The 54,657-nt window shown below is 67.4% G+C and carries 59 protein-coding genes (1 of these 59 only partly in view); 30 read left to right on the top strand and 29 right to left on the bottom strand.

The window, feature by feature from the left end:
* Nucleotides 1-268, bottom strand: partial view of a hypothetical protein gene (locus NN4_RS20815; protein ID WP_147133866.1) — the 5' portion only. Its footprint begins 23 nt before the window's first position; 268 of the gene's 291 nt are visible here — the first part of the coding sequence; the start codon lies at nt 266-268; its stop codon lies off the left edge, out of view.
* Between the two features lie 407 nt (nt 269-675).
* Between NN4_RS20815 and rnc the strand changes: the two genes are divergently transcribed.
* On the top strand, nt 676-1,410 hold the full coding sequence (rnc, locus tag NN4_RS20810) for a ribonuclease III (protein WP_147133863.1): 735 nt from the start codon (nt 676-678) through the stop codon (nt 1,408-1,410).
* 28 nt (nt 1,411-1,438) lie between these two features.
* Here rnc and NN4_RS20805 read toward each other — a convergent pair whose 3' ends face one another.
* Together NN4_RS20805 and mca are read right to left on the bottom strand one after the other, a co-directional pair.
* Nucleotides 1,439-1,705: a hypothetical protein gene (locus NN4_RS20805; RefSeq protein WP_147133860.1), complete on the bottom strand. Its 267-nt coding sequence runs from the start codon at nt 1,703-1,705 to the stop codon at nt 1,439-1,441.
* Nucleotides 1,705-2,571 carry a mycothiol conjugate amidase Mca gene (mca, locus tag NN4_RS20800; RefSeq protein ID WP_147133856.1) on the bottom strand — a complete coding sequence of 289 codons (867 nt, stop codon included), beginning with the start codon at nt 2,569-2,571 and terminating at the stop codon, nt 1,705-1,707. Before mca ends, NN4_RS20805 begins: the two co-directional genes overlap by 1 nt.
* A gap of 117 nt (nt 2,572-2,688) precedes the next feature.
* Here mca and NN4_RS20795 point away from each other — a divergent pair, with 117 nt between their 5' ends.
* Nucleotides 2,689-3,186, top strand: a complete 498-nt coding sequence (locus NN4_RS20795; protein ID WP_246180983.1) for a DUF4307 domain-containing protein — start codon at nt 2,689-2,691, stop codon at nt 3,184-3,186.
* 299 nt (nt 3,187-3,485) lie between these two features.
* On the top strand, nt 3,486-3,980 hold the full coding sequence (greA, locus tag NN4_RS20790; RefSeq protein ID WP_040738717.1) for a transcription elongation factor GreA: 495 nt from the start codon (nt 3,486-3,488) through the stop codon (nt 3,978-3,980).
* 144 nt (nt 3,981-4,124) lie between these two features.
* Here greA and NN4_RS20785 read toward each other — a convergent pair whose 3' ends face one another.
* Nucleotides 4,125-5,270, bottom strand: a complete 1,146-nt coding sequence (locus NN4_RS20785) for a cystathionine gamma-synthase (protein ID WP_107659212.1) — start codon at nt 5,268-5,270, stop codon at nt 4,125-4,127.
* A 186-nt stretch (nt 5,271-5,456) separates the two neighbouring features.
* Between NN4_RS20785 and NN4_RS20780 the strand changes: the two genes are divergently transcribed.
* Both NN4_RS20780 and NN4_RS20775 read left to right on the top strand, forming a co-directional pair.
* Complete coding sequence (locus tag NN4_RS20780) at nt 5,457-6,632, top strand: acyl-CoA dehydrogenase family protein (protein WP_107659213.1); 1,176 nt, start codon at nt 5,457-5,459, stop codon at nt 6,630-6,632.
* Between the two features lie 212 nt (nt 6,633-6,844).
* Nucleotides 6,845-7,219, top strand: a complete 375-nt coding sequence (locus tag NN4_RS20775) for a DUF6401 family natural product biosynthesis protein (RefSeq protein WP_147133832.1) — start codon at nt 6,845-6,847, stop codon at nt 7,217-7,219.
* Between the two features lie 78 nt (nt 7,220-7,297).
* Here NN4_RS20775 and NN4_RS20770 read toward each other — a convergent pair whose 3' ends face one another.
* Entirely contained in the window at nt 7,298-8,173 is an 876-nt protein-coding gene (locus NN4_RS20770) for a mechanosensitive ion channel family protein (protein WP_135233248.1), read from the bottom strand.
* A 437-nt stretch (nt 8,174-8,610) separates the two neighbouring features.
* On the opposite strand from NN4_RS20770, the gene NN4_RS20765 reads away from it, so the two are divergent.
* Complete coding sequence (locus NN4_RS20765) at nt 8,611-9,066, top strand: DUF4254 domain-containing protein (RefSeq protein WP_147133829.1); 456 nt, start codon at nt 8,611-8,613, stop codon at nt 9,064-9,066.
* A 92-nt stretch (nt 9,067-9,158) separates the two neighbouring features.
* Here the strand turns inward: NN4_RS20765 and NN4_RS20760 are convergent, their stop codons facing one another.
* Entirely contained in the window at nt 9,159-10,292 is a 1,134-nt protein-coding gene (locus NN4_RS20760; protein ID WP_147133826.1) for an AbrB family transcriptional regulator, read from the bottom strand.
* 358 nt (nt 10,293-10,650) lie between these two features.
* Between NN4_RS20760 and NN4_RS20755 the strand changes: the two genes are divergently transcribed.
* Together NN4_RS20755 and NN4_RS20750 are read left to right on the top strand one after the other, a co-directional pair.
* A complete protein-coding gene (locus NN4_RS20755) occupies nt 10,651-12,039 on the top strand; it encodes a purine-cytosine permease family protein (RefSeq protein WP_147133823.1) in 1,389 nt (462 codons plus the stop codon).
* 29 nt (nt 12,040-12,068) lie between these two features.
* Nucleotides 12,069-12,875 carry a DUF72 domain-containing protein gene (locus NN4_RS20750; protein WP_147133819.1) on the top strand — a complete coding sequence of 269 codons (807 nt, stop codon included), beginning with the start codon at nt 12,069-12,071 and terminating at the stop codon, nt 12,873-12,875.
* A 197-nt stretch (nt 12,876-13,072) separates the two neighbouring features.
* Here the strand turns inward: NN4_RS20750 and NN4_RS20745 are convergent, their stop codons facing one another.
* On the bottom strand, nt 13,073-14,464 hold the full coding sequence (locus NN4_RS20745; protein ID WP_135233253.1) for a cystathionine beta-synthase: 1,392 nt from the start codon (nt 14,462-14,464) through the stop codon (nt 13,073-13,075).
* Between the two features lie 109 nt (nt 14,465-14,573).
* On the opposite strand from NN4_RS20745, the gene NN4_RS20740 reads away from it, so the two are divergent.
* Genes NN4_RS20740 through NN4_RS20730 form a run of 3 tightly spaced genes read left to right on the top strand, consistent with a single transcriptional unit; the run spans nt 14,574 to nt 17,341 of the window.
* Nucleotides 14,574-15,035 carry a hypothetical protein gene (locus NN4_RS20740; RefSeq protein ID WP_147133816.1) on the top strand — a complete coding sequence of 154 codons (462 nt, stop codon included), beginning with the start codon at nt 14,574-14,576 and terminating at the stop codon, nt 15,033-15,035.
* A gap of 46 nt (nt 15,036-15,081) precedes the next feature.
* The gene (locus tag NN4_RS20735; protein WP_246180982.1) at nt 15,082-16,080 is read left to right on the top strand and encodes an SGNH/GDSL hydrolase family protein; all 999 of its coding nucleotides are present in this window, start codon (nt 15,082-15,084) and stop codon (nt 16,078-16,080) included.
* Nucleotides 16,081-16,120: 40 nt separating this feature from the next.
* Entirely contained in the window at nt 16,121-17,341 is a 1,221-nt protein-coding gene (locus tag NN4_RS20730; protein ID WP_135233256.1) for an acetyl-CoA C-acetyltransferase, read from the top strand.
* A gap of 131 nt (nt 17,342-17,472) precedes the next feature.
* Here the strand turns inward: NN4_RS20730 and NN4_RS20725 are convergent, their stop codons facing one another.
* From NN4_RS20725 to NN4_RS20715, 3 genes are all read right to left on the bottom strand, one after another.
* Nucleotides 17,473-18,336, bottom strand: a complete 864-nt coding sequence (locus tag NN4_RS20725; protein ID WP_135233257.1) for a Bax inhibitor-1/YccA family protein — start codon at nt 18,334-18,336, stop codon at nt 17,473-17,475.
* Between the two features lie 127 nt (nt 18,337-18,463).
* On the bottom strand, nt 18,464-19,615 hold the full coding sequence (locus tag NN4_RS20720) for a class I SAM-dependent methyltransferase (RefSeq protein WP_147133813.1): 1,152 nt from the start codon (nt 19,613-19,615) through the stop codon (nt 18,464-18,466).
* Between the two features lie 117 nt (nt 19,616-19,732).
* Nucleotides 19,733-20,338 (bottom strand): hypothetical protein, encoded by a 606-nt coding sequence (locus NN4_RS20715; protein ID WP_147133808.1) that lies wholly within the window; start codon nt 20,336-20,338, stop codon nt 19,733-19,735.
* A gap of 164 nt (nt 20,339-20,502) precedes the next feature.
* On the opposite strand from NN4_RS20715, the gene NN4_RS20710 reads away from it, so the two are divergent.
* The 3 genes from NN4_RS20710 (at nt 20,503) to NN4_RS20700 (ending at nt 22,408) form a co-directional block, all read left to right on the top strand.
* On the top strand, nt 20,503-21,081 hold the full coding sequence (locus NN4_RS20710) for an AMIN-like domain-containing (lipo)protein (protein ID WP_147133805.1): 579 nt from the start codon (nt 20,503-20,505) through the stop codon (nt 21,079-21,081).
* A gap of 58 nt (nt 21,082-21,139) precedes the next feature.
* Entirely contained in the window at nt 21,140-21,703 is a 564-nt protein-coding gene (locus NN4_RS20705) for a DUF6153 family protein (RefSeq protein WP_147133801.1), read from the top strand.
* An 84-nt stretch (nt 21,704-21,787) separates the two neighbouring features.
* A complete protein-coding gene (locus tag NN4_RS20700; protein WP_147133798.1) occupies nt 21,788-22,408 on the top strand; it encodes a DUF305 domain-containing protein in 621 nt (206 codons plus the stop codon).
* Nucleotides 22,409-22,655: 247 nt separating this feature from the next.
* Here the strand turns inward: NN4_RS20700 and NN4_RS20690 are convergent, their stop codons facing one another.
* Together NN4_RS20690 and NN4_RS20685 are read right to left on the bottom strand one after the other, a co-directional pair.
* On the bottom strand, nt 22,656-22,991 hold the full coding sequence (locus NN4_RS20690; protein ID WP_147133795.1) for a hypothetical protein: 336 nt from the start codon (nt 22,989-22,991) through the stop codon (nt 22,656-22,658).
* Nucleotides 22,992-23,120: 129 nt separating this feature from the next.
* Nucleotides 23,121-24,536 carry a three-helix bundle dimerization domain-containing protein gene (locus NN4_RS20685; protein WP_246180981.1) on the bottom strand — a complete coding sequence of 472 codons (1,416 nt, stop codon included), beginning with the start codon at nt 24,534-24,536 and terminating at the stop codon, nt 23,121-23,123.
* Between the two features lie 396 nt (nt 24,537-24,932).
* On the opposite strand from NN4_RS20685, the gene NN4_RS20680 reads away from it, so the two are divergent.
* From NN4_RS20680 to NN4_RS20670, 3 genes are all read left to right on the top strand, one after another.
* Nucleotides 24,933-26,357 (top strand): serine hydrolase domain-containing protein, encoded by a 1,425-nt coding sequence (locus tag NN4_RS20680; RefSeq protein ID WP_147133792.1) that lies wholly within the window; start codon nt 24,933-24,935, stop codon nt 26,355-26,357.
* A 32-nt stretch (nt 26,358-26,389) separates the two neighbouring features.
* Nucleotides 26,390-27,109, top strand: coding sequence for a MerR family transcriptional regulator (locus NN4_RS20675; RefSeq protein ID WP_147133790.1), 720 nt, complete (start codon nt 26,390-26,392; stop codon nt 27,107-27,109).
* Between the two features lie 68 nt (nt 27,110-27,177).
* The gene (locus NN4_RS20670) at nt 27,178-27,981 is read left to right on the top strand and encodes an SDR family oxidoreductase (protein ID WP_147133787.1); all 804 of its coding nucleotides are present in this window, start codon (nt 27,178-27,180) and stop codon (nt 27,979-27,981) included.
* Between the two features lies 1 nt (nt 27,982).
* On the opposite strand, the gene NN4_RS20665 is transcribed toward NN4_RS20670, so the two are convergent.
* Together NN4_RS20665 and NN4_RS20660 are read right to left on the bottom strand one after the other, a co-directional pair.
* Nucleotides 27,983-28,462: a Dps family protein gene (locus NN4_RS20665; protein WP_147133784.1), complete on the bottom strand. Its 480-nt coding sequence runs from the start codon at nt 28,460-28,462 to the stop codon at nt 27,983-27,985.
* 65 nt (nt 28,463-28,527) lie between these two features.
* The gene (locus NN4_RS20660) at nt 28,528-29,457 is read right to left on the bottom strand and encodes a LysR family transcriptional regulator (RefSeq protein ID WP_107659232.1); all 930 of its coding nucleotides are present in this window, start codon (nt 29,455-29,457) and stop codon (nt 28,528-28,530) included.
* Between the two features lie 126 nt (nt 29,458-29,583).
* On the opposite strand from NN4_RS20660, the gene NN4_RS20655 reads away from it, so the two are divergent.
* Together NN4_RS20655 and NN4_RS20650 are read left to right on the top strand one after the other, a co-directional pair.
* Nucleotides 29,584-30,090: a DUF4240 domain-containing protein gene (locus NN4_RS20655; RefSeq protein WP_222595118.1), complete on the top strand. Its 507-nt coding sequence runs from the start codon at nt 29,584-29,586 to the stop codon at nt 30,088-30,090.
* An 83-nt stretch (nt 30,091-30,173) separates the two neighbouring features.
* A complete protein-coding gene (locus NN4_RS20650) occupies nt 30,174-31,178 on the top strand; it encodes a YeiH family protein (protein ID WP_147133778.1) in 1,005 nt (334 codons plus the stop codon).
* Nucleotides 31,179-31,190: 12 nt separating this feature from the next.
* On the opposite strand, the gene NN4_RS20645 is transcribed toward NN4_RS20650, so the two are convergent.
* On the bottom strand, nt 31,191-32,813 hold the full coding sequence (locus NN4_RS20645; protein ID WP_147133775.1) for a DUF885 family protein: 1,623 nt from the start codon (nt 32,811-32,813) through the stop codon (nt 31,191-31,193).
* Between the two features lie 63 nt (nt 32,814-32,876).
* The gene (locus NN4_RS20640) at nt 32,877-33,941 is read right to left on the bottom strand and encodes a glycosyltransferase family 4 protein (RefSeq protein WP_147133773.1); all 1,065 of its coding nucleotides are present in this window, start codon (nt 33,939-33,941) and stop codon (nt 32,877-32,879) included.
* A 377-nt stretch (nt 33,942-34,318) separates the two neighbouring features.
* Between NN4_RS20640 and NN4_RS20635 the strand changes: the two genes are divergently transcribed.
* The gene (locus NN4_RS20635; RefSeq protein WP_147133770.1) at nt 34,319-35,329 is read left to right on the top strand and encodes a glycosyltransferase; all 1,011 of its coding nucleotides are present in this window, start codon (nt 34,319-34,321) and stop codon (nt 35,327-35,329) included.
* Between the two features lie 28 nt (nt 35,330-35,357).
* On the opposite strand, the gene NN4_RS20630 is transcribed toward NN4_RS20635, so the two are convergent.
* Nucleotides 35,358-35,927, bottom strand: coding sequence for a TetR/AcrR family transcriptional regulator (locus tag NN4_RS20630; protein ID WP_147133767.1), 570 nt, complete (start codon nt 35,925-35,927; stop codon nt 35,358-35,360).
* A 124-nt stretch (nt 35,928-36,051) separates the two neighbouring features.
* Here NN4_RS20630 and NN4_RS20625 point away from each other — a divergent pair, with 124 nt between their 5' ends.
* The gene (locus NN4_RS20625; protein WP_147133763.1) at nt 36,052-37,374 is read left to right on the top strand and encodes a family 1 glycosylhydrolase; all 1,323 of its coding nucleotides are present in this window, start codon (nt 36,052-36,054) and stop codon (nt 37,372-37,374) included.
* A 45-nt stretch (nt 37,375-37,419) separates the two neighbouring features.
* On the top strand, nt 37,420-38,337 hold the full coding sequence (locus NN4_RS20620; protein ID WP_246180980.1) for an esterase/lipase family protein: 918 nt from the start codon (nt 37,420-37,422) through the stop codon (nt 38,335-38,337).
* Between the two features lie 57 nt (nt 38,338-38,394).
* Here NN4_RS20620 and NN4_RS20615 read toward each other — a convergent pair whose 3' ends face one another.
* The 5 genes from NN4_RS20615 to NN4_RS20595 all read right to left on the bottom strand — a co-directional run bounded on the left by NN4_RS20615 (nt 38,395) and on the right by NN4_RS20595 (nt 46,458).
* The gene (locus NN4_RS20615) at nt 38,395-40,026 is read right to left on the bottom strand and encodes an MDR family MFS transporter (protein ID WP_147133760.1); all 1,632 of its coding nucleotides are present in this window, start codon (nt 40,024-40,026) and stop codon (nt 38,395-38,397) included.
* Between the two features lie 12 nt (nt 40,027-40,038).
* Entirely contained in the window at nt 40,039-40,665 is a 627-nt protein-coding gene (locus NN4_RS20610; protein WP_147133756.1) for a TetR/AcrR family transcriptional regulator, read from the bottom strand.
* A 154-nt stretch (nt 40,666-40,819) separates the two neighbouring features.
* Nucleotides 40,820-43,543 carry a helix-turn-helix transcriptional regulator gene (locus NN4_RS20605; RefSeq protein ID WP_147133753.1) on the bottom strand — a complete coding sequence of 908 codons (2,724 nt, stop codon included), beginning with the start codon at nt 43,541-43,543 and terminating at the stop codon, nt 40,820-40,822.
* Nucleotides 43,544-43,587: 44 nt separating this feature from the next.
* The gene (locus NN4_RS20600) at nt 43,588-44,829 is read right to left on the bottom strand and encodes a serine hydrolase domain-containing protein (protein ID WP_246180979.1); all 1,242 of its coding nucleotides are present in this window, start codon (nt 44,827-44,829) and stop codon (nt 43,588-43,590) included.
* Nucleotides 44,830-45,120: 291 nt separating this feature from the next.
* Complete coding sequence (locus NN4_RS20595; protein WP_147133744.1) at nt 45,121-46,458, bottom strand: aspartate aminotransferase family protein; 1,338 nt, start codon at nt 46,456-46,458, stop codon at nt 45,121-45,123.
* A gap of 86 nt (nt 46,459-46,544) precedes the next feature.
* On the opposite strand from NN4_RS20595, the gene NN4_RS20590 reads away from it, so the two are divergent.
* From NN4_RS20590 to mug, 3 genes are all read left to right on the top strand, one after another.
* The gene (locus NN4_RS20590; protein WP_147133741.1) at nt 46,545-47,456 is read left to right on the top strand and encodes a LysR family transcriptional regulator; all 912 of its coding nucleotides are present in this window, start codon (nt 46,545-46,547) and stop codon (nt 47,454-47,456) included.
* Between the two features lie 360 nt (nt 47,457-47,816).
* The gene (locus NN4_RS20585) at nt 47,817-48,557 is read left to right on the top strand and encodes a C40 family peptidase (protein WP_147133738.1); all 741 of its coding nucleotides are present in this window, start codon (nt 47,817-47,819) and stop codon (nt 48,555-48,557) included.
* A 77-nt stretch (nt 48,558-48,634) separates the two neighbouring features.
* Nucleotides 48,635-49,153 carry a G/U mismatch-specific DNA glycosylase gene (gene mug, locus NN4_RS20580; RefSeq protein ID WP_147133735.1) on the top strand — a complete coding sequence of 173 codons (519 nt, stop codon included), beginning with the start codon at nt 48,635-48,637 and terminating at the stop codon, nt 49,151-49,153.
* A gap of 12 nt (nt 49,154-49,165) precedes the next feature.
* On the opposite strand, the gene NN4_RS45060 is transcribed toward mug, so the two are convergent.
* From NN4_RS45060 to NN4_RS20565, 5 genes are all read right to left on the bottom strand, one after another.
* The gene (locus NN4_RS45060) at nt 49,166-49,333 is read right to left on the bottom strand and encodes a hypothetical protein (protein ID WP_186818535.1); all 168 of its coding nucleotides are present in this window, start codon (nt 49,331-49,333) and stop codon (nt 49,166-49,168) included.
* Between the two features lie 119 nt (nt 49,334-49,452).
* A complete protein-coding gene (locus NN4_RS45055; protein WP_159080708.1) occupies nt 49,453-49,608 on the bottom strand; it encodes a hypothetical protein in 156 nt (51 codons plus the stop codon).
* A gap of 49 nt (nt 49,609-49,657) precedes the next feature.
* Complete coding sequence (locus tag NN4_RS20575) at nt 49,658-49,870, bottom strand: Rv3202a family protein (protein ID WP_147133732.1); 213 nt, start codon at nt 49,868-49,870, stop codon at nt 49,658-49,660.
* A 292-nt stretch (nt 49,871-50,162) separates the two neighbouring features.
* Complete coding sequence (locus NN4_RS20570; RefSeq protein ID WP_147133729.1) at nt 50,163-50,435, bottom strand: hypothetical protein; 273 nt, start codon at nt 50,433-50,435, stop codon at nt 50,163-50,165.
* Nucleotides 50,436-50,473: 38 nt separating this feature from the next.
* Complete coding sequence (locus NN4_RS20565) at nt 50,474-50,893, bottom strand: Hsp20/alpha crystallin family protein (protein ID WP_147133726.1); 420 nt, start codon at nt 50,891-50,893, stop codon at nt 50,474-50,476.
* A 136-nt stretch (nt 50,894-51,029) separates the two neighbouring features.
* On the opposite strand from NN4_RS20565, the gene NN4_RS20560 reads away from it, so the two are divergent.
* Nucleotides 51,030-51,389, top strand: coding sequence for a MerR family transcriptional regulator (locus tag NN4_RS20560; protein ID WP_147133723.1), 360 nt, complete (start codon nt 51,030-51,032; stop codon nt 51,387-51,389).
* Between the two features lie 64 nt (nt 51,390-51,453).
* Complete coding sequence (locus NN4_RS20555) at nt 51,454-51,795, top strand: hypothetical protein (protein WP_147133720.1); 342 nt, start codon at nt 51,454-51,456, stop codon at nt 51,793-51,795.
* A 9-nt stretch (nt 51,796-51,804) separates the two neighbouring features.
* On the opposite strand, the gene NN4_RS20550 is transcribed toward NN4_RS20555, so the two are convergent.
* Complete coding sequence (locus NN4_RS20550; protein ID WP_147133717.1) at nt 51,805-52,545, bottom strand: glutamine amidotransferase; 741 nt, start codon at nt 52,543-52,545, stop codon at nt 51,805-51,807.
* A 526-nt stretch (nt 52,546-53,071) separates the two neighbouring features.
* Between NN4_RS20550 and NN4_RS20545 the strand changes: the two genes are divergently transcribed.
* The 3 genes from NN4_RS20545 (at nt 53,072) to NN4_RS45050 (ending at nt 54,271) form a co-directional block, all read left to right on the top strand.
* Nucleotides 53,072-53,548, top strand: a complete 477-nt coding sequence (locus NN4_RS20545) for a hypothetical protein (RefSeq protein WP_147133714.1) — start codon at nt 53,072-53,074, stop codon at nt 53,546-53,548.
* Between the two features lie 195 nt (nt 53,549-53,743).
* Nucleotides 53,744-54,004, top strand: coding sequence for a hypothetical protein (locus tag NN4_RS20540; RefSeq protein WP_147133711.1), 261 nt, complete (start codon nt 53,744-53,746; stop codon nt 54,002-54,004).
* A 90-nt stretch (nt 54,005-54,094) separates the two neighbouring features.
* Nucleotides 54,095-54,271 (top strand): hypothetical protein, encoded by a 177-nt coding sequence (locus NN4_RS45050; protein ID WP_186818534.1) that lies wholly within the window; start codon nt 54,095-54,097, stop codon nt 54,269-54,271.
* Between the two features lie 95 nt (nt 54,272-54,366).
* On the opposite strand, the gene NN4_RS45045 is transcribed toward NN4_RS45050, so the two are convergent.
* A partial coding sequence (locus NN4_RS45045) for a hypothetical protein (protein ID WP_186818533.1) occupies nt 54,367-54,657 on the bottom strand: 291 nt, incomplete at its 5' end.

The following is a 54,657-nucleotide window of genomic DNA, read 5'->3' as shown; positions in this document are numbered from 1 at the left end:
CGGCGATCTGACGATATCCGCCGCCGTCTTTCTGATACGCGACGACGCACACCCTGCCGCGCCCGATGCCGTTGACGATCCAGCTCGGATCCGCCTCGGTCGGCGACGACGCGAGATCGCGGTCGATGCCCGGCCCCGCGAAGCTGAGAAATCCGACGAACCCCTGCCCGATCGCCGAAACCTGGTAGCCGTCGGCGCCGCCGACTACACACAGCCCAACCGGCGATCCGGCCGGCTGGCCGGCGGCGCACGCCCGCGCCGTGGTCATCGGTGCCATACCCATCGCACCGATCAATGCTTCGACGAGATCGGCGGTCGAGCCGGTGTGGTCGGCATTTATATTCCCCCACTTGATGTTTCGAGCACAGCTCCCGCTGCGCCACGCGACCGGACAGATCGCTCCATCCTACGGTTCCACCACGGCTGTGATTGCGGTCACAGGATCGGCGTTTCGTCCGCAGCATGCTGGGTTCGGACCAGGCATTCGCGCTGCCCGCACGTGGGTAAACTCACGTTCGTGCAGCGCAATGCAGGTGTGCTACCAGGAAGGTCGAGCGTGCGATCGTTGAGGGCCCACCGCGGCGCCGGTGTCGTTGTCTCCCGCAGGTCAGCAGGCGACCCGCGTATCGCCCATGGGCGGCCCCGGATTTCGCGCGGCACCGCGCGGTGCGGCTTATGACCGACGAATCCGGTGCGTACCGCAGCGCGAACTCCGACGACCACACGGATCTGATTGCCGCGCTCGGTGTTCCACTCGACGACGAACTCCTGACATTGGCGTTGACGCACCGTTCGTACGCCTACGAGAACGGCGGCATGCCGACCAACGAACGACTGGAGTTCCTCGGCGATTCGGTCCTGGGGCTCAGCGTCACCGAATACCTCTATCTGCGGCATCCGCAACGCACCGAAGGCGACCTGGCCAAGATCCGGTCCCGGGTGGTCAACATGCACGCGTGTGCCGAGGTCGCCCGCAGCCTCGGCCCCGGCGGCCTCGGCCCGCACCTGCTCCTCGGCCGCGGTGAGGAACTCACCGGCGGTCGCGACAAGACCAGCATCCTGGCCGACGGCATGGAATCGCTGCTCGGCGCGGTGCACCTGCAGCACGGCATCGGCGTCGCGCGCACCGTGGTGCTGCGGCTGTTCGACGATCTGCTCCAGCGCGCCGCCAAGATGGGCGCGGGTCTCGACTGGAAAACCAGCCTGCAGGAACACACCGCCGAGCACAGCCTCGGCGTCCCCAGCTACGAGATCACCTCCACCGGCCCCGACCACGACAAGGAATTCACCGCGACGGCGGTGGTCGGCGGCGTGGCCTACGGCAAAGGGGTGGGGCGCTCGAAGAAGGAAGCGGAGCAGAACGCCGCCGCTGCCGCCTACGCCGCGCTGGCGCCGGACAGCGACGAGTAGTAAGACCCGCGCGTCGCGCTCGCGCGAATCAGGTCTTGTCGGTCCGCCCGTCCGGCTCGGCCTCGTCGGGCCGGGTGGTGATGCCGCGCTCGGTCCCCTCGTCGGCCTCCTGGTCCGGCTCCGGGTGGTCCGGCTCGAAGGTCGCGGGCAGCTTCTTCAGGTGCTTGTTCATCGACCGAACCAGCAGCACCGTGCCCGCGAGCAGGATCAGAATGATGAAGAACCCCAGCGGGGAGGCCTTGCCGAACTCCGGCCCGGTCGGGGTGCCGGGGCTCTGGGCGAGCAGAACCAGCATCACCGCTGCTCGTCTTCGATGCCGGCGAACAGATCGGTCTCCGGCAGCGCCGTCTTGACCCTGGTCTTGGCCAGCTCGAACTCCTCGGTCGGCCAGAGCCGCTGCTGCAGCTCCAGCGGGATGGCGAAGAACGCGCCGTTCGGGTCGATCTGGGTGGCGTGCGCGCGCAGGGCGTCGTCGCGCTGCGGAAAGTACTTGGCGCAGTCGATCTGGGTGGTGACCCTGGAGAACACGTCGCCGCGCTCCGGGACGTACTTGCGCATCCGGTCCAGCCACTCCTGCAGCGGGAACGGCTCACCCATCCGCTCGTACTCCTCGGCGAAGACTTCCATCCGCCGGGCGGTGAACCCGTGGTCGTAGTACAGCTTCAGCGGCGTCCACGGCTCGCCCGCGTCGGGGAACCGCTCCGGGTCGCCCGCCGCGTCGAACGCGGCGACCGACACCTCGTGGCAGCGGATGTGGTCCGGGTGCGGGTAGCCGCCCAGCTCGTCGTAGGTCGTCATCACGTGCGGCTTGAACTCGCGCACCACCCGGACGAGCGCCTCGGTGGACTCCTCCAGCGGCACCGTCGCGAAACTGCCCTCCGGCAGCGGCGGCAGCGGATCACCCTCCGGCAGACCGGAATCGACGAATCCGAGCCAGTGCTGGCGCACGCCGAGCGCGCGCGCCGCGGCGGCCATCTCCTCGCGGCGGATCTCGTCGATCCGGTCGAGAACACCGGGGGTGTCCATCGCGGGGTTCAGGATGCTGCCACGTTCGCCACCGGTCAGCGTCACGATGAGGACGTCGTGTCCTTCGTCGGCATACCGGGCGGTCGTCGCGGCACCCTTACTGGATTCGTCGTCGGGGTGGGCATGCACCGCCATGAGGCGAAGGCCACTCACGTCTCGTTCACCATCGCTCTCGCTCGCGGGTGTCTGGTCTTCGTTCCCTATAGTTCCATTCGACCGACTTTTGTTCCGACGTACCCCCCGGGAGCGACCTTGAGCCAGCGCGATGGAACCTCGCCCGGTGCGGACGCGCCCGATGAATCCGCGACCGCTGCTGACGTCACGGTCCCGGCGACACACAACAGGCCGACCGACCGGTACGGCACCAAACCTCCCGTCGACCGCCGCTGGCTGCCGGTGACGCTCAGCCTCGTCGTGGTGTTGCTCGGCTGCGGCATCGCCTACATCGGCTACCAGAAGTACGGCCCCAAGGACATCGAGTCCGAACAACTGGGCTACGTGGTGGTCGACGACTCGACGATGACGATCCGGATCAAGGTCACCCGCAAAGATCCCGCACAGCCCGTCGTATGCTTCGTTCGGGCCATGGCGCGCGACAGTGTCGAGGTCGGCCGTCGAGAGGTCCTGATCGCCCCGTCTACCAGCGGCACGATCGAGCAGACCACCATGGTCAAGGCGTCCTCACGACCGGCGTCGAGCAGTATCTACGGCTGCAGTGCCGAGGTCCCCAGCTATCTCCGAGCAGGGTGATTTGCCGCTTTTGCCGCAGCGGTTGTCCTCGAAATTAACTCCGACCTGCACGTTTGTGATTCATGCTAAAATGGCCTGATACACGGTTCCGGGGTTCGGAGCCGTGTTTGCTGCATTGGCGGCCAGCGCTATCTGTTCCGGGTTACGAGCTTTGTCCGGAACCGGGTCTGTCGGGGTTCGATGAACTTCCCAGGATCGCTCTAGCCGTCGACTGGTGCGTGCCCGCCCCACGGGTGGGTACTGCGGCAGTTATCAGGGAATCCCGGCCCGCCGGGAACAACTACTAGGGAGTGATCGAGATGACTGAGACGCAAGTGACTTGGCTGACCCCGGAGTCGCACGACAGGCTCAAGGGCGAACTCGATGCGCTCATTGCCAATCGTCCCGTTATCGCTGCCGAGATCAACGAACGCCGTGAAGAGGGCGACCTCAAGGAGAACGGCGGATACCACGCCGCGCGCGAGGAGCAGGGTCAGCAGGAGGCGCGTATTCGCCAGCTGCAGGAGCTGCTGAACAACGCCAAGGTCGGCGTCGCGCCCACCAAGTCCGGCGTCGCACTCCCCGGCTCGGTCGTCAAGGTCTACTACGACGGCGACGAGTCCGACACCGAGACCTTCCTCATCGCCACCCGCGAAGAGGGCCTGAACGACTCCAAGCTGGAGACCTACTCGCCGGCGTCCCCGCTCGGCGGTGCGCTGATCGACGCGAAGGTCGGCGACACGCGCGAGTACACCCTGCCCAACGGCAAGACCATGAAGGTCACCCTGGTCAGCGCGGAGCCGTACCACAGCTGACGCGTTCGGCCGTCGCGCTGCGCCCCTCCCCGGACGCAGCGGCGCGCAGCTCGGCAGCGCGCGCCACGGCCGAGTTCTTCCCCTGAGACACGAACGGCCGCACCCGGATTCCAGGTGCGGCCGTTTCGTCATGTCCGTGGGCTCCTAGCCGCCGAGCGCCTGCTCGATATCGGCCAGCAGGTCGGCGGCGTCCTCGATGCCGACCGACAGCCGCACCAGATCCGCAGGCACCTCCAGCACGGAGCCTTCGGTGGACGCGTGCGTCATCGCGGCCGGGTGCTCGATCAGCGACTCCACCCCGCCGAGCGACTCGGCCAACGTGAATACCTTGGTGCGCGAGCAGAAGTCGCGGGCCGCGTCCGGGCCGCCGTGCAACCGCACCGAGATCATGCCGCCGAACCGGCGCATCTGCTTGGCGGCGACCGCGTGGCCCGGGTGCTCCGGCAGGCCGGGGTAGATCACCTGGGAGATCGCCGGGTGCCGGGACAGGAACTCGGCGAGGGTCTCCGCGTTGTCGCAGTGCCGGTCCATCCGCACGGCCAGGGTCTTGGTGCCGCGCAGGGTGAGGAAGGCATCGAACGGGCCGGGCACCGCGCCCGCGCCGTTCTGCAGGAACGCGAACGCCGCGTCGAGTTCGGGGTCGTTGGTGATCAACGCGCCGCCGACCACATCGGAGTGACCACCGAGGTACTTGGTGGTCGAGTGGGTGACGATGTCGGCGCCGAGCAGCAGCGGCTGCTGCAGGTACGGGGTGGCGAAGGTGTTGTCCACCACCAGCTTCGCGCCCGCGCCGTGCGCGATATCGGCAAGCGCCGGGATGTCACCGATGCTCAGCAGCGGGTTGGTCGGGGTCTCGACCCACACCAGCTTGGTGTTCGGCCGGATCGCCGCGCGCATCTCGTCCACGTCGAAGACGTGCGCGGGCGAGTGCTCAATGCCCCACTGGCTGAACACCTTGTCGATCAGCCGGAAGGTGCCGCCGTAGGCGTCGTCCGGGATGACGATGTGGTCACCGGGGCGCAGCGTGGCGCGGATGGCACAGTCCGTGGCGGCCATGCCAGACGCGAATGCCCTGCCGTAGGTACCGGATTCGAGCGCGGCGAGGTTGGCTTCCAGCGCGGACCTGGTCGGGTTGCCGGTGCGGGCGTACTCGAAACCGCCACGCAGGCCGCCGACGCCGTCCTGGGCGAACGTCGAACTCGCGTAGATGGGCACGTTCACCGCGCCGGTCTGCGGGTCGGGATCGAATCCTGCGTGCACGGCCCGTGTGGAGAACCCCAGCTCACTCATGATGGCCAGCCTAATCAGGGGCGATTTCTGGGCAACCCCCTGGTGCTCCACAGTTGGCGCGTGTCCGGTATTCGTCCGACGATTCCGATCTAGTTCCGCAGCTGAGCCCGTTGCACCGAAAATTTTCCGAGAAGCGCCTGCGGTGACCCTGATCTCACCGGCGCCCTCCCCATTTAGGCTTAGCGCATGGTGACTGTGGAAGAACTGTTCGCGATCGACTCCCTGCTGTCCGACGAGGAGCGCGAGATCCGCGATGCCGTCGCGACCTTCGCGAATCAACGCCTGCGACCGCATATCGCGGATTGGTTCGAGGAAGGCACCTTCCCGGCCCGCGAGATCGCGCCGCAGCTGGGCGAGGTCGGGCTGCTCGGTATGCATTTGGAGGGGTACGGCTGTGCCGGCATGTCGGCCACCATGTACGGGCTGGCCTGCCAGGAGCTGGAGGCGGTCGATTCCGGCGTGCGCAGCATGGTGTCGGTGCAGGGCTCACTGGCGATGACCGCGATCCACAAGTACGGCTCGGAGGAGCAGAAGCAGCAGTGGCTGCCGGAGATGGCGGCGGGCCGTGCGCTCGGCTGCTTCGGGCTCACCGAACCTGATTTCGGGTCCAACCCGGGCGGCATGCGGACCAGGGCCAAGCGCGACGGCACCGACTGGGTGCTCAACGGCTCGAAGATGTGGATCACCAACGGCTCGGTGGCTGACATCGCGGTGGTGTGGGCGCAGACCGAGGACGAGGGCAAGCAGGTGATCCGCGGCTTCCTGGTGCCCGCCGGGACGCCGGGATTCAGTGCGCGCGAGATGCACCGCAAGCTGTCGCTGCGCGCCTCGGTGACCGCCGAACTGGACTTCGACGATGTCCGGTTGCCCGCCGATGCGGTGCTGCCGGAGTCGCGCGGGCTCGCGTCGCCGTTGGCCTGCCTGAGCGAGGCACGGTTCGGAATCATCTTCGGCGCGCTCGGCGCGGCCCGCGACTGTCTGGCCGCGACCATCGATTACGCGCGCACCCGCGAGGTGTTCGACAAGCCGCTGGCCGCGTATCAGCTGACGCAGGCGAAGCTGGCGAACATGGCTCTGGAATTCGGCAAGGGTCAGCTGCTCGCCGTGCACCTCGGCCGGTTGAAGGATCGCGGCGTGGTGACACCCGAGCAAGTCAGCGCCGGGAAACTGAACAGCACCAGGGAGGCCATCGCGATCGCCCGCGAATGTCGCACCATTCTCGGCGCGAACGGCATCACGCTGGACTATCCGGTGCTGCGCCACGCGAACAACCTGGAGTCGGTGCTCACCTACGAGGGCACGGCGGAGGTGCATCAGCTGGTGCTCGGGCGCGCGCTCACCGACGCCAACGCCTTCCGGTGACGGCGTCCGTGGACTGAACTCGACGCCCGGCCACCGTACGTTCGGCCGCACCGAATTCGTACCGGTCAGTCGCCTTTATGAGTGGCTTCGCGAACCGGTTCTGCCCCAATGATTTTCGTGCGGACAATTTGCTGGAGCGCACTTTTCCAGCAAAAGCGACTGGGTGAAGCGTCACAGTTCTATAAAGACTCGCCGGTTGCTAGCATAGGAACATGTTTCTGCTGGGCCCCGCGTTGCTCGAAGTGTCGGCGCGCAAGATTTTGAACCGCCTGCACAAGACGCACGGGGTACCGGCGCTTGCCGCGGCCGCGGAGCTGCCCGCGCTGTCGGCGGCGCTGGATCAGCACGCCGCCGCGGTGCGCGACATCCTCACCCTCGGCGTCGAGGAATCCGCGCGCGTTCCGGTGAGCGTGCTGCTCGCCGGCTACGCACGCGGACTGCTCGATCACGTGCGCGAGGCCGCGGCCGATCGCGGTGCGTCGATGACCAGCACGGCACCGGGCGACCTCGGCAGCTGGGCGAACGCTGACTGGGTGCAGTTGCGCCTGGCGAGCGTTTGCCTGCACCCGTCCCTGCAGCCCGTCTGACGGCCATAGAACAAACGCGTCCGCCGTAGGCCGAGAGCCCACGGCGGACGCGTTCGTCATTCGAACCGAGCAGGGTGCCTAGCGCCGGTCGCCCGGATCGCGGTACCCCATGTACTCACCGGACTGCTCGTACGAGCCGCCACCACCCTGCATCGCACCCTGGTCCCACTGCTGTTGCTGCGCGTGCTGACCACGGGCCGCCTGCTGATCCATCCAGAGCTGCTCCCGCGAGGCATCCTCGCGACCGCGCGAGTAGGCCTCGGCGTGCCCCTTGACCGCGGGCATCTCCTCTTCCAGCCCGCTCAGCCAGTTCTCCCAGCGCTGCTGCATCGGGCGAACCATGCCGCCGCCGACGCCGACCACCAGGATGCCGCCGATGGTGGCCAGCACGGTGATCAGGATCGGCATGGTGACCGACATGGCCACCCCGATCTGGTTCAGCGCGGCGACGATGCCGACACCCCAGATGAACACCGCGGCGATCCGGCCGATCATCGCGCCGTAGGACAACCCGCCGAGCATGTTGCCGACCAGGTCACGCACCGCGGAGGCGATGGCACCCGCGATAACCACGATGATGATCGCGACCGCAGCCTTCGGCAGCCAGGAGACGATGCCGTCGAGCAGATCGCTCACCGGATTCGGACCGAAGACGCCGAAGCCGAGCTGCAGCGCGATCAGCAGGATCGCGTAGTAGGCCAGCTTCGCCAGCAGATCGGAGGCGTCGTAGCGGCTGCGCGACATCATCTGCTTGAGCCCGCCACGCTCGACCAGGCGATCGAAGCCGAGCCGGTCGAGCACCTTGTCCACGATCGTCGACACGACCTTCGCGACGATCCAGCCGATGAGCAAGATGACGATGAATCCGGCCAGCTTGGGGACGAACGTGGCCACCGAACTCCACGCGTCCGAGAACCCCTTCTGGAAATCGATAGCCAAACTGGAGGTGTACATGCCCATCCCTTCGCTATCCGATTACGCCATGGCGTTTGCCGAGGCTGCTTCAATGCCGGTTATACCCCTGCCACATAACTCGAACCATTCGTTTGCAGATAATTTGCCACATTGAGTCATTCGGCGCGACTACTCGTCGCTGCGGCACGCGGATCCGTACGGTCCATAGTCGACCGCCGCGAACCGGTCGGTCTTCCTCACAATGCGGCCCGACGCGATGCGGAGAAGATTGTTACGACCTGTCATCGCTGTGCCATCTCGATGTCACCGACACGCCGAGGTGGGTGGCGCACGCTTATCCCCGGATCCGGCATCAGGGCAATGCCTCCCGCCTGACGTCACCCGGAGGAGCACGATGAACACACAGACCGCCGACCCCATCGGCCGATGGCCGGTCGATCGCGCCGCGACGCGCCACCGCCCGCTGGGAGCCCGCGATGTTCGTGCGTGATCACGCCCTCCCCGGCCGCGGCACCGCTCGATCCCTGCCGGATCAGCGCGAGCTGGTCGCCGCCTTCGCCAGTAGCCAGGGCGATCCGAACACCGACCACCCCTTGATCGACTGGGCCCGCAAGTTGGCCACCCTGCACCGGCAGCGCCACGGCAATCCGCTCGCGGCCGCGGGAATCGACTGCCGTCGAGCCGAATTGGTCGCCGCCATCGACAAGTGGGTAGCCACGCAGGTGCCCCGCCGCGGGTGCACCGAGCACCTGCGCACCGGATCCCTCGGTGCCACCGTCGATCGCATGGCCGCGGCACACGCGCACGCCAGCCATCTGCTGCACACCGCCGAGAAGGTGTCCGACGATCGAGTCCACGCGGCGTGGTATCGCCTCGCCTCGTTGGCCGATGAATGGACCGATCTCATCGTCGGCGCGGTACGGAAGGCGTAGTGGCGCACGGGAACCCGGCCTGAATGGACAGTTATCGCCGCACCGCGCCGAAAACCGCGATACGGCGCGTGAAAGTGTCCGCGCAGGCCGGGTCAGACCGCTAACTCGGGTTCCGGCATCTCTAACTGCCGCGCCGAAAACCACCGCATCGCCTTCGCCAGCAGCGGCAGCATCAACACCATGAGCAGCAATCGCATGCTCTGCACACAGGTGATCAACGGCAGGTTGGCATCCATCGACTCGGCGGTGGCCAGCACGGCGTTGATGCCGCCCGGTGTGGTGGCCAGGTAGATGTCGGACAGCTGGAGGTCGACGAAGGTGGCGACGGTGAAGGCGAGGCCGGCGACGATGGCGGACAGCGCGACAATGGTGACCGTCATGCCGGGGATCATCCGGGCCATCTCGCGCACGACCGGCTTGGTGAAGCGGGTGCCCACTTCGAAACCGATGAGCACGAACAGCAGATCCTTGAACAGATTCGTCGGCGCGTACCCGTGGCTGACGCCCAGCGCCGTGAGCACCGCGGTCATCAGCATCGGCCCGATCAGCGCGGGGCTCGGCAGGTTGAGCCGCTTGCCCACTCTGGTGCCGAGCACGCACAGCATCACCGCGATGGACAACCCGGCGACCTGATCGCCGCGCCCGACGATCATCCAGTACGGCAGATCAGGATTGGTGACCGCGGCGCCGAGCGTCGCATGCTCGGTGACCAGGCCCTCGCCACTGTTGTTCAGCAATGCGCCGAGGGCGGGCGCGCTCACCGCGACCAGCGCGACCCGCAGGTACTGCATGAACGCCACCTGCCGCGGATCGGCGTCCATATCGTCGGCCACCGCGACCACGGCCGCGGAACCACCGGCCAGCAGTCCGAGCGTCGCGGTCGGCAACTCGACGTGGGCGAAACGGGCGAACACCACCGCGACCAGCAGACTGATCAGCAGCGTCGCCACCGTGACGGCCAGCACGGGCACCAGCGCCATCCCGATACTCGACAGCAGCGAGATCTCCAGGTAGCTGCCCATCAACACCCCGAGCATGGACTGCACACCGCACGAGAGCTGCCGAGGCATCGGGGCCGGCAACTTCCCGGCCAACGCCAGCGCCCCACCGACGACGATCGCTAGAATCATTTGCGGCGCCGGAAAATGCACGCGATCGAGTAACGTCGCCCCGGCAAGCACCGAGGCCAGCAGAGCTACCCATCCGATCACTTGCCTGCGCGTCATACCTAGTAATCCTCGCGGTGCCTAGTGAACAGACCGTTACATCTCCGTTATCAGGGTTAACAGCTGGTGTGATCCTGAACGCACAATGCCAATTCCCTGTTCAGAGCGGACATTCGCGCGTCCGCATTCCTTATTCGTACTACCCACGAGATTACGGATAAACACTCGAGCGAACTCGAAGCTCACCGCCGTCCGAGCGCGCGGCCCCGTGGCCGCCGAGCTGCCGCGTGTACTATTCGCCCGAACCACCCCCACCGCGGGAGCTCGGGCACGGCCGGGCTGAGAGGGCGGACCCCAGCGCTTCGCCGACCGCATGAACCTGTCCGGGTAATGCCGGCGTAGGAAGAGCGTTTCGGGCATGTCTGCATCGACCCTGCACAACTCCGAACGGCACGAGGCCCCCTTCACCCTCGATGAGCCCGCCCCGAAGGTGCTGTCCTTCTGGGACCAGAGCGCATTCTGGGCAAATCTGGGTGTCAGCCTCATCGCCTTCTCCGGCGCGTACACCGTGCTGGCACCGAATTCCGATGGCGTACCGCAGATCTCCATCTCCGCGGGCATCCTCGCGATGATCGTCGGCACCGTTGTCGGCGGGCTGATGCTCGGCCTGGCCGCCGTGCCGGGCGCCAAGACCGGCAAGCCCGCGATGGTGCTGCTGCGCGGCCTGTTCGGCGCGAAACTCAGTTATCTGCCCACCGTGTTGAACATCGCCCAGCTGATCGGCTGGGGCACCTTCGAATTGATCGTCATCGGCGACGCGGCCGACGAGCTGTTCGGCGGTGGCCCGCACTGGCTCTATGTCGTGGCCGCGGGCGTGCTGACCACGGCGCTGACCATCTGGCCGCTCGGCTCGGTGCGGCTGCTGCGCCGGTTCGTCACGATCGGCGTAGTGATCGCGCTGGTCTGGTTTTATATCCAGTTCTTCCGCACCGGATTGCCTGACCTGTCGGCCAATCCGGGCCCGCACGGCAGCGGCCCGTTCGGCGCCGACTGGAACCTCTTCTGGATCGCCACCGACGCCGCGCTCGCGGTGTCCATCTCCTGGATGCCGGTCGCGGCCGACTACACCCGGCACTCGCGCAGCACCGGCACGGCGTTCGGCGCGGCCAGCGGGGCCTATGCGATCACCCAGATCGTCGCTTACACCCTCGGGTTGTTCGCGCTGGCCCGGGCGACCGGCGACGGCCAGTACTCGCCGTTCCTCCAGGTGAGTCTCGGCGGGCTGTTCTTCTTCGTGTTCGTCTTGCGCGAGGCCGATCAGTCCTTCGCCAACGTGTACTCCACGGCGCTCTCGATCCAGAATCTCGCGCCGCGCATCGACCGGCGGATCCTGTCGATCGGTCTGGGCGCCTTGATCACGCTGCTCGCGCTGCAGCTGAACATGGCGAACTACTTCGCCTTCCTCGGCCTGATCGGTTCGGTGTTCGTGCCGCTGCTCGGGGTACTGGTCGCCGACTTCTTCCTGCGCGCGAAGGGCGAGTGGAACACCGCCACCGATGCCCCGCCGCGCTGGGGAATGATCACCGCCTGGCTGGCCGGGCTCTCGGTCTATCAGCTCATCAACCCGGGCGATGCCGGGGTGTGGACCGAGTTCTGGGTGGATGTGCAGGAGAAGCTGCACTTCACCAAGCAGGCGTGGATGAGTGCGTCGCTGCTGTCGTTCCTGGCCGCGATGCTGGTCGCGTGGGTTGTCGGCCGGGTCGCGACGCTGCGGAAAGAGCGGGCCGCGGTCGGCAAATCCGGCTAGCCGGTGGCCGCGGCTGCCACGATGGAGTCATGGGTGAGATCCGGATCGGCACTTCGGGCTGGGTGTATCCGCCGTGGCGTGGCGTCTTCTATCCGAAGGGCGTCACGCAGAAGCGCGAGCTCGCCTACCTGTCCGAGCAGCTGAACAGCGTTGAGATCAACGGCTCCTTCTACGCGCTGCAGCGTCCGTCGAGTTATCAGAACTGGTCGAGTCAGACGCCGGACGACTTCGTGTTCGCGGTGAAGGGCAGCAGATTCATCACGCACATGAAGCGCCTGCGCGACGGTGACGAACTGCTGGCGAATTTCCTCGCCTCCGGGCTGCTGGCCCTCGGCCCGAAACTCGGCCCCATCCTCTGGCAGCTGCCGCCGAACTTCCAGTTCGATCCGGAGCTGCTCGGCACCTTCTTCAACCACCTCCCGCGCAGCACCACGCACGCCGTCGAGATCGCGAAACGGCACGACCGTCGGGTGGATCCGGCGTTCACAACCACCGACGCCGACCGGCCGCTGCGGCACGCGCTGGAGATCCGGCACCCCAGCTTCGTCACCCCGGAGTTCACCGAGCTGCTGACCAAGCACCAGATCGCACTCGTAATCGCCGATGCCGCAGGCAAGTACCCGCTGATGGAGGAGGTCACCGCCGACTTCGTCTACATCCGGCTACACGGTCACGACGAGCTCTACGTCAGCGGATACACCGATGAAGGCCTGGACATGTGGGCCGCCAAGATCCGCACCTGGTCCGCCGACCACGACGTCTACTGCTACTTCGACAACGACGCCAAAGTCATGGCTCCCCGCGACGCCCTAGCCCTGCGCGCCCGCCTCGAATAGCCGGGGCCTGCAACAGGCCCCGGCTTTCCACGACAGCAGATTTCGCGAGCACATGGGTAACTCACCGGGTACGGGCTGACTGACAAACCGCACCACCGCCGGGCGCGGCGACGTCACGGCTCCGGCGCCTAGATCTGGCCTGAATACGCGGAGAGGCGGATCAGCGGAGAGGCGGATCAGCGGATCAGCGGATCAGCTCAGTGGCCGAGGGTGCCGATGCTCAGGAAGCCCAACAGGTCGTGCCGGGTGATGACACCGACGGGCTTGCCCTCTTCGACGACCATCAGCGCGTCGGTATCCGACAACGCCTTGGTCGCCGCCGAGATCGGCTCGCCCGCACCGATCAGCGGGAACGACGGGCTCATGTGCTTGCCGACCGAATCCGTCAGGTGCGCACGGCCTTCGAACACCGCGGAGAGCAGGTCGCGCTCGGACACGCTGCCCGCGACCTCGCCCGCCATCACCGGCGGCTCGGCACCGACCACGGGCATCTGCGACACCCCGTACTCGCGCAGGATCTCGATGGCGTCGCGCAGGGTCTCCGACGGGTGGGTGTGCACCAGGTCGGGCAGTTCGCCGGACTTGCCGCGCAGCACGTCGCCGACCAGCGGTTCGACCGTGCTGCCGTCGAGGCGCTCGCGCAGGAAGCCGTAGGAGCTCATCCACTGGTCGTTGAAGATCTTCGACAGGTAGCCGCGGCCGCCGTCGGGCAGCAGCACCACCACGACCGCGTCCGGGTCGCGCTTGGCGACCTCGATGGCCGCGACCACGGCCATGCCGCACGAGCCGCCGACCAGCAGGCCTTCCTCGCGGGCGAGGCGGCGGGTCATGTCGAAGGAGTCCGCGTCCGAGACCGCGATGATCTCGTCCGGGATCGCCGGGTCGTAGGCGGAGGGCCAGAAGTCTTCACCGACGCCTTCGACCAGGTACGGCCGTCCGGTGCCGCCGGAGTACACCGAGCCCTCCGGGTCGGCGCCGATGATCTTGACCTGGCCGCCGGACACCTCCTTGAGGTAGCGGCCGACGCCGGTGATGGTGCCGCCGGTGCCGACGCCCGCGACGAAATGGGTGACTTTGCCTTCGGTGTCGCGCCAGATCTCCGGGCCGGTGGTCTCGTAGTGGCTGTCCGGGCCGCCCGGGTTGGAGTACTGGTCCGGCTTCCACGCTCCGTCGATCTCGCCGACCAGGCGGTTGGAGACGCTGTAGTAGCTGGCCGGATCCTCCGGCGCGACGGCGGTCGGGCACACCACGACGTCGGCGCCGTAGGCGCGCAGCACGTTGCGCTTGTCCTCGCTCACCTTGTCCGGGCAGACGAAGACACAGTGGTAGCCGCGCTGCTGGGCGACCAGCGCCAGGCCGACACCGGTGTTGCCGGAGGTGGGTTCGACGATGGTGCCACCGGGCTTCAGCGCCCCGGACTGCTCGGCCGCGTCGATCATCTTGACCGCGATCCGATCTTTGGAGCTACCACCCGGATTCAGGTATTCGATCTTGGCCGCCACCAGTCCGGCGTTCGGGCCTACAACAGAGTTCAACCGGACCAGCGGCGTATTGCCGATGAGGTCCACTACATGGTCGGCGATGCGCATGCGACCCATAGTTCCAGATGGTCCCGGTGTGAGTTCGCGCACGCCACGCGCAACCCCCTCCGCCGCGACAAACCGGGATTCCAGCAAACGCCCATTTAGGATCCGAACCATGAAGCAGCCGAACATCGCCAAGGCCGGCGTTGTGCTGGCCGGAGCGGCACTGGCCGCGCTGGCCGGACCGGGCGCGCAGGCGAACGCAGTGACCATCGAATTCCCGCAGGTGCCCACGCTCGCCTACGGCGGCTGGTGCGGCACCACCATCCGGACCTGGGCCGATGTCGGCCCGGCGTGGCCGGGCCGGGCAATCCTCAATATGCGCGCGCTGCCCGTCGCGGGCATCGGGCCGGGCGACTATCCGCTGGCCCCGCTGTGCGAGGTCCGCACCACCGTGGCCTGGCGCAACACCAACACCGGCGCAGTGGGCAGCTACGAAGAAACGATCGTGTCCGGCCTCTACGGCAGCATGCAGTATTCACTGCTCCAGGACACCGGCCCAGGTTTGGTCGAGGTCACCGTCACCACCGATCACGCGAACATTCCCGCCCGCGGTGCCTTCGCCGTGCCCGCTTGACTCCGTTCCGGTTGCCCTCAACCGCTACAACTGATTTCGTAAGTACATGGGTAACTCACCGGGTACGCCCAAAATCGGCCACGTACTCGACCGGCGGCCCGCGATCCAACTCACCCGGCTCTTACTCGTCGGCAAAAGGCGCGGAGAGGCGGGGGAGCGTGCACCACGCATCGGCTGGCGGACGGCCGCGGTGACCGGTGCCGCAACAGTCTTGGCCGGTTCCAGCGCGGGCACCGCATGGTGGGCGGCCTCTCGACTATTGATGGCGCAGGCAGGCGCGGCGCGTGGCGTGATCGGCCGCGACACCTCGAAACCGCCGGAAGCCGACGGGATCTACACGGCGGGCTGCCTGACGCCGGAACGCTGGCGCACCGGCAAGCACGCGGACCTGCACCTGATGATCTTCGGTGACTCCACCGCGGCCGGCGTCGGCTGCGTGGTCGCCGACGAGGTGCCCGGCGTCCGCCTGGCCCGTGGCCTGGCCATGGCTACCGGGCAGCGAATTCGATTGAGCACCAAGGCGATCTCCGGCGCCACCTCCAAGGGTCTGTCCGGTCAGGTGGACGCCATGTTCGTGGCCGGCCCGCCGCCGGACGCCGCGGTGATCCTCATCGGCGCCAACGACATCACCAAGAAGCACTCGGTGCGCGCCTCCGCGCGCAGGCTGGCCGCCGCGGTCGCGCGACTGCGCCGGGCCGACAGCGTGGTGGTGGTCGGCACCTGCCCGAATCTCGGCACGGTCACCGCGATTCCGCAGCCGCTGCGCACGGTGGTGCACAACTGGAGCGTTCGGCTGGCCAAGGCGCAGACGGTGGCCACCGCCGTCGCGGGCGGCCGTCCGGTGCCGATGGGTTATCTGCTCGCTCCGGAATTCCGCGCCCAGCCCGAACTCCTTTTCGCCGCCGACGGATTCCACCCCTCGGCCGCCGGTTACGAGCTGGCCGCGGCCCAGCTACTTCCGGTGCTGCTCGAGGCGTTGGGCGAGGCGACCCCGGCTGCCAGTCCCCTGGGGCGCGACGTAGATTCGATAGGAACCCGCGAGTAACAACCGCGGTTCGCACGTTCCTTCAGACAAAGGAGTCCTCATGCCTGAGGCTGTCATCGTCTCGACCGCCCGCTCCCCCATCGGCCGGGCGGCCAAGGGATCGCTGGTCGACATGCGGCCCGACGATTTGACCACCCAGATCGTCCGCGCGGCGCTCGACAAGGTACCCGCCCTGGACCCCAACCAGATCGATGACCTGATCCTCGGCTGCGGTTCCCCCGGTGGCGAGTCCGGCTTCAACATGGCCCGGATCGTCGCGGTCCAGCTCGGCTACGACCTGGTGCCCGGCACCACCGTGCACCGCTACTGCGCGTCGTCGCTGCAGTCCACCCGGATGGCCTTCCACGCGATCAAGGCGGGCGAGGGCGACGTCTTCATCTCCGCGGGCGTCGAGACGGTGTCCCGGTACAAGAACGGCTCCGCCGACAGCTGGCCGAACACCCAGAACCCGCTCTTCGCCGACGCGCAGGCGCGCACCGCGAAGACCGCCGAGGGCGGCGCGGGCGTCTGGCACGACCCGCGCGAAGACGGCCTCATCCCCGATGCCTACATCGCGATGGGCCAGACCGCGGAGAACGTCGCGGGCTTCACCGGGATCACCCGCGAGGAGCAGGACCACTGGGGCGTCCGGTCGCAGAACCGGGCCGAGGAAGCCATCAAGAACGGCTTCTTCGAGCGCGAGATCACCCCGGTCACGCTGCCCGACGGCTCCGTCGTGTCCAAGGACGACGGCCCGCGCGCCGGCGTCACCTACGAGGCGGTCAGCAAGCTGAAGCCGGTCTTCCGCCCCGACGGCACGATCACCGCCGGCAACTGCTGTCCGCTCAACGACGGCGCCGCCGCGCTGGTCATCATGAGCGACACCAAGGCCAAGGAACTCGGCCTGACCCCGCTGGCCCGCATCGTATCCACCGGCGTCTCGGGTCTGTCCCCCGAGATCATGGGCCTCGGCCCGATCGAGGCGTGCAAGCGCGCACTCGCCTTGGCCGGCAAGTCGATCGACGATATCGACCTGGTCGAGATCAACGAGGCGTTCGCGGTGCAGGTGCTCGGCTCGGCCCGCGAGCTGAAGATCGATGAGGACAAGCTGAACGTCTCCGGTGGCGCCATCGCGCTGGGCCACCCGTTCGGCATGACCGGTGCCCGCATCACCACCACGCTGATCAACAACCTGCAGACCCACGACAAGCAGTTCGGTCTGGAGACCATGTGCGTCGGCGGCGGCCAGGGTATGGCGATGGTCATCGAGCGCCTGAGCTGAGATAGCTAGCACGCAGATGAGGGCGGTCATGCAAGCGGATGACCGCCCTCATCTGTCTCAGGACGCAAACGGGTGGTTGCCGTTTCCGGCAACCACCCGTTGTCAGCTCAGGCGGTCGAAACCGCTTGGTACTAGTCGTTGTTGAAGTAGCTCAGCAGGCGCAGGATCTCGACGTACAGCCAGACCAGGGTGACGGTCAGGCCGAGGGCGACGCCCCAGGCCGCCTTCTCCGGCGCCTGAGCGCGGATCAGCTGATCGGCGGCGTCGAAGTCGAGCAGGAAGCTGAACGCGGCGATCGCGATGACCACCAGGCTGAAGATGATGGCGATCGGGCCACCGTCGCGCAGGCCGAGGCCGCCGGAGATGAAGAAGCCGGCCACCAGGTTGCCGATCACCAGGACCAGCACGCCGATCATGGCGCCGACGATCATCCGGGTGAAGCGCGGCGTGACGCGGATGGCACCGGTCTTGTAGACGACGAGCATGCCCGCGAAGACGCCGAAGGTGCCCAGCACCGCCTGCGCGATCATCCCGCTGCCGCCGGCCCCGCCGAAGCTGATGTCGGTGAACATGAACGACAGCGCGCCGACGAACAAGCCCTCGAACACCGCGTAGGAGAGCACCAGAGCCGGGTTGTCCATCTTGTTCGCGAAGGTCGCGACGAGGACGAGCACCAGGCCGATCAGGCCACCGCCGATGACGAACCACTTCGCCAGCGAGGGGTCCGCGTTGCTGAAGCCGTAGGAGACGATGGCCGACAGTGCGAGCACACCCAGCGTGATGGCGGTCTTGGTCACCACGTCGTCGATGGTCATCGCCCGGGTGGTGCCCGGCGCCTGCTGGTACGGCTGCGGCTGCTGGTACTGCTGTCCGTACTGATTACCGAACTGCTGACCCAACTGGCCCGCCCCGGCCACGCCTGAGCCGAAGTTGGCGTAGCCATTGCCCTCTTGCTTGGGCAAGTTTCGGAAAACCGGATTGCTTGTGCTACGCACCTGCGTCCCTTTCTGGTCGTTGCCGCTGTTCGTCGAGCTCGCGCTCGATATCCAACTGCTGGGTACAACGTTTACTGCCCGGCGCTAGTTCCCGATAAGGACAGCGCGCAGGCGGACAAAACGGACTCTACCGCTGCTGCGCGTCGTGTAGGCCACGCACGGATCGAGTGACCGTGAATTTGCGGTTGCGACCGACTACCTCGGTGCGCCCGACCATGCGCTCGATCACGCCACGGTAATTCAGATGCGAATTGAACACCGTCCACAGCTCGCCACCGGGCCGCAGCACGCGGCCGGTCTCGGCGAACATCTTGATCGCCGACCCGGTGTGCACGGCGGCGCCGACGTGGAAGGGCGGATTGCACAGCACCAGGTCGGCGCTGTTGTCGGCGGCCGAGGACATCGCGTCGTCACGCACCACCGTCACGCGGTCCGCTACCCCGTTGACCGCCACCGTCGCCCTGGCCGAGGCCACCGCGGCCGCCGACTGATCGGTGCCGAGCACCTTGAGGGCGGGCCGGGCCTTGGCCAGCTTTACGGCCAGTATCCCGGTGCCGCACCCGAGGTCGATCGCTTCGCGCGCATCGGGTTTCATCCACTTGAGGTGCTCCAGCAGGAACCGGGTGCCGATGTCGAGCCGGGCGCCGGAGAAGGCGGCACCGTGCGCGACCACGTCGAGATCGAGGTCATCGAGCCGGTCGCGCACCGGGAACGGCGGGTCACCGACCGGCTTCGGCCCACTGACCAGCAGGGTGCGCGATTTCTGCCGGCCACGGCTGGCCCGGACCTCGGAAAACGACTGCGCCAGCACGTCGTTCATCGACTTCGTCAGATACTTGTCCCGGCCGCCCGCGACCACTACCACCTCGGGATCGGCGTAGCGCGCGATGGCGTCGGCGACCTCGGTCAGCCCGGCCAGCGCCCGCGGCAGCCGCAGCAGCACCACCCGGACATCGGCGAGCAGCTCGCGGCCGAGCGGATACGCGGTGTAGCGGTCGCTGAGGCCGAGCGCGCGGGCATTGTTGGCCAGGGCGAGTTCGCCGGTGAGCAGATCCTGGTGCACGCGGACCCCGCGCAGGTCGTGAGCAGTCACCGCGCCGATGGTCAGCGCGCCGTATGCGTCGCCGACTATGGCTATCTTTCCGCTATCAGTGCTGGCGAGCGCCTCGTCGGCGACATCCAGGATCAGCCGATCGGCGGCATCTACAGCGTAGAGGTTTAACGCCTCCACATCTGGATACCGCCGCAGTCGGCTCAGAACGTCCTCGATGGCTGCCACGCCTCAAGTGTGCTAGATCGTTGCCCCAACGTCACATCGGCCCCGGCAAACCGGTTCCGGCGTGCCCCGCAGGCTCCGGCCGATCGACTGGAAAGCCCAGCGGCACACCGGGTCCGGTCAGTTGACACCCGCCTTGCCACCCATCGCGGTCACCGCGTGCCAGACCCCACCGACGCCTTGCCCGAGCAACTCGCCCGGCTTCGTGTCCTTGGCGAAGAAGTAGACCGGCCACCCCGCGATGGTGATTTGGCATGCGCCATCAGCACGTTCGATGAATCCGACGAGCTGCGGATCGACGCCCGCCGCGTACACGGCCTGCCCGCGCTGCGCGATCAGCGGCGGCCATTTCGCGGCACAATCACCCGCGCACGTCGAGGTGGGTGGCTTCGCGGTGTCCTTGTCGAACCGGTACAGCGCGCGGTCGGCGGCCGTAACGTACTGTCCGACAGCGCTATTGTCAGCGAGGCGCAGTTGCACGGCATTCGTGCCGGTCGGCGCCGTTCCGCTGTAGATCTTCAGCCAGTCCTGCGTCTTGGCCGGCACCTGGTTCTGCGGCGCACCGGCCGCAGCCGTGGCCGAGGCCGACACCGCCGGGGTCGGCGCCGCCGACGCCTCGGGCTTCGCCGGGTCGGCGGTTCCGCACCCAGTGAGCAAACCGGCGAGAATCACCGAGGCAGCGGCGAATGGCCACGCGGCTCGCTGGAAGTGCTTGGTCGACAGCATTTTTCAGATCCTCCGGATCGATCGATGACGCGCGATTCGCGTCCGGTCACCCACAACTACGAGGCAGGCCCGCGACCGGTTCACCCGGGGGACGATCCGACGGCAAACATCGAGAAACCCGCAAATCCCACGCGACGCCCCGCCCGCCGTTTACCATCAGCCCCATGCGTAACAGGATGGTGTTGACCATCGTCGCGGTGACGGCATTGCTCGCGGGCTGCGGCGACGACGCCGGAACCACCGCGAACACGACTACGCCGAGCACCTCCACCACGGGCACCCTGGCCGAAGCGCCGACCGCCCCGCGCGACACCACACCCAAACGGGGCACGGCGTCCGGCGACGCGGGCCTGACCGTCACCGGCATTCGGATCGGCCACCAGCCCGGCTTCGATCGCGTGGTCTACGACCTCGGCGGCAACGGCACCCCCGGCTGGATCGTGCAGTACACCGACCGCGCCGTGCAGGACGGCAGCGGCAAGCCGATCGAGGTGGCAGGCAAGTCGATCCTCGAGGTGCAGATCCTCGGCTCGGCGTACCCGTTCGACAGCGCCGAGACGCCGTACGCAGGACCCGATCCCGCGACCGAACCGAGCGCGCCCGGCATCGCGGGGGTCTATCGGACCACCGTGTTCGAGGGCACCACGCAGTCGTTCATCGGCATCAACGGCGACCGGCCCGGGTTCGCGGTCACCACGCTGACCAACCCGACCCGGCTGGTCATCGACGTCGCCAGCCAGTAGTACCCGTACCGCCAGGGGGTATTGCCATCCACCGGGCCGCCGTCATTACACTGGCCGCGTGGTCGAACGGCACTCCGCACTCCGCGTCACCGGGCTCGCCCGGGCGCTCGGTGTGCTGGTGCTGCTCGCCGGGATCGTCATCATGCATGCGGTGGTGTTCGCGATGCCGAGTCACGCCGGTGCGGCCGGCTTCGACCATGACTCGAGGGCGAGTGAGAGCCGTACCGGTCAACTGCCTGCGGTGGCGATGCCCGCCGAACCGATGGCGACCGTGGTGTTCGCCGACCGGCACGACGCGGTCGACCACGGTCACGACCAAGCCACCGACCTCACCGCGATGCCGGCCGTCGCCCAGCCGGTGGGCGCATCCCGCACCGAACACACTGCGCCGGATATGGATTGCGCGGATGACGGATGCGGCGGCACCCACGGCGGGATGCACGGTTGTGTGTTCATCCTCGCCGCTGCGGCACTGCTGTTCGCACTGGTGCTGCTGTACCGGATGGCTCTCGAGCGGCCGGGCAACGACGTTGCGCGGCTGCGTCATCGGCGACCACGGCGGGAGCGGTCACCGCCGTGGACCGTGCTCACCCTGGCCGAATTGTCGATTCTGCGGATCTGACAGCTCTGCGGCGACCGTTTTCGACGGTCGTCGGCGTTGCCCTGCCCGAAACCCAGTCACGCGCAATTCCCAAGGAGCACAACCATGGTCATCAGCCGTACCCGAATCAGCACCGTCCTCGCCGCGAGCACCGCTGCCGCCGCCCTCGTCCTCGCTGGTTGTAGCGACAACGACGACATGTCCGGCATGCAGCACAGCACGTCGAGCGCGCCCGCCGCGTCGAGCGCACCGGCGGCCCGCACCGACTTCAACGACGCCGACGTCACCTTCTTGCAGATGATGTACCCGCATCACGCGCAGGCGGTCGACATGGCGAAGTTGGTGCCGAGCCACAGCCAGAACCAGCAGTTGCTGGCGCTGGCCGCCAAGGTGGAGCAGGCCCAGGCGCCGGAGATGCAGCAGATCACCACGCTGCTGCAAAGCTTCGGCAAGCCCGCCCCGACCACGGGTGGCGGCCACGGCGGCCACACCATGCCGGGCATGATGAACCCCGATCAGATGCACGCCCTGCAGGCCGCGTCCGGCCCGGACTTCGACCGCCAGTGGCTCACCATGATGATCGAGCACCACACCGGCGCGGTCACCATGGCCGAGACCGAGCTCGCCCAGGGCACGAACGATGAGTCGAAGGCCTTGGCCCGCAGCATCATCGATAGCCAGCGTGCCGAAATCGACACGATGCGGGGCATGCTCGGCCAGTCCTGATCGGATCGGCCTATCGCACCGGGCTTTTCATCGGGCTCGGTGCGATAGGCCGTAGGCATCTCGGGCGCGACCGCCCCCTGCGCCCGGCTGAGCCCGATCGAAGAACTTCTCCAGCAGGGCGTTGAACGGCTCGCCGGTGTCGGGCACGAGGTGACCCATACCGGGGCACACCGCGCGTTCGGCACCAGCCTGTTCGGCGATGGCGTCGCAGATCGCCGCGCCTGTAATGGGAATGGAGTGACCAGGCTCAGGAACCCGGCGGGGCGACTGCCTGCCAGGCGGGCGCCTCCTCCGGCGCCGCGGTGTTGCGGGCGCGCCGACGTACCTGCTCGACGGCCACCAGTGCCACGCCCGCGAGCACCGTCACCACGGCGAAGATCGTGACGACCAGGGCCGCCGCGCCGAAACCCCACAGCGCCACCACAGCTGCGGCGACGGCGAGCAGCACGCCGATGAACAACAAGCCGAAGCCGGCCCAGTTCCTGGTATCGGCCAATGTCTCGCCCGGCTGCGGCGCCGTCGTCCGGGAGATGTCCGCCGCGTCGTCGAGCGGGGGAATCTCGTACGGGCCATCCACTGTCATGCTGCTACCTCACGCCGCGATACCGGCTGGTCGGCCGGTATCTGATGCGACAGGGATGCCCTGATCTTCTCCTCCGAAACGGGACGCTTGGTACTGGTTGTCCGGCATGGGGTTTCGGGGCAGGTCAGATCAGTTGTAGGACTTGGTGACTCCGTCGAGCAGCCGTTCCAGGGTGTCGTAGGTGGGGGTGGTGATCACATCGAGCACGTCCTTGGCGACCGGGATGTTGTGCGCGGCCGTCACTTCGGCGAACTGGTCGGCCGCGCCGGTGCGGAAGCCGTGCTCGGCGGCGAGGCGTTGCAGGTCCGGGTCGGTGGACAGCAGGCGGCCGAGCCGGTCGCCCGAGTCGCCGAACGGCACCAGGGTGTGCCGGGACAGAATGGTCGGCGACGGGTACAACATCGTCATGTCCGGCTTGATCTGGCCGCGCACACTCGCGTCCACGTACTGCGACTCGTAGATCCACACCATCGGAGTCGGTCCGATTCCGGTCGCGAGATAGGCGTCGAACGGGCCTTCGCTGCTGCTCTGGGTGTAGCCCTGGCCGACGAAAAGCCTTGCCACCGTGGGCAGAATGTTCTGCTCGGCGTCCGACCCCTGCACGATGGTGTTGCTGTTCGCCACGTAGCCGGCGATCGCCAGGTACATGGCGGCGGAGTTGGAGCTGCGCGGGTCGGTCGTGGAGATCAGCACGTTCTTGCGCACCGGATACGTGGTGTTGTCGTCGAGTTGGTCCCACCGCGTGTTGTTGCCGACCATGCGCAGGTAAGGACCCATGTCGAAGGTCGACACCGCACCCTGGTGCACCACGCCCGCCTTCGCGAGCAGGTCGGCGATCGGGGTGAACGTGGCGATCACCATCGGTGACGAGAACGGGATGTACTTCGCAGTCACGTTGCGCTGCCGCTGGATTCGCTCTGCGGCCTGCTCGCTCGACGGAAACGCGAAGTCGTACTTTGCGAGATCGATCGACGTCGCGATCTGCCGCGACCCCGCCGGTTCGGCCTCCACCTTCACCCCGTGGCGCGCCAGCGCGTCGACCACCTTCGGGTCCTGGAAGAACGCCATCTTCTCCGACCCGACCACGCCACGCACCACCGTGATCGGCGCCACCGGCGTCGCCGTATTCGGTGCGCCGCCGGGCTGACGCACCGCCAGCGCCAGCGCGACCACGGTCACCACCACCAGCGCCGCGATCACGGCCGCGACCGCTGCCGGAGCGAAACGCTTACTCGCGGACCATGTTTCCTGAATCGTCTCCGGCAGCCCACCGTCCCCCGCCTGGTGCTTAGGCTTGCGCGTCCGCCCCGTCTCGGGCCCGACGACAGCCTCCGCCACCTCCCCTGTGGCCGCCAATTGCCGGCGAACATACCGCTCCACCAGGATCGGAATGAACGTCCGCACCGGATGCCCCGCGAACCGCCGCCGCGCCGCGGCCACCGCCGCCTCGATGTGCTCCGCAGAGTAAGTGCCGCCGAAGTTTTCGACCAAACGCTCCGTCACCTGACGCAGCGCCTGTTCCTCCCGAACAGTGTCGACAACCACAAAATCTCCTAGGCATCCGGCGACCGACATATCCCCGCGACAGCACCGAAGCCCCACCGCGCCGGCCAACCCTAGCCCCAACCCATCCACCCCGAAACCCACCCGAAACCACCTCTGACCACCCCTCTTCCCACCCCCCGCCACCACCTAACCCACCGTCCCCCCAGATCAGCGCCCTGGACATCCGCCCACCACCAAACCCACCACCACCCCAAGCCCCCACTCACCCCACCCACAGAATTCAAGACACCATCGCCAACCAGCCACCCCCCGTTGCTCCCCCGTTTCCCCCGAAGAACGGACCGGCCAGTCGAGCTAGTAACTGGCGCACGCGCGGGGGGTGATTCACGGGTGGGCTTGACCTTGCCCCTGGGGGAAGGTTCGACGATTGCTTTCATGAACAACAACGCACTCCAGATCGTCGAAGCTCAGGTCCGCGAACAGGTTGCCGCTTACTGCGAGGCCAATCATGTGCCCGGGTTCGTTGCCGGTGTTTATCAGGCGGGTGAGCAGGTTGTGGTCGCGCATGGCGCGGCGAATGTTGCTACGGGGGCGCCGATGTCGGCGGACACCGGGTTTCTTTTCGGTTCGGTCACCAAGGTGCTGACGACCACGCTCGTCCTTCAGCAGGTGGAGCTCGGGAAGCTTGATCTAGACGCACCCGTGGTGCGGTACCTTCCCGAATTCGCGCTGTCTGCGCCGGGTGCGGCGGACAAGATTCTGGTTCGGCATCTGCTTTCGCACACCAACGGCATCGATGCGGACCTGTACTTTCCGGATGCCGAAGGCCGTGACGCGCTGCGGAGTTATGTTGCGGGCCTTGCGGACCACGGGGTTTTGTTCGAAGCCGGTGCGCAGCTCAGCTATTCCAATGGCGGCATGATCGTCGCGGGCCGGCTGCTGGAAGTGGTGACGGGGTTGTCGTATCACGCACTGCTGGAGTGCGATATCTATGGGCCTGTGGGCATGCAAAATTCGAGTACCTCGGCTGAGCAGGCCATTCTGCGCAGCACCGCGGTGGGGCATTTCCTGAATCCCGAGACGATGACGGCCGAGCCCACGCGAATGTTCACACTGCCCGACACCTGGGGGCCGGCGGGCGGCACGCCGATCGGCACTGTTGGCGATCTGCTCTGCTTCGGGCGAACCCACCTCGCGGGCGGTGTGTCCCCTGTGACGGGTTCCCGTGTTCTCACAACGGATTCGACCGCACTGATGCAGCAGGTTTCGCACGATATGGCGTCCCCGAACGTTCCGCCGATGGGTATGGGCTGGGTACGGTACCCGTTCGGCGACACCACGGTTCTCGCCATGTCGGGTGCCTCGCCGGGCGGGGTGTCCCTGCTGTGTGTGCTGCCCGAACACGACCTGGTCTTCACCGCGTTCGGCAACAGCTCGGATGCGCTCATGCTGCAAGATCAGCTGCTGCAGTGGCTACTGCGCGAGCACCTCGGCGTCGAGATCCCCCCGCTGGTAACCGAATTCGAGCAGGACATCGATCTCACCCCGTATGTCGGCACCTACCGCTCCAACCAGCTCCGCATCGACGTCAGCATCGTGGACGGGCAACTCGAGGAACGGATGACCTACGAGCCTGCGGACGAGTCACAGGAACGGATTTTCACCGAGTTCTGCGGTGGCACGACCGCCGCCCCGCCGCAGCGGTACGTGCCGATCCGGCCCGGCCTGTTCGCTCCGGACGGCTACCCGATGGAGACCTTCGACGGCTACCTCCGCCTGCTACTCGTCTCCTACCACGACATCCGCGACGGTAAGGCGCAGTTCCACAACGCAGGCGGCCGGCTGACCCGTCGCGCCTGACGGGTTCGACGACGACTGGAAGGATGACCGCCATGATCACGATCGGCAGGCTCGCGGATTTCGCCGGAGTGACCACCAAGGCCATCCGCCACTATCACGAGCGCGGTCTGCTGCCCGAACCCGAGCGCGACTCGTCCGGCTACCGGCGCTACACCGCCCAGGACGCCATCGATCTCGTCAAGATCAGAACCTTGGCGGAGGCGGGCGTGCCGCTGGCCCGGGTCAAAGACCTGCTGGAAGCCGACCCGGACGCGCTTGCAGCGGCCATCGCCGAGATCGACCGCGACGTCCGGCACCGGATCACGCAGCTGCGGCGAACCCGCGACCAGCTCGCCCAGTTGCGCGGCGGCGACCGGCTTTTCGTCGCACCGGCGGTCGCCGACCTCCTCGACGAACTGCGCGAGATCGGCGCCAGCGAACGCCAGATCCAGCTGGAGCGCGACGGCTGGATCCTCTTGCAGACCGCCTCCCCCGAGGATGCCGCCTGCTGGCTCGACGAAAAGCACGAACTCCTCACCGTTCCCGAGTTCCGCGCCCTCTACCTCGAACACGACGAGGCCTTCCACTGGTCCCCGGACGACGCCCGCCTGCCCGCCCTGGCCGAACGCACTCGTACCTGGTTCGCCAACTACCACAGTCGATCCGAGACTCGCCCTGTACACAATCCCGCGGCCGCCCGCCTGGTCGCCCAGTCCCAGCCCGGGGCGTCGTCCCCCGCCTGGGATCGACTCGTCGAACTGATGCAGGGCTAGCGCCTCCGCACGGTCGCGGACCAGGGAAGCGCTATGGTCGGCTGGAGCCGCTGCCTAAGGAGATGGTTATGCCTCGTACTGCTGTTGTGACCGGTGCATCGTCGGGGATCGGGAAGGCGACGGCCGCGGCGTTGGTGGCGCGCGGGTATCAGGTGATCGGGACCAGCCGGAAGCCGGAGGGTATCGGGGCCGAGGCTCGCGTGGCGGGCGTGGAGTATCGGGCGCTCGACTTGACCGACGCCGGGTCGATCGACGCCTTCGTTGCCGGGCTCGGGGAGATCGACGTGCTGGTCAACAATGCCGGGGAGAGTCAGGCGGGCCCGCTGGCGGAGCTGCCGACGGATGCGGTGGAACGGCTGTTCCGGCTGAACGTGCTGGGGCCGGTCGCGCTGACGCAGGCGGTGTTGCCGGGCATGCGGGAGCGCGGCTTCGGCCGGGTCATCATGGTGGGGTCGATGATCGCCAGCTTTCCGATGCCGTACCGCTCGTCCTACGGCGCGACCAAGGCGGCGCTGAAAGGCTTCGCCGTGGCCGCGCGGTTCGAAGAGTCACCATTCGGGGTGTGGATCAGCACCGTCGAGCCGGGACAGATCAATACGGGCCTGCGGGAACGTCGGACGAAGTACCTGAACGAGGGCTCGCCGCACACCGCCGACTTCACCGCCTTCATCGCGAAATTGGATGAGGCGCAAGGGAAAGGCATCACCGCCGAACGGGTAGCCGACACGATCGTGCAGGCCGTCGAGGCCAAGCGACCGCGTCCGCTCTACGCCGTCGGCAGCAATGCCCCCGTGATGTTCGCGGTGCGCAGGCTACTGCCGCGCACGGTCATGGAGCGCCTCATCGCGCGCGCCCACGGACTGTCGAGGTAGCTCAGGAGGTCGCGACCTGCGCCTGCCACATCCAGTGCAGCTGCTCGAGCCGCGCCGCGAAGCCGATGAACAGGTCCTGCGTGACCGGATCGGCCTTCTCGGTGGCTTCGATCCGCTCACGCAGTCGCTGAATCACGGCCGTGAGGTTGCGGACGACGCCGTCGATGACGTCGGTGTCCTGCTGCCAGCCGTCGGGGAAGCCGACCGCACCGCTCTCTTTGGCGACCGTCTCGGCCCGCCCGTCCGGGCTGACGCCGACGGCGGTGGCGCGCTCGGCCGCGGCATCGGTGAAGTCCCTGGCCGCCGTGACCAGCTCGTCCAGCGCCAGATGCACCGACCGGAAGTTCCGGCCGATCACGTTCCAGTGGGCCTGCTTGGCGATCAGCGACAGGTCGATCAGATCGATCACGGTAGCGCGCAGAGCCTCGCCCGCGACCTTCTGCTGCTCCGTATCGAGGGTGCTGGTGATGGGTTGACTCATCGTTCACGCCTTTCTTGTCGGATCCGTGTCACCGACTGGCCTACCCGCACGCCGCGTCCTAAACGTCACCAGTGACGAGCGCCATCCGATTCCAGGCGCGCGGCATGCTCGGCCAGCATTCCCGCAGGTCCCGACGGTGGCGATTGGCGCCGCCAGATCGCCCGGAACTTCCTGCTCAACGCCACCGGCCCGGCCAGCCGCACCTCGACGAGCGCCCCACTGGTCAGATCGGGACCCGCGATCAGCCTGCTCAGCACCGCGGGCGCCACGGCGGCCCGGGCGGCCGCCGAGATCGCGACCGCGGACCCCAGCTCGGCCGCGGGCTGCGCCGGTTGGCACTCGGCCCCGAGAATCTCCCAGACCGTGTCCCGCGTCCCCGACCCCGGCTCGCGCCACAGCAACGGCGTGGTCGCCAGCTCCCGCAAGGTCACCGGCTTCTTGCGGTGTGCCCATGGATGCGCGGCCCCGACCACGACGACCAACTCGTCCGCCCCGAGTACCCGGCTACCGAGGCCGGGCGGCGGATGCGGGCCCTCCACGAAACCGATGTCGGCCGCCCCGTCCCGGATCAGCTCCTCGACGTGCCGCGTGTTATCCACTTCCAAGGAGACCGCCACCTGCGGACAACTGGCCCGTAACGCGTTGAGCCACAGCGGGATCCGATGATCGGCAATCGTCTTCGACGCGGCCACCCGCAGGCGCGGCACGTCGGCGGCGTGCAGTGCGGCCACACCGGCACTGAACGACCGCGCCGCCTCCAGCACCAGCCGCGCGTGCGCGACCACCGACCGCCCCGAATCCGTCAAGGCCGACCCGGTCGGACTGCGATCGAGCAACCGCAGCCGCAACCGCCGCTCCAGCGCACTGATTCGCATGCTCGCCGCGGGCTGGCTGATACTGTGCCGCCGGGCCGCCGCACCGAGGCTGCCCAGCTCCGCAACGGAGACGAGCAGATCGAGTACGTCCAGATCGGGCGTCCCCGGCGGTAGCGTCATAACCATTGATTATGTGCCTGCCCGACGCCGGCGGCACCCCCCGTCGTAGCAATTACCCCATCATCCGACCTTATGAGCGGGTTGCCCGGCGCCGCAACGGAAGTCGCCCCTGGTAGCGTCCGGCAGGTGAGCAAGATCCCCGCCGCGGCCGACGAAGCCCGCTTCTGGACCCTGATCGAATCGGCGTGGGAGTTGGTCGGCGACGAACCGGCCGCACTGCGAAAAGCGTTGATCCACCGGGAAAACGACGAGGTTGTGCCCGCCGTCGAGGCGCAGGTGCCGCACTTCCTCGGGCATCTGCGCACGTTGAGCGAGAGCCTGTCGAGCGACGAGCTGACCGTGCTCGACCGGGTGCTGGAGCGAAAGTTGTACGACCTCGACCGCGCCGATATCCACGGGGTCACCGGCGGCTCGGACGACGGTTTCCTCTACTGCCGGGGCTTCATCGTCGCGATGGGTCGCGAGTTCTACGACGCCGCGCTCGCCGCCCCCGCGGTCGCCGTGCGGGACACCGACGGCGGGAAAATGTGTTACTTCTTCGCGCACCTGCACAGTGACCGCTTCGGTGCTTTCCCGAAAACCGAATCCGGTATTTCTCGGGAGTCCTTTTCGAATCCTGCCGGTTGGAACTGACACAGGACCCATTCGGCCGGCTTATGGGGTCCTCCCCGTTCGACCGCTACCCCTTACGGTCGCGGAGCGCCATCGTCTGAGGAATGACGCACGTTCGTCGCCGCTGGCCCGGCCTGCTCCTCGCTGCTGTACTGGCAACCGCGGCAACCTTTCTCGGTAAAGCACTGCCGGTCGCCGGCGCGCCGGTGATCGCTTTGGCCTGCGGTGCTGCGGTAGGCGTTTTCCTGCGCCGATCCGACGCTGACGCAGGGACTTTCGATCCCGGCTTAGCTGTGACGCGGAAACGCCTATTGGGTGCCGCCATTGTGCTGCTGGGTCTCGGCCTGCCGGTCGGATCGGTCCTCAGTGTCGGCAGGCAGACGGCCGTGGTGTTGATCGGGACATTGATCCTGGGTGCCGCCGCCGCGGTGGTCGTCGGGAGAATGCTTGCCCTGGACCGGGAATCGGCCACCCTGGTGGCGGTCGGCACCACCATCTGTGGCGCCTCGGCGATCGCCGCCGCCACCGCGGTGATCAAGCCCGACCGGGATCGTGTCGCCTACGCCCTCGGAACCATCTTCGTCTTCAATGTCGTTGCGGTGCTGGCATATCCGCCCTTGGGGCGCCTGCTCGGACTGTCCCAGGAGGCGTTCGGCCTGTGGGCGGGTACCGCGATCAACGACACCTCGTCGGTGCTGGCGGCCGGCGTGATCTACGGCCCCGCCGCCGCTCATTTCGCGGTGATCGTCAAACTCGTGCGCAGCCTGATGATTGTCCCGATGTGCGTCGGACTGCATCTCGCGAGGGACCGCAGCGAGCCCGCATCGTCCACGAAAGCCACCCTCCTACAGTCGTTCCCGCTCTTCGTCATCCTGTTCCTCGTCGCATCGGTGATCGCCGGACTCGGCGTGGTGCCGGACTCCCTGGGCCCGCCACTCGCCTACTTCAGCGCATGGCTGATCGCCGCGGTCCTCGCCGCGATCGGCACCTCACTGAGCTGGCAACAACTCCGCAGCGCCGGATCGCGCCCCCTCCTGTTCGGCGGCATCCTCGCCGTGCTCCTCGGGGCGTCCAGCCTCGCCCTGCAGTTCGCCACCGGCTGGTGGTGACGAACGCCTGAGCTACCCGGCCAGCCGGTCGGCCTCGTCGAGATGGTCGCGCAGGCCCAGGAGTTCCCACCGTTGCAAAGCCAGTGGCACGTTTCCTTCGCGCCAGAGCCGGTCGTGGAACGCCTGGAGATCGAATTCGTCGCCTAGTTCACGCACCGCCGTGCTGAGCAGGTCCTGGATCTGTAGTTTGCCGATCTGGTAGCTCAGCGCCTGGCCGGGGTTGCTCGCGAAGAACACGGCTTCGTCCCAGGCGGTTTCGCGGTCCATCGGCACGGCGACGGCCAGCCGGTCGGTCGCCTCGTCGATGGAGAGGTGGCCGAGGGCGAGCTCGATGTCGACCTCGACGCGTAAAGCGCGCAGCCGCATGGCATTCGCCACGAAGATGGCGCTGGCCGGCGCGTCGTCGAAGAGGCCTGCGTGCAGCATCAGCTCCTCGTAGTTGAACGCGATGCCCTCGTTGGGCGCCGAGTCGTAGAAGTATCGCCGAGCGGGATTGTCGTGGTGCCAGCCGATCGCGACCTGCTGGGCGTGCACGCCCTCGTGCACGATCGCGGTGCGCGCGTCGAACGCGGCGGCTCGATCGAAGTACGGCAGGTCCGGGCGCGGTGCCGGGATGTATCGGACGGCATCCTCGTCCATCCGCGACGGGCCGGTCAGGTCGTCGGACACACCGAGCCAGGTCAGCGGCGCGAGGTACGGCGGCAGCGGCGCGAACCGGTAGCGCCGCAACCACTCCGGCTGGCCGAGCAGACCACGGGTGGCAGCGAACTCCCGCACGGCGCGCTCGTCGGCGGCCTGACGCTCGACGCACTCGTCTGCGTCGGCGGGCAGCGACGGCGCGGGCGCGTCCCGATGCCGGGTACGCAGGAGCGTTTCGAGAGCGACCGCCCGATGCCATTCTTGGCTGCCCATCTCGCGCAACCGCTGCGCCGAATAAGGCAGCAGCGCAACGCGATGTAGGAAGTAAGCCAGCCCCTCCGGTCCGACAGGTGCCACTTCACCTAGGGTAGGTAACAGTTCGGTGAGCCAATCCCGATACGCCGCAACGGCATCCGCCGCAACGCGCGTCGCGGCGGGCAACTCGGCCGAGTACTCGTCGGGCAGGAACGGTACGAGCGCCGTCATCGCGGCCTCGAGCGAACCCGCCGATTCGTCCAGCAGGCGCAGCGTGCTGCGTGTGAACGACGCGCCCGCATGGCCCGCGAGATTCTCCCTGGCCTGCTCGAGCACCAGCGGAACGTGGCGCAGCAGCGCGCTGATCTTCGCCGCCCGCGCATTGTCGAACGGCGACGATTTGAGCAGCTCCACATAGATCGCGCCGAGGCTCTGCTGCACATAGAAGCCGGGATTGCGCTCCCAGGCGCGGATCAGCTCGAGTTCCCAGTGCACCCTGGCCAGCGCCGAGCCGAGCAGCCTGCCGTCGACCTGCACCGGTACCGGCTCGTCGGACAGGTCGAGCTCGCGGTGCCTGCGGGTCAGCTCGGCGAGGACCGCCCTGAGCTCTGCGATGGCCGCAGGCGACCAGTCGGGCAGCCAGCCCGCCGGCCGTTCCACCCGAGGCAAGTCGTCGCTGGAGTCGGGCAGTGTCGCCAACCGCCAGTTCCAGAACTCTTCGGCAAGCTTCGCTAGACCCATGTCCGCACAATACAATTCGGGACAGCAACCGGCTAGCCGCCGAATTCACCGCCGAAGGACTATCTACAGCCCGGCGTGCGAGAACAGGCCGGGCGAACCGATGCCCTGCTGCTGCGGAGTCGCGGGCACGATGCGTTCGAACAGCGCCAGATAATCATCGATCATCCGGTCCGCGCTGAAGCGTTCCTGCACGTCGTCGCGGGCGGCGCGGCGATCGAGTTTCTCGATCTCGGCTACCGCGGCCGCTGCCCCCTTGACGTCGGTCACCAGGTATCCGGTGACGCCGTCCCGGATGAGCTCCGGCATCGAGCCCAACGGCGTTGCGATGACCGGTGTTCCGGTGGCGAGCGCTTCGACGACCGCGAGGCCGAACGGTTCGGCGAAGCCGATCAGGTGCAGCAGCGCGCGGGCACCGCCGAGCAGTTCGTCCCGGCGTTGCGGGCCCACCGGACCGACGTAGGTCACCGCGGCGTCGTCGAGGTGCGGTTCGACCGCGGTGCGGAAGTACTCCTCGTCCTGCACCACGCCCGCGATGATCAGGGGCAGCCCGGTGAGCCGCGCCACCTCGATCGCCAGGTGCGTCCCCTTGTCGGGGTGAATTCGTCCGAGAAAGAGCAGATATTCGCCGTGTTCCGGCCGAAAGGTGAACTGGACGAGATCTATACCGTGATGAATTGTCGCCGCATAGTTCAGCGTGGGGTGCCGGTCCGCATCGCTGATCGCCACATAGTGCGCGATATCGTCGAATGCTTGATACACCGGCATGATATTCGGCGAGGAAAAGCCGTGAATGGTGGTGACCACCGGGGTCGACACCAGGCGGCTGTAGGTCAGCGGCATGAAATCGAAGTGGTTGGCGAGCACATCGAACTCGCCGGCATGCCCGAACGCCGTCGAATTGTGCAGCGCCTCAGCCACTTTCGCGTCCATGCCAGCGGTTTCCGCGTACCCCGACGGCACCGGCGAAACCAGCCGAGCCGAGGTCTCGGAGTCGGCCGTGGCGAACAGGGTGACGTCGTGCCCGCGCGCGACGAAACCCTCGGCCAGCGTGGCGGCGATGTGCTCCCACGGGCCATAGTTTTTCGGTGGCGTACGATGAGCGACCGACGCGATTACGCCGATTTTCATATAATCCTCGATTACTGGCGAATTCACCGCCGAGAGCCGTCCCGGAACGGGCGGACTGATGCCACTACTCTATCACGGCGGTTATGCGCCACCCGAGTGTTACCATCGAGGCCTAGTGGTCGATCCGCCCGTGTCGTGTTCCGGACCGGATTCTCGAGCGCCTCCGCGCAACACGATCAGCCAATCGAGTGGCTGGGCAGACAGCGGCACCGGCGGCGCTGACTCGAATCAGGAAGGCTGACATTGGGTCAGACATCCGGAGTTCTGATAGATGCCGTCACAGCGGGTAAACCGGTGGTATCGACGGATTTTCCGCACGGGACATACCATGCGCTTGCCGCAGAGACGCGACAAGCCGATGCGAAGTTGGCTACAGCATGAGCGAAACCATCACCATCTCCTACGCCCACCTGGCACGACTCAGCGACGACGTCGGCATCTTCGAACACGCCAGGCTCACCACGCCGCGGCACGAGAACGGTTACTGCGTAGACGATGTCGCGCGGGCCCTCGTCGTGGCGGCCCGCGAACCCGAGCCGACCGACGAGCTGAACGCGCTCGCCCAGGTGTACACGCGCTTCGTCATCGCGGCGCTCACCGAGGACGGCCGCTGCCACAATCGCCGCGGTAAGGATCTGAACTGGCAGGACGAACCGACCGTCGAGGATCATTGGGGCCGTGCCCTCTGGGCGCTGGGCACCGCCGCCGCCCGCAGACCCGACCTGGCCGAAAAGGCCTTGGCACACTTCACTATCGGCGCCAAGCAGCGTTCCCAGTTCCCGCGGGCGATGGCCTTCGCCGCACTCGGTGCCGCCGAGGTGCTGCACGCGAACCCCGGAAACCACGCGGCCCAAGCAATATTGGTCGATACCGCGGCCCTGATCGGACCGCCGACCCGCCGTCTCGACTGGCGGTGGCCCGAGCCCCGGTTGCACTACGCCAACGCCGTGCTGGCCGAAGCGCTGCTGGTGGCCGGTGCCGCGCCGGGTCAGAACCGCACGCACGCCGATGGATTGGCGATGCTGCGCTGGCTGCTGGAGACCGAGACGGCAGGCGACCACCTGTCGGTCACCCCGATCGACGGCTGGGCGACGGGCGAGAAGCGTCCCGGTTTCGACCAGCAGCCGATCGAGGTCGCCAGCCTGGCCGATGCCTGCGCCCGTGCCTACGACGACACCCACGACCATCATTGGCGGGACGCGGTCATGTTGTGCGAGGCCTGGTTCCGTGGCGAGAACGATGTCTCGACGCCGCTCATGGACCCGAACAGCGGCGGTTGCTGCGACGGGCTGGAACCCACCGGACGCAACGAGAACCAAGGCGCCGAAGCGACTCTCGCCATGCTGTCCACCATGCAGCAGGCCCGTCGCCTGCAATCGGCCGAGTGAGGGATACTTCGGCGCTGCCGGACAGGCCCTAGTTGTCCCCCGCGTATCGCCGCCAAGCGTCCTCGAGCTGAGCCGCCATGTCGATCGCCGGGTCGATCAACCAGCGCGCCTGTAAACCGTCGGCCAGCGCGAAGAACATGGTGGCTGCGGCGTCGGGGTCGACTTTCCTGCTCAGCGTGCCATCCTGCTGCATCTCGCGCAGGGCCTGTGCGAACGCCGCGGTGCCGACCCGATAGCGCTCCAGCATGTAGTCGTGCGCCGGATGGCGTGGATCGGCCGCAGCCGCCTGCATGTGGGTGAAGAGCTCGATCAGTCCGGGAACCTTCGTGTTGCGCCGGACCAGCGCCACGAACGCGGCCGGCGCGGGGCCGTGCAGGCCCGCGACGTCGATCTCGTCGCGTTTGCGCAGCACCGCGACGAACAGCTCCTCTTTCGACCCGAAGTAGTGCAGCAGCCCGCCCTGGCTCAGGCCGACCGCTTCGGCCAGCTCGGCGACCGAGGTGGCCAGATAGCCGCGCTCGGCGATGGTGCGCAGCGCGGCATCGAGGATTTGCTCCCGTCGTTCGATGCCTTTGCCGTAGGGGCCCCGTTTCGCCACCGAGCCAGTGTAGGCATGGGATGTATCGGACCTTGCCACCGAAAACCGAGCGCTGTACGGTTTTCAAATCGGACCCGCGCCCGAGGTCCTGGCTTGCCACCACAACGAACGGGAGCACTCCCCGATGCGATTCCGTCTTCGCGGCCTCGGCGTCGCCGCCCTGGCCGCCGCCACCGTGCTGACCGGCCTGCCCGCCTCGGCCGCCGCGCGACCCGAACCGCCCGCGCAGGTCGCGCCGTTGGGCCCGGACTTCCTGTTCGGCGTGGCCGCCTCCGGGTATCAGTCCGAAGGCCATGCGCCGGACAGCAATTGGAGCCGCTACGTCGCCGCGGGCAAAACCGAGGACCCCTACGGGAATTCGGTCGACTTCTACAATCGCTACGCCGCCGACATCGACCTGGCCGCCGGGCTCGGCGTGCGCGTGTTCCGAATCAGCGTGGAATGGGCCCGGGTGCAGCCGCAACCCGGCGTGTGGTCCGACGAGGGATTCCGCTTCTACGACAAGGTGATCGCGAAGATCACCGCTGCGGGCATGCGTCCGATGATCACGCTGGACCACTGGGTGTTCCCCGGTTGGGCGGTGGACCGAGACGGCTGGCGCAACCCGGGCATGGTCGAGGATTGGCTCGCCAACGCGCGCACGGTGGTCGACCGCTACGCCGCGGGCAACCCGCTCTGGGTGACCTTCAACGAGCCGACCTTCTACGGCCTCAACGAGCTGCGCCACGGCGGACTCGCGGCCACCGATATCCCCGCCATGCAGGACCGGCTCGCCCAGGCGCACAACGCCGTCTACGACCACATCCACCAGGTCCAGCCCGGTGCGCTGGTCACGAGCAACGTCGCCTACATCCCCGGCGGTGAGGCGGCGATCAACAAGCCGTTCGTGGACAAGATCGCCGCGCGACTCGACTACATCGGCATCGACTACTACTACGGCAGCTCCCCCGACACCGTGACGGCCATGGCGCAGAACCTGACCCGGCTCTGGCAGAACCCCTTGCAGCCCGAGGGCATCTACTATGCGCTGCAACACTATTCGCGCGAGTTTCCGGGCAAGCCGCTGTACATTGTGGAGAACGGCATGCCCACCGAGAACGGGCTGCCGCGCCCCGACGGCTACGCCAGGGGCGACGATCTGCGCGACACCCTCTACTGGATCCAGCGCGCCGCGGCCGACGGCATGAACATCATGGGCTACAACTACTGGAGCCTCACCGACAATTACGAATGGGGCAGCTACACCCCGCGCTTCGGTCTCTACACCGTAGACGTGCTGACCGATCCGAGCCTCACCCGCAAGCCCACCGACGCCGTTGCCGCGTATACCGCCATCACCCGGGACGGCGGTGTCCCTGCCGACTACCGGCCGACCCGGGCACCGCAGACCTGCTCGCTGGTCGACGCACCGGGCAGCTGCACCGACCCGGTCACCGTGCCGCGCTGAGCGGTCGCACACTCGGCAAGAACAGCCGGCACAGAGGAGATTTCGATGACGATGACGTGGCGGCGCAGGCTGACAGCGGCGACCGCGGTGGCAGGCATTGTCTGCGCACTGGGTGTCTCGGGTGCGCAGGCCGCCCCCGACCCGGGCGGCACGGGGAGTGCTGTCGGTAAGGACCCGGACGGCAGCACGCCACCCGCAGGTTCCAATGACTGGGCGTGCCGTCCTACCTCGGCTCATCCGCGGCCCGTGGTGTTGGTGCACGGCACCTGGGGGAACCAGAACGACTGGGACGTCCTGGCCCCGCAGCTGAAAGCCGAAGGCTACTGCGTCTTCTCGCTGAATTACGGCCGCGACACGTCGAGCGCGCTCGGCACGCTGCGGGGGATGTACGGCACCGGCGACATCGGTTCCTCGGCTGGCGAACTCGCGGCGTTCGTAGCCCGGATCCGCGCGGCCACGGGCGCGGCGAAGGTCGACCTGGTCGGCCATTCGCAGGGTGCGGTGATGTCGCGCCAGTACCTGCGGGTCGGCGGGGGCGCGGAGACGGTCGGCCGCCTGATCTCGCTTGCGGGCACCAACCACGGCTCGACCATGCGCGGCGTCGCGACGCGGCTGCCGCCCGGCGGCACCGCAGGCTTCTCCGTCGCCCTGACACCGATCGCCGGAATCGCTGCCGCACAACAGCTCGTGGGCAGCGACTTCATCCGCGAACTCAACGCCGAGGGCGACACCGTGCCTGGCATCGACTACACGGTGATCGCCAGCACGCACGACGACGCCTCCACCCCACCGGAAGCCACTTTTCTCCAGGCAGGCCCCGGTGCGACGGTTGACAACGTCTGGGTCCAAGACCTCTGCGCCACCGACACTTTCGACCACGGCACTCTGCCCCAATCCCCCACCGTCGCCTACATCATCAAGAAGGCTCTCGATCCGAGCTACGTCGGCACCGCGTGCGGCTGAGCCGAAACAGCACCGGGCGGTAAGGCTTTCGCCCTACCGCCCGGTGTTCTGTTGCGGTCAGCGCCGATCCGAGACCAGCCGTGGATCCGGATCCTCGTCCTGCGCCGAGACCGTCCGGTCCGACTCCTCCTCCATCACCGCTTCGCCGCGAGCGACCATGCCCGCCTCATCGGAGAGCTTCAGCTGCGGAATGAACAGCGCGAGCAAGAAGATGATGACGCCACCGGGAATCAGGTACCAGAAGCCGGGGACCAGCGCGTCCACGTAAGCACCGACGATCGCGTCGTGCAGCCCATCGGGCAGGTTCTTCACCACCGAGGGCACCAGCGCCCCCGGATCGAGCTTCGCCGCCATGACCTCCGGACCGTGCGATGTGAACGCGTCGGTGAGGCCCTCGGTCAGCCGGCTGGTGAAGATGGAGCCGAAGATCGCGACACCGATCGCGCCACCCATCTCGCGGAAGTAGTTGTTGGCACTGGTCGCGGTGCCGATCTGGTTGGGCGTCACGGCATTCTGCACGACCAGCACGATGATCTGCATGATCAGGCCGAGGCCCGCGCCGATCACGAACAGCATCGCCGACACCACCCACATCGCGGTGTGCGCGTCGAGCCGGGTCAGCCACAGCAGGCCCGCCAGCATGAACAGCGCGCCGAGCGGCGGGTAGACCCGGTAGCGGCCGGTCTTGGTGATCGCCGCCATCGAACTGATCAGCGTGAGCATCATGCCGAGCATCATCGGGATCAGCAGCAGACCCGACACCGAGGCGGACAGGCCGGTGGCCATCTGCAGATAGGTCGGGATGAAGCCGATCGCGGCGAACATGACCAGGCCGACCAGCAGGCCGATCACCGAGGTCAGCACGAAGGTGCGGTTACGGAACAACCACAGCGGCAGCATCGGCTCCTCGGCCCGCGCTTCCACCATGACGAAGGCGGCGACCACGACCACCAGCGCGGCGATCATCGTCACGATCGTGGTCGAACCCCACGCGTACTGCTTGCCGCCCCAGTCGGTGATCAGGATCAACAAGGTTGTCGCCGAAGACATCAGCACCACGCCGAGGTAGTCCGGCTTGGTCTTGGGCCGATGGCTGGGGACGCTCAGGTAGCGGAAGGCGATGAACAGCGCCGCGAGGCCGATCGGCACATTGATCCAGAAGCACCAGCGCCAGCCGAGCGTGTCGGCGAAGAAGCCACCGAGCAGCGGCCCGGCGACCGAGGTGACACCGAAGACAGCACCCATCGGCGCCATGTACTTGCCGCGGTCCTTGGCGGGCACCACGTCGGCGATGATGGCCTGCGCCAGAATCATCAGACCGCCACCGCCGACGCCCTGCAGGCCGCGGAAGACGATGAACTCCCAGAAGCTGGTCGAGGCGGCGGCGCCGACGGACGCCGCGGTGAACGCGGTCACCGCGAACAGGAAAAGCCAACGCCTGCCGAACATGTCGCCGAATTTGCCGTAGATCGGCATCACGATGGTGGTGGCCAGCAGGTACGACGTCGCGGTCCAGGCCATGTGCGAGACGCCGCCGAGCTCGCCGACGATGGTCGGCATCGCGGTGCCGACGATCATCTGATCCAGGCTGGCCAGGAACATGCCCGCGATGAGCGCGGAGAAGATGAGCCAGATTCGCTTCTGGGTCAAGACAATGGGGGTAGGCGGCGAGTCAGCCGTGGTGGTCATGTGGCACGTCTCCTAATTTCCGTCGTCGGGCTTGTCGAACAGCCGGGCGGCCATCGCGCAGTGCTCGTGTATCGCCGCGGTCATCGATCTGGTCGTGTCCTCGGCCGAAGACATCACCGCCCGGGTGGTGATCGCCGTCATGACTCCCGTTGCGAGCGAGGCGAATTCGGCCGAGACCGGTTCGCCCGCACGCGCGGTGAGCAGTTCGCCCACCAGGGCCTCCTGCCGCACACCGGCCGCCATGAAGCCCGCCAGCACCCGCGGCTCGGCTTTGATGAGCTCGACTACCAGTGAAATCGCTTCGCGCACTTCCTCTTCCAGCTCGAAGGAGGCGGCGAAGAGCCAGGTCAGGTCTTGCATCAGCATGCCGCTCGGCCCACCTGCGATGAACGTTTCCCGGGCTTCCGGGGTACCGATCTCCTCGATCGGGCCGACCAATGCGTCGAGCTTGGTGTCGTAGTAGTTGAAGAACGTGCGCGGCGAGACCCCGACGACCTTGGCGACGTCTTCGACGGTCGTCGCGTCGAACCCACGCTCGACGGCCAACCGCCGGGCGGCCATACACAGGTCGAGCAGGGTTTGACGTTTCTTCTGGGCGCGGAGCCCGACCGGGGACTCCGCGCGGGTGGACGGTGGCATGGCCAAAATTTAACACAAACTGCAAAATTTCAGACAGTGCAATATTCTGTGATGATGCTCACCCCGCGCGGCTCGCCCAGCGCCGAAGGGCGGTCTGCCCGGCCTCAGTCTGAAGACTGAATAACGAAGTGACAGTGCGTATTCAACGCGAAAGTCAGTCGCTGAGCGGCAGCGCGGACAACTCGGTGCGCGAGGCGACACCGAGCTTGGGGTAGGCCTTGTAGAGATGGTGGCCGATGGTGCGCGGGCTGAGAAACAGCTGCGCGGCGATGTCGCGATTGGACATGCCCCGGCCGGCCAACCGCACGATCTGCAACTCCTGCGGGGTGAGCGCGGCGAGGACGCCGGGCGGGCGACTGGTCGGCACGGCCGCACCACTGGCGTCGAGTTCGCTGCGGGCACGGTCGGCCCACGGTGTCGCACCGAGCCGATCGAAGGTCTGCACCGCGACCCGTAGGTGAGTGCGCGCCTCGATGGTGCGGCGCCCGCGGCGCAGCCATTCGCCGTACAGCAGTTGGGTACGCGCATGCTCCAACGGGCGGGTCCGATCGTGCAGTTCGAGGGCGGCGAGGTAGTGCCCGTCGGCCGCGTCGTCGGTAGCGAGCAACGCCAGGCAGCGCTGCACGAGCGCGTCGATCCACGGTTGTCCGGCATGCGCCGCCCAGCCGGTGAATCTGGCGAAAGCCGCTGCGGCGCGGTCGGGTTCGCCGATCCGTACCGCGGCCTCGACCAGATCGGGGGTGCAGCGGATGACCGGCAGCCGATACGGCATCGCGTTGCGCACCACCTCTTCCAGACGGCACAGTGCCGCCTCCGCGCGGCCGTAGCCGAGATCGAGCAGGCTCAGTCCCCACTGCACCCCCGGAGACCCCAGGGCACTCCCGTCGGCCGTGCCGAAACCCGCCTCGGCGACCGACCGGCAGGCTTGCTCATCACCTTGTAGCGCAGCGCGATTCACCAGGATGGAGTTGGCCTGGGCGTGCCAACCGGGCTGCCCGGTATCGAGCGCGATCTGCGCCGCCTCGGTCGCGTTCGCCTGTGCGTCGGCGTATCTGCCGAAGAAGAGCTGGGTGGTCGCCAGGTAGGTCAGCGCGGCTGGCAGCAGGCCGATCCGGCCCTGGTTGCGCAGCAGCGCGGCCACCGAGGCCGCCAGCTCGTTGCTCTCGGCGTCCGCACCGGCGGCCAGGCTCGCACTGCCGGTCAGAATGATGCCGCGCAGGTCGTCGGCCCTGATCCGGCGCGCGGCGGCGGCCACCTCGGGCAGCGGGGGCAGATCGGTGACCGGGCGGCCCAGCGGTAGTCGGGTGAGCCAGATCAGCAACTGGCACACGGGGGCGAGCGGATCGGCGGTAGGCAGGCTCAGCGCCTCCAGCCGCTCGGCGGTCCGGTCGAGCAACACCGAATCGCCTGACTGCCAACTGATGTGCCAGGCGAGGAAGATCATCTCGGTCAGCCGCGCGTGCGCGTGCGGGTCATCCTCGGCCGCGATGAGATCGATGCCCGCGCACAACAGGGCGTGCGCGCTGCGTAACGCTCCCGTGCCGAAGTCCGCAGCCGCGCGCAGCGCCAGCAGCCGGGCCCGCAGCACCATGCCCGCACCGTCCTGGGGCACCGACTCGGCCAACGCACGGGCCCGGTCGAAATCGCCCATCTCGTTGGCGGCCTCGGCGGCCAGGGTCACCCGCCGTGACCTGGCCGCCGGGTCCGCGGTCAGCTGGCTCGCCCGTTCGTATGCCGCCGCGGCCGCCGCGTGGCCATTGCGTCGACCGGCGCGCGCCGCGGTGTTCTCCAGCGCCGCCGCCACCCCTTCGCTGGGGCCGGTGGCCGCCGCGGCCAAATGCCAAGCGCGGCGGTCGATATCGTTCGAGCCGTCCAGCGCCGCGGCCAGCGTGCGATGCACCGCGAGGCGGCCGCTCACCGGTGCACCCTGGGACACCGCCGCGCGCACCAGCGGATGCCGGAACGTCACCACATGATCGGCGATCCGAATCAGGCCGGCCTGCTCGGCGGGCACCAGATCCGCGAGACCGAACCCGAGCAGCGCCGCGCTGCGCAACACCAGATCGAGGTCGCCGGTGTCCTCGGCCGCGACGAGCAGCAGCGTCCGGGTCGCCTCGGGCAGCTTGCTCACCTGGCCGTAGAAGGCGGCCTGCAAGCGGGTGGTCAGCGGGAGCGCGAGCGGCCGCCCGGGCCCCGACAGCTCGATCGCGAAAGCGGACGGAAGCTCCAGCAGCGCAAGGGGATTGCCGCACGCCTCGGTCAGCACGCGGAACCGGACGGTAGGCGTCAGATCGTTGCCATGCCGGTCCAGCATCTCGACGGCGTCGGTCTGCGCCAGCCCGGTCACCGTCAACTCGGGCAGGCCGGGCGCCGAGAACGGGGTCTCGCCGTCCCGCGCGGCGAAAAGGACCGCGACACCCTCGGCATGCAGTCGTCGCGCGGCGAACACCAGCGCCTCCGCCGACGCGCGGTCCAGCCAGTGGGCGTCATCGATGACGCAGAGCACCGGCGTCTCCTCGGCCAGCTCGGCCAGCAGCGAGAGCACCGCGAGACCGACGAGCAGCCGCTCGGTCGGCGGCACCGACACCAGTCCGAACGCGCCTTCCAGCGCCTGCCGCTGCGGTTCCGGCAGCGCCTCGATCCGGTCCAGACACCGTCCGAGCAGCATGTGCAGGCCGGCGAACGGCAGTTCCGCCTCGGACTCGACACCGGTGCCGCGCAACACCCGCATGCCGTCGGTGGCCGCCGCGTACTCGAGCAATGCCGTCTTGCCGATGCCCGGTTGTCCGCGCAGCAGCAGCGCGCCGCTGGACCCGGCCTTGGCCTGACTCAACAAACGATCGATGACCGCCAGTTCCTCGATACGTCCGTAGAGCATTGCTGGACGCTACCTATCCAAAAGTGCAGCACACGCAGGCGGTGCTATCGAATGCCCGGTGTTGCCGGGTCCGAACCGAGGCAGCCGAGGATGAAACAGCCGGGCGGCCAATCATCGAAGGGTGGCGCGAGCGACTTACCGAGGCACTCGAGCGGGCCGCAGCCGGGGTAGGCGAACGGGCCGAGGCCCAAAGCGCCGAAGGTGGCGTCCGGATTCGAGATCATCGGGTCGGCGAGGCTGATGTCCGGTTGCTGCACATAGGGTCCCGGGTCCGGCAGGCGCGGTTCCCGGAACGCCGCGACGATGCCGCGCAGTACGTCGTGCGGAAAGCTCACCGCGCCACCGGGAACGGTCACGCCGGTCCAGCTGACCAGCAGGCCGAGGCTGGGCACGATGAAGTTGTCCTGGCGCATCATGCCGCCCATCTTCACCGCGTCCGGCGGTAGTCCGGGCAGCTCGACGGTGCAGCGCGGCCCGTTCACCACGAGGAGGAATCCGTAGCACTCGTTGGTCGGCGTCCACTTGCTGGCCTGGGCCAGATATTCGGCGGAGATGACCTGATTGCCGTGCCAGTTCCCCTGATTGACGAGCAGCAGGCCGAGCTTGGCGAAATCGTCGGGCGGCAGGACCAGATGCGCGTAGCCATAGGTGTTGCCGCTGCGGTCGCGAGCCCAGTGGTAGTCGGTGCGTTGAATACCCAACGGGTCGAACAGTTTTCGTTGAGCATAGGCCTGGAAGTCGGTGCCTACCGCCTGCTGCACCACATAGACGAGCAGGTCGACGGCGCGCTGGCTGTACTTCCACACCTCGCCCTGCGGCCGCTCGATCGGCATGGCCAGCGCCTGCGCCACCACGTTCGGGTCGATCTGCGCCAGCCCGGTGATGCCCTCCGAGGCCACCGCCACCTGCATACCGGAGGTCTCGGTGAGCAGGCTGCGGACGGTGATCGCGCGGTGTGCCGCGTCGCCGAGCCCGGCCGGGAGGTAGGTGTCGATCGGGGCATCGAGCCGCAGCCTGCCCTCGTCGACGGCGATGCCCGCGACCATGGAGACCACACTCTTCGTGCTGCTCCACAGGTTCCACGGGATCCCGCCGGTCTGGTCGTTCCTCGGTCCGGTCGCGATCAAGCAGTTGTGGCGGTAGACCTGCACATTGAGCCGCGACGGGTCCGCCGCGAAGGTCACCGCGGCGCGCAGTGCCGCCGCGTCGAGCCCCACCTCCTCGGGTGTCGCGGTCTGCGGTTTCCGTCCGTCTACGACGGCGCACTGCCGTTGTTCGGACGGCACGGCACCGGCTGTGCCACAAACGATTCCGATACCGAGGAACATCGTGGCAGCCGTCGTCGTCGACACCACAAGGCTTTTCAGCGAACGACGCACTCCGCGCCCCCATTTCTCGACGGGTTCTGCTCGGCACATCGAGGAAGACAGCGTTCCGGTTACCGTCCGGAGTGCCCATAGTTGTCGTGGCCAGCGCGCTGGGGGCAGGCAACGAGGCCATGGCGCGACGTGTTTCCCCGCCTGTGTTCAGACGGCAACCTGACCTGATTTGCATTTGCCCTCGTGGGTGGGCCTCCCTCAAGGCAACCGCGCGGCCGCGTCGCCGATCGCCTCGTCGAGGATGGCCAGGCCGAGCGACAGTTCGTGCTCGGTGGCGGTCAGTGGCGGGGCGATGCGGAAGACGCCGCCCATGCCGGGCAACTGCACGATGTTCATGTGCAGGCCCAGTTCGAGGCAGCGGCGGGTCACCTCAGCACCGAGTTCGTCCGAGCCCTCCTTGGTCGCGCGGTCGACGACCAGTTCCAGCCCCGCGAGCAGACCACGGCCGCGAATATCCCCGACGACGTTGTGCCGCTCGGCAATTCGCTCCAGCCCGCGGCGCAGGAAGGCGCCGAGCTCGGCGGCCCGCACGTCGAGGCGGTCGCGAATGAGCACGTCGAGCACGGTGTTGCCGACCGCGGCCACCAAGGGATCCGCGACATGCGTGGTGAAGAACAGGAAACCGCGATCGTGCGCTTCCTGCTCGATCTCGGCGCTGGTGAGCACGGCGGCGAGCGGCAGCCCGGCGCCGAGCGTCTTGGACAACGTGAGGATGTCGGGCACGATGCCGTCGCGCTCGAACGCGTACCAGGATCCGGTGCGGCACAGTCCGGTCTGCGCTTCGTCGAGGATCAGCAGCATGCCGCGCTCGCGGCACCGCTCGTGCAACGCGGCGAAGTAGCCGGGCGGCGGTTCGACCACCCCGCCCGAGCTCAGGATCGGCTCGACGATGCAGGCGGCCAGGCTGCCGACCGATTGGGCGTCGATCAGGTCGAAGGCGAAGTCGAGCTGTCGCTGCCAGTCGAGTTCGCCTGTGGCCGTGGTGAAGTCGGGCCGGTAGGTGTGCGGAACCGGGATGGCGAAGTTGCCGGGGGCGGCCGGACCGTAACCCTTGCGGCCCGCGCTGTAGGTGGCGCCGGCCGCGGCCTGGGTCATTCCGTGCCACGAGCGGGCGAACGAGACGATCTCGTGTTTTCCGGTGACCAGCTTGGCCATTCGGATCGCCGCCTCGTTGGCCTCGGCGCCGGTGGTGAGCAACAGCGCCTTTTCCAGCGGGTCGGGCAGCGTGCCCGCCAGCCTGCGGGCGAGGTCGACGACCGGGCGGCTGAGCATGCCACTGAACAGGTGGTCGAGCTCGCCGATCTGGTGGCGGACCGTCGCGACGATGTCCGGATGCGAGTGCCCGAGAATCGCACTCATCTGGCCAGATGTGAAATCTAGTATCTCCCTGCCACTTTCGGTGTACAGGAAGCTCCCGGCGGCGCGGGTGATGATCTCGGGAGTGAAGGTGCCCGCGCCCGCGTAGCGCACGAGGTGACGGTCGGTGTCGGCCCAGAAGTCCTCGGTGGACTGCGGCGCGAAAGTGGGGGAAGCCATGTTTCGACGGTAAGGACGAAGCGAGCGCCACGTCCATCTCACAATTCCGGCTGTGCTGTTCGGAATAGCCGTACAACAATCGAGCCATGTTGAACCCTTGGCGGCTGCGTTTGCTCAGCCAACTCGACTCCCTCGGCACCGTCCGCGCGGTCGCACAGGCGGCCAACCTGAGCGCGTCCAGCGTGTCCCAGCAGCTCGCGGTGCTGGAGGCCGAAACCCACACGCAGCTGCTGGAACGCACCGGCCGCCGGGTCCGGCTGACACCGGCCGGGTTGATCCTGGCCCGCCGCGCCAGGGCGATCCTCGACCACATGGGCGCGGTCGAGGCAGAGTTGCGCGGCCTCGGTGCGGAGGCAGTCGGGCTGGTCCGGCTCGGCGCTTTTCAAAGTGCCATTCATTCGCTGTGCGTGCCCGCGGTGACCCGGCTCGCGCACACCCACCCGTACCTCGAGGTCGAGTTACACGAGTTGGAACCGCACGAGAGCATGCGGGCGCTGCGGGTCGGCGACGCCGACATCATCATCACCACAACGGATTTCGTGGAGCAGCCGCTCGGCCCGGATATCGACATCGTGCCGCTGGCCACCGATCCGATCGTGCTGATACTGCCGCCCGATCGCGCTGCCCGCGGACCGGCCGATCTCGCCGCGTACGCCGACGAGCCGTGGGCCTTCGATATGCCCAAGTCCTACATGGCGAATCTGGCGACCCGGCTCTGCCGGGAATCGGGGTTCGAGCCGCGGATAGTCTGCCGCTTCAGCAATTACATGATGACGCTGCAGCATGTCGAGGCGGGGCTGTCGATCGCACTGCTGCCCGGACTCGCCGTCGATCCGCGCTATCGCATTGCGACAAGGGAACTCGCGAGCCCGGTCACCCGATCGATCACCGCGGTCATCCGGCGCGGCGCACCGCCGCGGGCCGCGGTGACCGTGGTGCTCGATGCCTTGCGCAGGCACGGCGATCTACCCGGTGCGACCGGCCCTATCGAGGGCTGAGAACGGCCGATCGAAAGCGGATCACCCGGCGAAATCGGCCGGAAACTGATAATTGCCCTGTCGCCACGACCCGCCGCGCCGGTAATTGCCGTGTGTCGATAACTTGGATACACCCTGGTCAGAGCAGATTTCCTATAACGATTGGATATATAGTTACCGTTTCGTTATCGGCTTTGCGTGTGTCGGAATTTTGTTAGAACCAGTTTGTGTCGAAGGATGGAAATCGGATCCGCTTGGACTGACAGATCACCGTGATGTTCTCGAATCTATTCGAAGACTTGGTGAAGTCCGGAGCGCCATCACGTGCGGCGTTGCACGACCCAGCCAAGGCCTTCGACATGACCATCGGAGGACCTGATCATGGCATCGGAAACCGACGACGTCCGATATACCCACTCGCTGCGGCGGGTGTTCTGGTGGACACTTGCCGCGGGAGCAGCAGTCTCCGGCGCGCTCCTGTTCTCCGCCGCAGAGGCCTCGGCCCAGCCAGTTACCGTCCCCGGCCTCGGTACTTTCGAGTTGCCGAACGAAATTCCGCTTCCCCCTGGCCTTCCCGGCGTTCAGGTCGCGAATCCACCGCAGGAGAGCGCGCCATCCGCTGCTCCCTCCGCCGCGCCGTCCCGGGCCGAATTCTCCGCTCCTGGAATCGCGTTCGCGCTACCTGACATTCCAGGCCTCGAATACTCCAGCCTGGCAGGCATTCCCGGCATCAAGGTGCCGACGCCGGCGTACCCGCGCGTCGCACCGATGAAAACCACCGGCGAGGTCGCCGTCGACGCCGCCCGCGCCAAGCTCGGCTCCAGCTACAGCGCCAACTCCGCGGGCCCGGACTCCTTCGACTGCTCGGGCCTGGTCCAGTGGTCCTATGGGCAGGCCGGAGTTTCGGTGCCGCGCACCAGCTATGACCAGCTCGCCGCCGGAACCCCGGTGCCACGCGAGGATTTGCGCCCCGGTGACCTGGTGTCGTTCTACGGCGGCGGCCACTCCGCGCTGTACGCGGGCGACGGCAACGTCATCCACGCCAGCACCTATGGCACCGGCGTCACCATGTCCCCCTTGGCGTCGATGCCGTACGCGGGTGCCGCCCGATTCCGCAACTAGCACCCCGCAGAGCGGGCAGCTGAACCGACTCTCGCTCTAGGGTCGAGGGCAGGTACGGGGCAGCGAGGAGAGCGCGGATGAAGGACATTCTGGCTCCTGAGCTGGACGTGCTCTTCTGCGGTATCAACCCCGGGCTCACCTCGGCTGCCGTCGGCCTGCCCTTCGCGACCCGCGGCAGCCGGTGGTGGCCCGCGCTGCATCGGTCGGGCTTCACACCGCGGGTGCTCACGCCCGCCGAAGCCGACCAGCTGCCGACCTGGGGGTTGGGTTTGACGACCATGGTTCGTCGCCCCACCGCCAGGGCAGCCGAGCTGACCCGGGCGGAACTACTCGCCGGGGCCGCCGAACTGACTGAACGCGTGCGCATTTGGCGGCCGCGGTGGCTGGCCATCCTCGGCGTCACCGCGTTCCGCGCAGGCTACGAGCGACCGGACGCCACCGTCGGGTTGCAGGATCTCCGCATCGGAGAGACGCGACTATGGGTGCTGCCGAACCCCAGCGGTCTCAACGCGCACTATCCACCACAGCGGCTCGCGGAAGAATTCGTGCGATTGCGCCACGCCGCAGACCTACCTGATCGAAGTCGAACTACCTGACGGAGGCGCGGATCAGTCGTCTGCCACCGGCTCGTCCGAGGGAGTAGACGGGGCGGAAATCCGGATCACACCGGCATCGAGATCGAGGGCGAGCCGGGGAGTATGCGACTGGCCGTCGCTGTCCCCGCTGCCCTCGTCGGTCAGCTTCTTACCCGGAAACAGTTCGCCCATGACGCCCATGCACCCCACCATAGTCCCGGCTGCGGTGTGGCACCTATGGCACTGGACCTCGTCGGCGCCAGGGCTGTCGAGAAGTCCGGCCGGATGCATCCGGGCTGGATGGAGCTTTGCGACAGACCCTAGGTGACGGGATCGCGCAGGATCGTGGCCAGCATCGCACCGGCTCCCACGGTCGGGAGCATGAGCAGGATGATCGGCGGGGCGCCGAGCGCGGCCAGCGCGGCGACGCCGGTGAACAGGGTCAGGGCGAATCCGGGGGCATGCTGAATTACCATCTAGCGCTTTCCTTCCGGGAACGCCGGGACCACTGACGGGGCCCGGGGCTCAGTAGGCGAAGGGATAGTCGTCATCGGGGAGCGGGGTGATCAAGGACTGCTCGATGCGGTCGGTGATGTCCGCGGCCTCGAAGGCGTCCCGAATGCGCTCGGCCAGCGGGGGGATCGCCGTCTCGTCGAGTCCGGTGGGCACGTCGAAGTCGGATACCGCTGCCTGCTGCTCGGCCAAGTCGGCGGCGCTGCCTGCGGGAATCGTGGTCATGGCGAACCTCCTCACGCTGGTGATCTGGGCCTGGTCGTCGGATAGGTCGAACAGGCCCGGTTACCGGCCGGGCCTGCCCTAGGAAGAGGAACGTGACTTTTCAAACGGTCCGCGGCGGCGATGCCGTGCCACCCGGGATGCCACAAAGGTGGCGGTGCGCGGATGACTGATCGCACTGTGTTCTCGACGCGCCTGGTACTCGGTAGCTACGGCAGCACCACCGACGGACTTGCTCAGAGTCGTGATCCGGGCCTCACCTCGCTTCCTCTCTCGCGCTTGACCATTGGGCTGTTCAGCGCGGCGGAGGCGGACCGCGCTGAGTGGCCCGCCCGGTCCCGGGCGGACGACCGCGCAACCGAGCCGGGTGACCGAAGCACGGCCGGCTCGCGCGCGGCCACGGGCCCGGGACCGGAACCGGCACTCGCGGCGGGGCCGCCATTCGCGCGCGGGCTTCGCACAGAATCGTGTCCACCTCGGCGAACAACCGCTCGACCTCGGGATCGAGCAGCAGCAATTCGCCGTCGAGGGTGTCGAACGATACTGGGCGAGTATCGATTCCGGTCATGACCCTGCCTCCTCCACGAAGCGTCGGGCCGGGACCGGTCAGGCGTTGATCGCCTGCCGCCGGTCGCTGTGCTCGATCTCGATCTTGCGTGGCTTGGCCTTCTCCGCGACGGGGATGCTCAAGCGCAGCACGCCATCGGTGTAGTCGGCCCGGATGTGGTCGGTGTCGAGGCCCTCACCGAGGAACAACTGGCGGCTGAAGACGCCGCGGGAGCGTTCCGCGGCGATCATCGACCGCGCCGAATCCAGCTCGGGGCGGGTCGCCCGAACGGTCAACACGTTGCGCTCGATATCCAGATCCAGTGACTTCGGGTCGATGCCTGGCAGGTCGAGCTCCACCAGGAACTCGTCGCCCTCGCGCCAAGCGTCCATCGGCATCACCGCGGGACGGGCCGCTGTGCCGAACACCTGCTGCGTGAGACGGTCCAGATCGCGGAACGGATCGGTACGCATCAGCATGGTCGCCACCTCCAACTCACTCCATTCTTCGTCGTCGGGTCAGATAACCTGTGCCATCTGACATAGATTTGTTTTAGCACTCTCGACAGGAGAGTGCAAGTGTCTACACTAGAAAATCTGCGAGAGAAGGAGTGACATGCCAGCAGAGCCACAGGGTGGAACGCACCTACCCGATTCGGGACAGGCGGTGTACGGGATCTCGGTAGCCGCCGACCTGGCAGGCATCGGTGTGCAGACACTGCGGCTCTACGAACGGCACGGCCTGGTCCGGCCCGCCCGCAGCGACGGCGGCACCCGCCGCTACAGCGGCGATGATCTCGCTCGACTGCACCGCATCACCACGCTGGCCGCCGCCGGGATCAATCTCGCCGGCATCGGCCGCATCCTCGATTTGGAAGACGCCAACGCCGACCTGCATTCCGACAACGACCGCCTGCGCACCGACAACGCCGCCCTGCGTGCGAACAATCGGCGGCGGACCGAGCCGTCCCGGTAACCCGCAGTGTGACCAATGACGCGCGGCGGACCCGATCTTGTCCGATTCGCTCTATTCTGGCGGCATGTCTGCTCGCCGCTTGGCCGTCCTGCTCGCGCTCGCCCTGTTCGCTGTGCTCGGAGTGTCCGCCTGCACGGTGGAAGGTGCGGGTACCAAGACCGACTGCGGCGTGAGCGGTTGCACGGTCACCTTCGACCGCGGGGTGAACGCCAAGGTCACCATCATCGGGGTGGACGCGGAACTCGTTGCGGTGAACGGCGATACCGTCACGCTGAAGGTGGGTGGCCAGCAGGTCAGCGTCCCGGCCGGGCAGACGCAGTCCGCCGACGGGTTCAATGTCACGGTGCAGGAGGTCACCGCCGACAAGGTGGTTGTCAAGATCGCCAGCGGCATCACCACCGGCTGACCGGCCTGCTCAATCCTCGCTGCGGTACCTGGTGAGGAAGCGGCGCAATATCTCCTTGGGAGCGGTGATTTCTTCCCGGTGCCCTAGCTCGGTGAGATAGTCCGCTTCGGCGGGATCGAAATAGCCTGCGTGCCGATATATTTCGATGCGCAGCGCGAGTCCGTCGCCATCGAGTTCGGGATGGAACTGGGTCGCGTACACATGCTGGCCGACGCGGATCATCTGCACCAGGCAACCGGCCGATCCCGCCAGCAATACCGCGTTCGGCGGCACATCCTGGCACGCCTCCTTGTGGCCGCCGAAGGCCCGGAACGACCGGGGAATGCCGCGCAGCAGCGGATCTTCGGCACCGTTGTCGGTCAATTCGATCGTCTGCGCGCCTGCTTTCTCGCTGTACCGTTCGCCGCTCACCGTGCCGCCGAGCACGTCCGCCAGGATGCTCAGCCCATAGCAGGCACCCAGATACGGGAAGTCACGGGCGACGATCTCGAGCAGCAGCTTCTTCAGTCCGGGCTCGAAACGCTGCTGGTAGTCGTACTTCTTGTCGTCCGGCCCGCTGACATTGCTCGGTCCACCGCCGACGATCACCGCCGCGAAGTCGTCGAGTTCGAGGTGCGGAAGGCCCTGGTCCATCTGCACCCGCACCACGTCGCCGACGTCGAGTCCGCCCGCGCGCAGGATGGCGTAGTACTCGTCGTCCGCCGCGGCGCGCTCGGGGCGTAACTGGAGCAGCAGGCAGGGCTTGGGCATGCACCGATTGTGCAAGATCGACACTCCCGGGACGGGAGTTTGCGCCTACCGGTGGCGTGTTCGCGTGGCTGTCGGTCGTACGACCGATACCCCCGATCAGCCGAGACTGTCAGGATCATCGGCAGACGAATATCGGTCGCGGCACCGTCCCGACCCAGCTGGAGCCGTGCACCGAGGGGTTGATCGGCATTCAGTGCGCGAGCCGCAGGCGCCTGGCCTGCGGCTCGCCATTCTTTCTCGGGACGCGACCTCAGGGTCGGGGATGACGCGGGTCGGGGTAGGTACATCCAAAGGATGACGAGGGACGAGACCGCGGGGCGATGTTTCGGGCCCGGAGTGCGCGCAGAATCGCTGGTGCGGTTAGAGATCGCAAGGTTTCTGTAGGGAAACTCTTAGCCGCAACAGATTTGATGCACAGGTGCAGATGTGAGAGTTGGGCCCGTTGGCCCAGGTTCCGGCCGAGCAGCCCGAACCACCTGCACATCCCCGCTGCGAGACCTCGATTTACCCGGTGAAGGAGAAGGCAGTGCCCGTGACGTTCCCGAGTTCCGTCACCACGGCAACACTCGACGCGGCGCAGGACTACCGCCGCCACGGCTGGACCGTCGCCGAAACAGCCAACGGCCTCAGCCTGATCACCGACGAGCACGTCGCCGCCGTCGAACTCACCGGCGCCATGGCCGCCGGCGTGCGCCGCTTCCTGCGCGCCAACAACCTCTCCGGCCCGGTCATCGAAATCCCTGGCACCCAGCGCCGCGAAATCCACCTCGTCCGCGGCGCCACCAAGGCCGCCATGGCCATCGAGGCACTGCACCACGCAGGCGCAACCGTCCACACCAACGGCACCAGCATCCCCCTCCCCCCGACCCGACTCGCCCACGGCGCAGCCTCCTGGTCCATCTCCCCCACCGAAGCCCGCTGGGTACCACCGATAGTCGCGATCGCCGCCGCAGTCCGCGCCACCACCCGAACCCACCACCACCTCGCCGATTTGGCCAGCTGAACCCCGGTCACAAGCGTCTGCCGTCGCGAATACACTTGCGCGGAGCCGTCTCACGGCTCGATCGCACCACCGCCCACCAACGTGGTGGCTCGTTGACTGGGTCTTGCTCGTGGGTTGCCAAGCCGGTGACACTGGGGACTTCGACCTCCGCTTCCACAAGCCAGTACAAGCGGCACTGCAAGGAGGTCTGAGTCCATGTCAGATGGAAAGATGTTGTGGGAGATCAAATTAGGTGTTCTGGCAACAGAGGCGGAAGCGAAGCAGTTGACAGACCAGATCTGCCATTTACTGTGCCCGAATCCGGATCACACACCGCCGTGTCCGATTCCATGGGCGATCGGCTTGGACTCGGAATCCGAAATGGAGCCCGAGCGGCAAGAACAGTACGAAGACATCCGAGAGCAGTACCGAATCGAGTCCGGGGATACGGCAATCCGACCGCCAGATAAACCCTGACATCTTGACAGAGCCACGTCGAGTCACAGATCGATGCCGTCGGCCTCGGGCGCATGTGGTCTGGCGCGCCAACATAATCCCGTGCCCCGAATGCGCACGCACCGCGCCCGCTACGGTTCCAGCTACCTCACCGTGCGCGAGCACAGCGTGGAGCAGTTCGCTTCGGTGATCGAGGTGCAGCGTCGGTCCGACCAGTGCGTACGATTCGTCGCCCCACTCCTGGGCATCCTGCTCGTGCTGATCTGTGCGTTCCGCACCATCGGGTGACGAGCGGCCCTCGCCTATGGATTTGAATGCCGCGACACGCGAGCGCTGCCGAGGCTGCCCCGACAAGTCCGGACAGCTCACCTCACCGCCGCCTGCTACCCGGCCTCCTCGGTGATACGCGGAATCTTCACCGGCTCCGGCTCCCCGAACGCACTCCTCGACTTGTCGACGGCCGCTTCTTCTGCTTCGGCCGCCTTGTTTGCAAGCGCCGCATCCCCAGGGCTATGCGCCGCCGCCTTCGCGGCGGAGAGGGCGGCGTCGGCGGAGTCTTCGAAATCGGCGGCGGCAGCGGCGAAGTCGGCGGCAGCGTCGCCGCCTTCGGACATGGCTGAGGCGGCCTGAAGGTGGATGTAGCCGGCGACGACGACGGCGCGGGCGGCGGCGGT

The organism is Nocardia ninae NBRC 108245 (genome assembly GCF_007990755.1).
Classification (GTDB): Bacteria; Actinomycetota; Actinomycetes; order Mycobacteriales; family Mycobacteriaceae; genus Nocardia; species Nocardia ninae.
The sequence above is the reverse complement of the archived record's forward strand: the minus strand, read 5'-3'. Positions and strand labels throughout refer to the sequence as shown.

Coding starts and splice junctions, on each gene's coding strand:
- rnc (WP_147133863.1), top strand. CDS start 676: ATGACCGACGAATCCGGTGCGTACCGCAGCGCGAACTCCGACGACCAC.
- NN4_RS20805 (WP_147133860.1), bottom strand. CDS start 1,705: ATGCTGGTTCTGCTCGCCCAGAGCCCCGGCACCCCGACCGGGCCGGAG.
- mca (WP_147133856.1), bottom strand. CDS start 2,571: ATGGCGGTGCATGCCCACCCCGACGACGAATCCAGTAAGGGTGCCGCG.
- greA (WP_040738717.1), top strand. CDS start 3,486: ATGACTGAGACGCAAGTGACTTGGCTGACCCCGGAGTCGCACGACAGG.
- NN4_RS20785 (WP_107659212.1), bottom strand. CDS start 5,270: ATGAGTGAGCTGGGGTTCTCCACACGGGCCGTGCACGCAGGATTCGAT.
- NN4_RS20780 (WP_107659213.1), top strand. CDS start 5,457: ATGGTGACTGTGGAAGAACTGTTCGCGATCGACTCCCTGCTGTCCGAC.
- NN4_RS20775 (WP_147133832.1), top strand. CDS start 6,845: ATGTTTCTGCTGGGCCCCGCGTTGCTCGAAGTGTCGGCGCGCAAGATT.
- NN4_RS20770 (WP_135233248.1), bottom strand. CDS start 8,173: ATGTACACCTCCAGTTTGGCTATCGATTTCCAGAAGGGGTTCTCGGAC.
- NN4_RS20765 (WP_147133829.1), top strand. CDS start 8,611: ATGTTCGTGCGTGATCACGCCCTCCCCGGCCGCGGCACCGCTCGATCC.
- NN4_RS20760 (WP_147133826.1), bottom strand. CDS start 10,292: ATGACGCGCAGGCAAGTGATCGGATGGGTAGCTCTGCTGGCCTCGGTG.
- NN4_RS20755 (WP_147133823.1), top strand. CDS start 10,651: ATGTCTGCATCGACCCTGCACAACTCCGAACGGCACGAGGCCCCCTTC.
- NN4_RS20750 (WP_147133819.1), top strand. CDS start 12,069: ATGGGTGAGATCCGGATCGGCACTTCGGGCTGGGTGTATCCGCCGTGG.
- NN4_RS20745 (WP_135233253.1), bottom strand. CDS start 14,464: ATGCGCATCGCCGACCATGTAGTGGACCTCATCGGCAATACGCCGCTG.
- NN4_RS20740 (WP_147133816.1), top strand. CDS start 14,574: ATGAAGCAGCCGAACATCGCCAAGGCCGGCGTTGTGCTGGCCGGAGCG.
- NN4_RS20735 (WP_246180982.1), top strand. CDS start 15,082: ATGGGTAACTCACCGGGTACGCCCAAAATCGGCCACGTACTCGACCGG.
- NN4_RS20730 (WP_135233256.1), top strand. CDS start 16,121: ATGCCTGAGGCTGTCATCGTCTCGACCGCCCGCTCCCCCATCGGCCGG.
- NN4_RS20715 (WP_147133808.1), bottom strand. CDS start 20,338: ATGCTGTCGACCAAGCACTTCCAGCGAGCCGCGTGGCCATTCGCCGCT.
- NN4_RS20710 (WP_147133805.1), top strand. CDS start 20,503: ATGCGTAACAGGATGGTGTTGACCATCGTCGCGGTGACGGCATTGCTC.
- NN4_RS20700 (WP_147133798.1), top strand. CDS start 21,788: ATGGTCATCAGCCGTACCCGAATCAGCACCGTCCTCGCCGCGAGCACC.
- NN4_RS20690 (WP_147133795.1), bottom strand. CDS start 22,991: ATGACAGTGGATGGCCCGTACGAGATTCCCCCGCTCGACGACGCGGCG.
- NN4_RS20680 (WP_147133792.1), top strand. CDS start 24,933: ATGAACAACAACGCACTCCAGATCGTCGAAGCTCAGGTCCGCGAACAG.
- NN4_RS20675 (WP_147133790.1), top strand. CDS start 26,390: ATGATCACGATCGGCAGGCTCGCGGATTTCGCCGGAGTGACCACCAAG.
- NN4_RS20670 (WP_147133787.1), top strand. CDS start 27,178: ATGCCTCGTACTGCTGTTGTGACCGGTGCATCGTCGGGGATCGGGAAG.
- NN4_RS20665 (WP_147133784.1), bottom strand. CDS start 28,462: ATGAGTCAACCCATCACCAGCACCCTCGATACGGAGCAGCAGAAGGTC.
- NN4_RS20660 (WP_107659232.1), bottom strand. CDS start 29,457: ATGACGCTACCGCCGGGGACGCCCGATCTGGACGTACTCGATCTGCTC.
- NN4_RS20650 (WP_147133778.1), top strand. CDS start 30,174: ATGACGCACGTTCGTCGCCGCTGGCCCGGCCTGCTCCTCGCTGCTGTA.
- NN4_RS20645 (WP_147133775.1), bottom strand. CDS start 32,813: ATGGGTCTAGCGAAGCTTGCCGAAGAGTTCTGGAACTGGCGGTTGGCG.
- NN4_RS20640 (WP_147133773.1), bottom strand. CDS start 33,941: ATGAAAATCGGCGTAATCGCGTCGGTCGCTCATCGTACGCCACCGAAA.
- NN4_RS20635 (WP_147133770.1), top strand. CDS start 34,319: ATGAGCGAAACCATCACCATCTCCTACGCCCACCTGGCACGACTCAGC.
- NN4_RS20625 (WP_147133763.1), top strand. CDS start 36,052: ATGCGATTCCGTCTTCGCGGCCTCGGCGTCGCCGCCCTGGCCGCCGCC.
- NN4_RS20620 (WP_246180980.1), top strand. CDS start 37,420: ATGACGATGACGTGGCGGCGCAGGCTGACAGCGGCGACCGCGGTGGCA.
- NN4_RS20615 (WP_147133760.1), bottom strand. CDS start 40,026: ATGACCACCACGGCTGACTCGCCGCCTACCCCCATTGTCTTGACCCAG.
- NN4_RS20610 (WP_147133756.1), bottom strand. CDS start 40,665: ATGCCACCGTCCACCCGCGCGGAGTCCCCGGTCGGGCTCCGCGCCCAG.
- NN4_RS20605 (WP_147133753.1), bottom strand. CDS start 43,543: ATGCTCTACGGACGTATCGAGGAACTGGCGGTCATCGATCGTTTGTTG.
- NN4_RS20595 (WP_147133744.1), bottom strand. CDS start 46,458: ATGGCTTCCCCCACTTTCGCGCCGCAGTCCACCGAGGACTTCTGGGCC.
- NN4_RS20590 (WP_147133741.1), top strand. CDS start 46,545: ATGTTGAACCCTTGGCGGCTGCGTTTGCTCAGCCAACTCGACTCCCTC.
- NN4_RS20585 (WP_147133738.1), top strand. CDS start 47,817: ATGGCATCGGAAACCGACGACGTCCGATATACCCACTCGCTGCGGCGG.
- mug (WP_147133735.1), top strand. CDS start 48,635: ATGAAGGACATTCTGGCTCCTGAGCTGGACGTGCTCTTCTGCGGTATC.
- NN4_RS45060 (WP_186818535.1), bottom strand. CDS start 49,333: ATGGGCGTCATGGGCGAACTGTTTCCGGGTAAGAAGCTGACCGACGAG.
- NN4_RS45055 (WP_159080708.1), bottom strand. CDS start 49,608: ATGGTAATTCAGCATGCCCCCGGATTCGCCCTGACCCTGTTCACCGGC.
- NN4_RS20575 (WP_147133732.1), bottom strand. CDS start 49,870: ATGACCACGATTCCCGCAGGCAGCGCCGCCGACTTGGCCGAGCAGCAG.
- NN4_RS20570 (WP_147133729.1), bottom strand. CDS start 50,435: ATGACCGGAATCGATACTCGCCCAGTATCGTTCGACACCCTCGACGGC.
- NN4_RS20565 (WP_147133726.1), bottom strand. CDS start 50,893: ATGCTGATGCGTACCGATCCGTTCCGCGATCTGGACCGTCTCACGCAG.
- NN4_RS20560 (WP_147133723.1), top strand. CDS start 51,030: ATGCCAGCAGAGCCACAGGGTGGAACGCACCTACCCGATTCGGGACAG.
- NN4_RS20555 (WP_147133720.1), top strand. CDS start 51,454: ATGTCTGCTCGCCGCTTGGCCGTCCTGCTCGCGCTCGCCCTGTTCGCT.
- NN4_RS20550 (WP_147133717.1), bottom strand. CDS start 52,545: ATGCCCAAGCCCTGCCTGCTGCTCCAGTTACGCCCCGAGCGCGCCGCG.
- NN4_RS20540 (WP_147133711.1), top strand. CDS start 53,744: ATGTCAGATGGAAAGATGTTGTGGGAGATCAAATTAGGTGTTCTGGCA.
- NN4_RS45050 (WP_186818534.1), top strand. CDS start 54,095: ATGCGCACGCACCGCGCCCGCTACGGTTCCAGCTACCTCACCGTGCGC.